Annotated in this window: 58 protein-coding genes and 1 pseudogene (2 of these 59 running past the window's edge); 31 read left to right on the plus strand and 28 right to left on the minus strand. The window is 40.5% G+C overall.

Translation table 11 applies throughout. The features are described from left to right. From J576_RS08720 to glmS, 8 genes are all read left to right on the plus strand, one after another. On the plus strand, positions 1–98 hold the end of the coding sequence (locus J576_RS08720) for a hypothetical protein (protein WP_079378083.1). It extends 1,210 nt beyond the left edge of the window; only the last 98 of its 1,308 coding nucleotides appear in the window; its start codon lies off the left edge, out of view; it ends in the stop codon at positions 96–98. Between the two features lie 239 nt (positions 99–337). Continuing rightward, on the plus strand, positions 338–1,459 hold the full coding sequence (gene ribBA, locus J576_RS08725) for a bifunctional 3,4-dihydroxy-2-butanone-4-phosphate synthase/GTP cyclohydrolase II (RefSeq protein ID WP_002053756.1): 1,122 nt from the start codon (positions 338–340) through the stop codon (positions 1,457–1,459). Positions 1,460–1,470: 11 nt separating this feature from the next. Then, entirely contained in the window at positions 1,471–1,941 is a 471-nt protein-coding gene (ribH, locus tag J576_RS08730; RefSeq protein ID WP_001007829.1) for a 6,7-dimethyl-8-ribityllumazine synthase, read from the plus strand. Positions 1,942–1,944: 3 nt separating this feature from the next. After that, the gene (gene nusB, locus J576_RS08735; RefSeq protein ID WP_002053850.1) at positions 1,945–2,394 is read left to right on the plus strand and encodes a transcription antitermination factor NusB; all 450 of its coding nucleotides are present in this window, start codon (positions 1,945–1,947) and stop codon (positions 2,392–2,394) included. A 15-nt stretch (positions 2,395–2,409) separates the two neighbouring features. Next, complete coding sequence (gene thiL / locus J576_RS08740; RefSeq protein WP_002053940.1) at positions 2,410–3,327, plus strand: thiamine-phosphate kinase; 918 nt, start codon at positions 2,410–2,412, stop codon at positions 3,325–3,327. After that, positions 3,305–3,838, plus strand: a complete 534-nt coding sequence (locus J576_RS08745; protein ID WP_004711405.1) for a phosphatidylglycerophosphatase A family protein — start codon at positions 3,305–3,307, stop codon at positions 3,836–3,838. Before thiL ends, J576_RS08745 begins: the two co-directional genes overlap by 23 nt. Positions 3,839–3,846: 8 nt before the next feature. Continuing rightward, positions 3,847–5,211, plus strand: coding sequence for a bifunctional UDP-N-acetylglucosamine diphosphorylase/glucosamine-1-phosphate N-acetyltransferase GlmU (glmU, locus tag J576_RS08750; protein WP_004884978.1), 1,365 nt, complete (start codon positions 3,847–3,849; stop codon positions 5,209–5,211). A 12-nt stretch (positions 5,212–5,223) separates the two neighbouring features. Further along, the gene (glmS, locus tag J576_RS08755) at positions 5,224–7,062 is read left to right on the plus strand and encodes a glutamine--fructose-6-phosphate transaminase (isomerizing) (RefSeq protein ID WP_002053990.1); all 1,839 of its coding nucleotides are present in this window, start codon (positions 5,224–5,226) and stop codon (positions 7,060–7,062) included. Positions 7,063–7,263: 201 nt separating this feature from the next. Here glmS and J576_RS08760 read toward each other — a convergent pair. The 11 genes and pseudogenes from J576_RS08760 to hutC form a co-directional block, all read right to left on the minus strand. After that, positions 7,264–7,494, minus strand: a pseudogene (locus tag J576_RS08760) (hypothetical protein). Positions 7,495–8,205: 711 nt separating this feature from the next. Further along, on the minus strand, positions 8,206–9,006 hold the full coding sequence (gene murI, locus J576_RS08765; protein ID WP_033855557.1) for a glutamate racemase: 801 nt from the start codon (positions 9,004–9,006) through the stop codon (positions 8,206–8,208). A 23-nt stretch (positions 9,007–9,029) separates the two neighbouring features. Next, the gene (locus tag J576_RS08770) at positions 9,030–9,668 is read right to left on the minus strand and encodes an HAD family hydrolase (protein ID WP_002053761.1); all 639 of its coding nucleotides are present in this window, start codon (positions 9,666–9,668) and stop codon (positions 9,030–9,032) included. A 99-nt stretch (positions 9,669–9,767) separates the two neighbouring features. Further along, entirely contained in the window at positions 9,768–11,594 is a 1,827-nt protein-coding gene (locus J576_RS08775) for a DUF885 domain-containing protein (protein WP_002053881.1), read from the minus strand. A gap of 253 nt (positions 11,595–11,847) precedes the next feature. Beyond that, on the minus strand, positions 11,848–12,768 hold the full coding sequence (gene hutG / locus J576_RS08780; protein WP_002054008.1) for a formimidoylglutamase: 921 nt from the start codon (positions 12,766–12,768) through the stop codon (positions 11,848–11,850). 10 nt (positions 12,769–12,778) lie between these two features. Then, complete coding sequence (hutI, locus tag J576_RS08785; protein WP_002053853.1) at positions 12,779–13,984, minus strand: imidazolonepropionase; 1,206 nt, start codon at positions 13,982–13,984, stop codon at positions 12,779–12,781. Positions 13,985–14,035: 51 nt separating this feature from the next. Then, positions 14,036–15,448 carry an amino acid permease gene (locus tag J576_RS08790; protein ID WP_033855558.1) on the minus strand — a complete coding sequence of 471 codons (1,413 nt, stop codon included), beginning with the start codon at positions 15,446–15,448 and terminating at the stop codon, positions 14,036–14,038. A 64-nt stretch (positions 15,449–15,512) separates the two neighbouring features. Continuing rightward, positions 15,513–17,051, minus strand: coding sequence for a histidine ammonia-lyase (gene hutH / locus J576_RS08795; RefSeq protein WP_002053879.1), 1,539 nt, complete (start codon positions 17,049–17,051; stop codon positions 15,513–15,515). 87 nt (positions 17,052–17,138) lie between these two features. Then, the gene (gene hutU, locus J576_RS08800) at positions 17,139–18,815 is read right to left on the minus strand and encodes a urocanate hydratase (protein WP_002054061.1); all 1,677 of its coding nucleotides are present in this window, start codon (positions 18,813–18,815) and stop codon (positions 17,139–17,141) included. Between the two features lie 251 nt (positions 18,816–19,066). Next, positions 19,067–19,642, minus strand: coding sequence for a HutD/Ves family protein (locus tag J576_RS08805; protein ID WP_002053735.1), 576 nt, complete (start codon positions 19,640–19,642; stop codon positions 19,067–19,069). Next, positions 19,639–20,391, minus strand: coding sequence for a histidine utilization transcriptional repressor HutC (gene hutC, locus J576_RS08810; protein WP_002053898.1), 753 nt, complete (start codon positions 20,389–20,391; stop codon positions 19,639–19,641). Before hutC ends, J576_RS08805 begins: the two co-directional genes overlap by 4 nt. A gap of 352 nt (positions 20,392–20,743) precedes the next feature. Here hutC and J576_RS08815 point away from each other — a divergent pair, with 352 nt between their 5' ends. Beyond that, positions 20,744–21,856: an acyltransferase family protein gene (locus J576_RS08815; RefSeq protein ID WP_025467999.1), complete on the plus strand. Its 1,113-nt coding sequence runs from the start codon at positions 20,744–20,746 to the stop codon at positions 21,854–21,856. A gap of 34 nt (positions 21,857–21,890) precedes the next feature. On the opposite strand, the gene zigA is transcribed toward J576_RS08815, so the two are convergent. From zigA to J576_RS08830, 3 genes are all read right to left on the minus strand, one after another. Next, complete coding sequence (gene zigA, locus J576_RS08820; protein ID WP_002053786.1) at positions 21,891–23,156, minus strand: zinc metallochaperone GTPase ZigA; 1,266 nt, start codon at positions 23,154–23,156, stop codon at positions 21,891–21,893. A 148-nt stretch (positions 23,157–23,304) separates the two neighbouring features. Beyond that, a complete protein-coding gene (gene zrlA, locus J576_RS08825) occupies positions 23,305–23,985 on the minus strand; it encodes a D-Ala-D-Ala carboxypeptidase ZrlA (protein ID WP_002053893.1) in 681 nt (226 codons plus the stop codon). 159 nt (positions 23,986–24,144) lie between these two features. Then, on the minus strand, positions 24,145–25,533 hold the full coding sequence (locus J576_RS08830) for an amino acid permease (protein WP_002053770.1): 1,389 nt from the start codon (positions 25,531–25,533) through the stop codon (positions 24,145–24,147). 358 nt (positions 25,534–25,891) lie between these two features. Between J576_RS08830 and fahA the strand changes: the two genes are divergently transcribed. The 4 genes from fahA to J576_RS08850 all read left to right on the plus strand — a co-directional run bounded on the left by fahA (position 25,892) and on the right by J576_RS08850 (position 29,464). Continuing rightward, positions 25,892–27,199 (plus strand): fumarylacetoacetase, encoded by a 1,308-nt coding sequence (gene fahA, locus J576_RS08835; protein ID WP_002053997.1) that lies wholly within the window; start codon positions 25,892–25,894, stop codon positions 27,197–27,199. Next, positions 27,186–27,818 (plus strand): maleylacetoacetate isomerase, encoded by a 633-nt coding sequence (maiA, locus tag J576_RS08840; protein ID WP_002053862.1) that lies wholly within the window; start codon positions 27,186–27,188, stop codon positions 27,816–27,818. The genes fahA and maiA overlap by 14 nt, the downstream gene beginning before the upstream one ends. Positions 27,819–27,834: 16 nt before the next feature. Next, the gene (locus tag J576_RS08845; RefSeq protein ID WP_002054005.1) at positions 27,835–28,383 is read left to right on the plus strand and encodes a VOC family protein; all 549 of its coding nucleotides are present in this window, start codon (positions 27,835–27,837) and stop codon (positions 28,381–28,383) included. A gap of 301 nt (positions 28,384–28,684) precedes the next feature. Continuing rightward, positions 28,685–29,464 (plus strand): IclR family transcriptional regulator, encoded by a 780-nt coding sequence (locus tag J576_RS08850; RefSeq protein WP_002053886.1) that lies wholly within the window; start codon positions 28,685–28,687, stop codon positions 29,462–29,464. Positions 29,465–29,530: 66 nt separating this feature from the next. Here J576_RS08850 and hppD read toward each other — a convergent pair whose 3' ends face one another. After that, positions 29,531–30,586, minus strand: coding sequence for a 4-hydroxyphenylpyruvate dioxygenase (hppD, locus tag J576_RS08855; RefSeq protein ID WP_002053927.1), 1,056 nt, complete (start codon positions 30,584–30,586; stop codon positions 29,531–29,533). A 521-nt stretch (positions 30,587–31,107) separates the two neighbouring features. On the opposite strand from hppD, the gene J576_RS08860 reads away from it, so the two are divergent. Beyond that, positions 31,108–31,578 (plus strand): 2-thiouracil desulfurase family protein, encoded by a 471-nt coding sequence (locus J576_RS08860; protein ID WP_002053740.1) that lies wholly within the window; start codon positions 31,108–31,110, stop codon positions 31,576–31,578. Between the two features lie 20 nt (positions 31,579–31,598). Here J576_RS08860 and J576_RS08865 read toward each other — a convergent pair whose 3' ends face one another. The 3 genes from J576_RS08865 to pncA all read right to left on the minus strand — a co-directional run bounded on the left by J576_RS08865 (position 31,599) and on the right by pncA (position 34,753). Next, complete coding sequence (locus tag J576_RS08865) at positions 31,599–32,942, minus strand: MATE family efflux transporter (protein ID WP_002053857.1); 1,344 nt, start codon at positions 32,940–32,942, stop codon at positions 31,599–31,601. Positions 32,943–33,115: 173 nt separating this feature from the next. Then, positions 33,116–34,054: a bile acid:sodium symporter family protein gene (locus J576_RS08870; protein ID WP_002053797.1), complete on the minus strand. Its 939-nt coding sequence runs from the start codon at positions 34,052–34,054 to the stop codon at positions 33,116–33,118. 54 nt (positions 34,055–34,108) lie between these two features. Continuing rightward, positions 34,109–34,753 carry a bifunctional nicotinamidase/pyrazinamidase gene (pncA, locus tag J576_RS08875; RefSeq protein ID WP_002053868.1) on the minus strand — a complete coding sequence of 215 codons (645 nt, stop codon included), beginning with the start codon at positions 34,751–34,753 and terminating at the stop codon, positions 34,109–34,111. A gap of 329 nt (positions 34,754–35,082) precedes the next feature. Here pncA and dapA point away from each other — a divergent pair, with 329 nt between their 5' ends. The 5 genes from dapA to J576_RS08900 all read left to right on the plus strand — a co-directional run bounded on the left by dapA (position 35,083) and on the right by J576_RS08900 (position 38,879). Continuing rightward, on the plus strand, positions 35,083–35,976 hold the full coding sequence (gene dapA, locus J576_RS08880; protein ID WP_002054045.1) for a 4-hydroxy-tetrahydrodipicolinate synthase: 894 nt from the start codon (positions 35,083–35,085) through the stop codon (positions 35,974–35,976). Positions 35,977–35,991: 15 nt separating this feature from the next. Next, positions 35,992–36,591: a hypothetical protein gene (locus J576_RS08885; protein ID WP_002053789.1), complete on the plus strand. Its 600-nt coding sequence runs from the start codon at positions 35,992–35,994 to the stop codon at positions 36,589–36,591. Positions 36,592–36,627: 36 nt separating this feature from the next. Beyond that, on the plus strand, positions 36,628–37,347 hold the full coding sequence (purC, locus tag J576_RS08890; RefSeq protein WP_000917863.1) for a phosphoribosylaminoimidazolesuccinocarboxamide synthase: 720 nt from the start codon (positions 36,628–36,630) through the stop codon (positions 37,345–37,347). Positions 37,348–37,540: 193 nt separating this feature from the next. Beyond that, positions 37,541–37,744 carry a hypothetical protein gene (locus J576_RS08895; RefSeq protein WP_002053827.1) on the plus strand — a complete coding sequence of 68 codons (204 nt, stop codon included), beginning with the start codon at positions 37,541–37,543 and terminating at the stop codon, positions 37,742–37,744. Between the two features lie 298 nt (positions 37,745–38,042). Continuing rightward, entirely contained in the window at positions 38,043–38,879 is an 837-nt protein-coding gene (locus J576_RS08900; RefSeq protein WP_002054022.1) for a formate/nitrite transporter family protein, read from the plus strand. A gap of 17 nt (positions 38,880–38,896) precedes the next feature. Here J576_RS08900 and J576_RS08905 read toward each other — a convergent pair whose 3' ends face one another. The 3 genes from J576_RS08905 to J576_RS08915 all read right to left on the minus strand — a co-directional run bounded on the left by J576_RS08905 (position 38,897) and on the right by J576_RS08915 (position 42,008). Continuing rightward, positions 38,897–40,162: a replication-associated recombination protein A gene (locus J576_RS08905; protein ID WP_001285409.1), complete on the minus strand. Its 1,266-nt coding sequence runs from the start codon at positions 40,160–40,162 to the stop codon at positions 38,897–38,899. Positions 40,163–40,267: 105 nt separating this feature from the next. Then, positions 40,268–41,440, minus strand: coding sequence for a PQQ-dependent sugar dehydrogenase (locus J576_RS08910; protein WP_002053835.1), 1,173 nt, complete (start codon positions 41,438–41,440; stop codon positions 40,268–40,270). A gap of 109 nt (positions 41,441–41,549) precedes the next feature. Beyond that, a complete protein-coding gene (locus J576_RS08915; RefSeq protein WP_002053896.1) occupies positions 41,550–42,008 on the minus strand; it encodes a YcgN family cysteine cluster protein in 459 nt (152 codons plus the stop codon). A gap of 193 nt (positions 42,009–42,201) precedes the next feature. Here J576_RS08915 and J576_RS08920 point away from each other — a divergent pair, with 193 nt between their 5' ends. From J576_RS08920 to ahr, 8 genes are all read left to right on the plus strand, one after another. Beyond that, entirely contained in the window at positions 42,202–42,360 is a 159-nt protein-coding gene (locus J576_RS08920) for a DUF1328 domain-containing protein (RefSeq protein WP_002053759.1), read from the plus strand. Positions 42,361–42,530: 170 nt separating this feature from the next. Continuing rightward, entirely contained in the window at positions 42,531–43,268 is a 738-nt protein-coding gene (locus J576_RS08925; RefSeq protein ID WP_002053958.1) for a dienelactone hydrolase family protein, read from the plus strand. Between the two features lie 187 nt (positions 43,269–43,455). Further along, on the plus strand, positions 43,456–43,818 hold the full coding sequence (locus J576_RS08930) for an HIT family protein (RefSeq protein WP_002053765.1): 363 nt from the start codon (positions 43,456–43,458) through the stop codon (positions 43,816–43,818). Between the two features lie 142 nt (positions 43,819–43,960). Beyond that, entirely contained in the window at positions 43,961–44,995 is a 1,035-nt protein-coding gene (gene mutY / locus J576_RS08935; protein ID WP_002054050.1) for an A/G-specific adenine glycosylase, read from the plus strand. A gap of 47 nt (positions 44,996–45,042) precedes the next feature. Continuing rightward, positions 45,043–45,579, plus strand: coding sequence for a M23 family metallopeptidase (locus J576_RS08940; protein ID WP_002053894.1), 537 nt, complete (start codon positions 45,043–45,045; stop codon positions 45,577–45,579). 9 nt (positions 45,580–45,588) lie between these two features. Continuing rightward, the gene (locus tag J576_RS08945) at positions 45,589–45,834 is read left to right on the plus strand and encodes a hypothetical protein (protein WP_001287365.1); all 246 of its coding nucleotides are present in this window, start codon (positions 45,589–45,591) and stop codon (positions 45,832–45,834) included. Between the two features lie 30 nt (positions 45,835–45,864). Next, positions 45,865–46,425, plus strand: coding sequence for a DNA-3-methyladenine glycosylase I (locus J576_RS08950; protein ID WP_002053872.1), 561 nt, complete (start codon positions 45,865–45,867; stop codon positions 46,423–46,425). Between the two features lie 38 nt (positions 46,426–46,463). Further along, positions 46,464–47,492, plus strand: a complete 1,029-nt coding sequence (gene ahr / locus J576_RS08955; RefSeq protein WP_002053758.1) for an NADPH-dependent aldehyde reductase Ahr — start codon at positions 46,464–46,466, stop codon at positions 47,490–47,492. A gap of 2 nt (positions 47,493–47,494) precedes the next feature. On the opposite strand, the gene J576_RS08960 is transcribed toward ahr, so the two are convergent. Further along, positions 47,495–48,919, minus strand: a complete 1,425-nt coding sequence (locus tag J576_RS08960) for an aminotransferase-like domain-containing protein (RefSeq protein ID WP_002054053.1) — start codon at positions 48,917–48,919, stop codon at positions 47,495–47,497. 90 nt (positions 48,920–49,009) lie between these two features. Here J576_RS08960 and J576_RS08965 point away from each other — a divergent pair, with 90 nt between their 5' ends. Further along, entirely contained in the window at positions 49,010–49,384 is a 375-nt protein-coding gene (locus tag J576_RS08965) for a hypothetical protein (protein WP_002054073.1), read from the plus strand. On the opposite strand, the gene J576_RS08970 is transcribed toward J576_RS08965, so the two are convergent. Continuing rightward, positions 49,368–50,270, minus strand: coding sequence for a LysR family transcriptional regulator (locus tag J576_RS08970; protein WP_002053880.1), 903 nt, complete (start codon positions 50,268–50,270; stop codon positions 49,368–49,370). The genes J576_RS08965 and J576_RS08970 overlap by 17 nt on opposite strands. 120 nt (positions 50,271–50,390) lie before the next feature. Between J576_RS08970 and dkgB the strand changes: the two genes are divergently transcribed. Both dkgB and J576_RS08980 read left to right on the plus strand, forming a co-directional pair. After that, positions 50,391–51,194 (plus strand): 2,5-didehydrogluconate reductase DkgB, encoded by an 804-nt coding sequence (dkgB, locus tag J576_RS08975; protein ID WP_002054051.1) that lies wholly within the window; start codon positions 50,391–50,393, stop codon positions 51,192–51,194. Positions 51,195–51,198: 4 nt separating this feature from the next. Continuing rightward, positions 51,199–52,389: an MFS transporter gene (locus J576_RS08980; RefSeq protein WP_002054027.1), complete on the plus strand. Its 1,191-nt coding sequence runs from the start codon at positions 51,199–51,201 to the stop codon at positions 52,387–52,389. A 40-nt stretch (positions 52,390–52,429) separates the two neighbouring features. Here J576_RS08980 and J576_RS08985 read toward each other — a convergent pair whose 3' ends face one another. Continuing rightward, positions 52,430–53,083, minus strand: coding sequence for an START domain-containing protein (locus tag J576_RS08985; RefSeq protein WP_002054056.1), 654 nt, complete (start codon positions 53,081–53,083; stop codon positions 52,430–52,432). 51 nt (positions 53,084–53,134) lie between these two features. After that, positions 53,135–53,956: a 4-hydroxy-tetrahydrodipicolinate reductase gene (gene dapB / locus J576_RS08990; protein WP_002053870.1), complete on the minus strand. Its 822-nt coding sequence runs from the start codon at positions 53,954–53,956 to the stop codon at positions 53,135–53,137. Between the two features lie 184 nt (positions 53,957–54,140). Between dapB and J576_RS08995 the strand changes: the two genes are divergently transcribed. Further along, complete coding sequence (locus J576_RS08995) at positions 54,141–54,506, plus strand: hypothetical protein (protein ID WP_002053985.1); 366 nt, start codon at positions 54,141–54,143, stop codon at positions 54,504–54,506. Between the two features lie 114 nt (positions 54,507–54,620). On the opposite strand, the gene dnaJ is transcribed toward J576_RS08995, so the two are convergent. From dnaJ to J576_RS09010, 3 genes are all read right to left on the minus strand, one after another. Then, the gene (gene dnaJ / locus J576_RS09000) at positions 54,621–55,733 is read right to left on the minus strand and encodes a molecular chaperone DnaJ (protein ID WP_001119029.1); all 1,113 of its coding nucleotides are present in this window, start codon (positions 55,731–55,733) and stop codon (positions 54,621–54,623) included. Between the two features lie 104 nt (positions 55,734–55,837). After that, positions 55,838–56,215 carry a hypothetical protein gene (locus J576_RS09005; protein ID WP_002053984.1) on the minus strand — a complete coding sequence of 126 codons (378 nt, stop codon included), beginning with the start codon at positions 56,213–56,215 and terminating at the stop codon, positions 55,838–55,840. A gap of 139 nt (positions 56,216–56,354) precedes the next feature. Beyond that, a protein-coding gene (locus J576_RS09010; RefSeq protein WP_004711308.1) for an efflux RND transporter permease subunit crosses the window boundary here: on the minus strand, positions 56,355–57,671 show its final stretch. 1,809 nt of this gene lie beyond the right edge of the window; the window shows 1,317 of its 3,126 coding nt (coding positions 1,810–3,126); the start codon falls outside the window, past its right edge — the gene reads right to left on this strand; the stop codon is at positions 56,355–56,357.

Consider the following 57,671-nt stretch of genomic DNA (forward strand, 5'->3'; position numbering starts at 1 on the left):
CTGAATGTGCAGAGCTTGCGCAAAATATTCGAACTGAAATTTTGATGGGCAAAAAATCAATTCCACAAAATGATAGCCCAAGTAGTGCAGCTTCTTAAAAGTCTTTGTGCGCATTTAAACCTAGCCTTTTGGCTAGGTTTTTTTTATTTAAATTCATGGTATTTAGTTTAAATAATTTTATTCTCTTATGATTTATTCAGATAAATAAATCCAGATCTATTATGTCTCGTTATAAATTTGGATAAATCAGAATCATAGGCAAAATTCTATAAACAGCGTAAACTATGCGAAATTTATTCAATAGAAATTGTCTTACGACAAAAAAAGGTGAAAGCGAATGCCGCTGAGTCGTGTTGAAGATCTTGTCGCCGATATTCGTGCAGGCAAAATGGTTATTTTGATGGATGACGAAGATCGCGAAAATGAAGGTGATCTTGTCATGGCAGCAACGCATGTTCGTCCTGAAGATATTAACTTCATGATTACACATGCACGTGGTCTAGTTTGCCTAACGTTAAGCCGTGAGCGCTGTAAACAGTTAAATCTTCCTTTGATGGTTGATCAAAATGGCGCTCAGCATAGTACAAACTTTACGTTATCGATCGAAGCAGCTGAAGGTATTACAACGGGTATTTCAGCAGCAGAGCGTGCACATACAATTCAAACGGCTGTTGCAGCGCATGCAAAACCAAGCGATATCGTACAACCGGGCCACATTTTCCCACTCATGGCTCAGCCAGGTGGTGTATTACACCGCGCAGGTCATACCGAAGCAGGCTGTGATTTAACACGTCTAGCGGGCTTTGAACCTGCATCTGTCATTTGTGAAATCATCAATGAAGATGGCACAATGGCACGCCGTGCAGATTTAGAAATTTTTGCCGAGAAGCATGGCCTAAAAATTGGTACAATTGCCGACTTAATTCACTACCGTATGACGAATGAGCAAACTGTAGAACGTCTGGATCAAAAAACGATTCAAACAGAATACGGATCATTTGAGCTCTATCGCTATCGCGAGATCGGTAACCCGGACATTCATTTGGCTTTAGTTAAAGGCGAGCCAAAAGAAGGTGTTACAACGGTACGTGTACACGGTTTCAGCCCAATTCGTGATTTGCTTAAGCTGAATAAGGCTGACGGCGAACCTGCTTGGAATCTTGACCGTGCACTACAGACAATCGCAGCAAGTGACCGCGGCGTTTTAGTCTGGATCGGACAAGATCATTTGCAAGACTTGGGACCAGCGTTGGATGATTTAAACAAGCCAAAACCGGTGAAATCCAATGCAGCACTTTCACATCAATATCAAACGATTGGTGTAGGTGCTCAAATTTTGCGTGATTTAGGTGTTGAAAAAATGAAGCTTCTGAGCTCACCATTACGTTTCAATGCCTTATCTGGCTTTAATTTAGAAGTAGTGGAATATGTCACTGCTGATCAAATCACAACGAAATAATCGAGGTTGCTATGGCAATTCGCCGTATTGAAGGTTTATTACATCTCGCAAGCGAAGGTCGTTATGCGATTTTAGTGGGTCGTTTCAACAGCTTTGTTGTTGAACACTTATTGGAAGGCGCGATCGACACATTAAAACGTCACGGCGTAAATGAAGATAACATTACTGTTATTCACGCTCCTGGCGCTTGGGAACTCCCGATCGTTGCTAAAAAATTAGCTACATCAAACCAGTTTGACGCCATCATTGCTCTTGGTGCAGTGATTCGCGGTAGCACGCCTCACTTTGACTTTGTTGCGGGTGAATGTGCAAAAGGTTTAGGTGTAGTTGCGTTAGAAAGCAGCTTGCCTGTTATCAATGGTGTATTAACTACTGACAGCATCGAGCAAGCAATCGAACGCTCAGGTACAAAAGCAGGAAACAAAGGTAGCGAAGCTGCTTTAACTGCAATTGAAATGGTTAATTTATTAAAGGCAATTTAAAGCATGTCTCAAACACTGCAAGCCGCTTATGCAGCAAAACGCAAAGCACGTCGTTTTGCTGTACAAGGTATTTATGAATGGCAAATGAGTCACAACCCTGTACACGAAATTGAAGCACGTACCCGTGCTGAAAATGCAATGCACAAGGTCGACTTAAGCTATTATCACGAACTACTTACTCAAGTCATCGCTCAACACGAAGACCTTGATGCGTTACTTATTCCGGTACTTGACCGTGAAATTGACGCACTTGATGGTGTAGAGCTTGCGACTTTACGTTTAGGTGCTTACGAGTTACGTGATCATTTAGAAATTCCATACCGTGTGGTACTTGATGAAGCAATCGAACTCGCTAAACATTTTGGCGGAGCAGACAGTCATAAATACATCAATGGTGTATTAGACCGCCTAAGTTCGACACTGCGTAGCGCAGAAAAACAACAAGCAAACTAATAGGCTTGGTGTTCTATGGCTGAGTTTTCAATTATTGACCAGTACTTTAATCGGCAGTCAAACTCCGATGTCGCGCTTGGTATTGGTGATGACTCAGCCTTAATTACTCCCCCTCCAAATCAACAACTGGTGATCTGTGCAGATACACTTGTTGCTGGACGTCATTTCCCTCTTGAAACCTCACCTCATGCGATTGGCTGGAAAAGTGTTGCTGTAAATCTTTCAGATATTGCCGCAATGGGTGCCAAACCGCACAGTATCTTACTAGCAATCAGCTTGCCTCAAGTTGACCATGAGTGGCTTAAAGGGTTTAGTCAGGGAATCTATGACTGTTGTAATCAATTTGGTGTTGCCTTAATTGGTGGAGATACCACTCAAGGCCCACATCTCACCATTACCGTTACCGCAATGGGCTGGATTGAAACCGGAAAAGCCGTGTTACGTTCAGGCGCAAAAGTTGGTGATTATGTATGTGTGAGCGGACAGGTAGGTGATGCAGCCTACGGTTTACAGCACTTGGGCCATCCTCTACAGCAAAGACTCGACTATCCGACACCACGCTGTCAGCTTGGACAAGAGCTAAAAGGCCTTGCCTCTAGCATGATTGATGTGTCAGATGGCTTAGCGCAAGATTTAGGACATATTTTAAAAGCATCCAAGGTTGGAGCCCGACTCGTCTTGGAAAAATTACCTGTTGACCCTGTATTGCAACAATTAAAAGAACAACAACGTTGGCAGTATGCACTTGCAGGTGGTGATGACTACGAATTATGTTTTACAATAACACCGCAAAATTATGGAAAACTTTTGCAAAAACAACTGGACGTTAAGATTACAATGATCGGACAGATCGTTGAGCAAACAAAACTAACTTTTGAGCATTTGGGTTCAGATTACCCATTGCAAATTCATGGATACCAACACTTTGCATAAACCGCCGATTCATTTTAAGAACATGTCTTGGTTCAACCGCTGCATCGTTTTCTGTGGGGTTGGTTTTGGATCTGGTCTCGCTCCTAAAGCACCCGGTACTTTTGGTTCTGCTTTTGCCTTACTTTTCATTCCTATCTGGTTATCTCTCGGATTTACCTTAAGTTTAATCGCTATTCTCATCATGTCCTTGGTGGGAATTTATATTTGTGGTCAAACGGCAAAAGTCCTTGATGTTCATGATGATGGGCGAATTGTTTGGGATGAATTTGCAGGACAATCAATTACTCTTCTGCCTTTAATATTTTTTAATATAATGTCGTTACAATGGGCACTAATTGGTTTTTGCTTATTCCGCCTGTTTGATGTTTGGAAACCTTGGCCAATCCGTGTTGCCGACCAGAAAGTTGCTGGCGGTTTCGGAATTATGCTGGATGACATCATTGCAGGGCTTTGGGCGGCACTCTGTATCATCATATTTATTACTTTCTGGGGCGTAACGCCATTTAAGTAGGTTTACTCATGTCAACTACCGTCATTATCCTAGCTGCAGGCAAAGGAACGCGAATGCGTTCACAACTACCTAAAGTATTGCAACCTTTAGCTGGTCGCCCACTCCTAGGACATGTTATTAAGACAGCAAAACAACTATTAGCAAAAAATATCATTACCATTTATGGACATGGCGGCGATCACGTAAAACAGACGTTTGCACAAGAAAACATTCAATGGGTTGAACAAGCAGAACAATTAGGTACAGGTCATGCTGTACAAATGACTTTACCGGTACTTCCTAAAGACGGTATTTCATTAATTTTATACGGTGATGTTCCTTTAGTTCGTCAAACAACGCTAGAGCAACTTGTTGAAGTATCAAGTAAAACCGGTATTGGCATGATTACTTTACATGTCGATAACCCAACAGGTTATGGCCGTATTGTTCGCCAAGACGGAAAAATTCAAGCGATTGTTGAACATAAAGATGCAACTGATGCTCAGCGCCAAATTCAAGAAATCAACACAGGTATTTACTGTGTCAGCAATGCAAAACTTCATGAATGGTTGCCTAAGCTTTCTAATGAAAACGCGCAAGGCGAATACTATTTAACTGACATCGTTGCGATGGCAGTTGCAGATGGCTTAGAAATTGCCTCCATTCAACCAGAACTTGCTTTTGAAGTTGAAGGGGTTAATGACCGCTTACAACTTGCGGCACTTGAGCGCGATTTTCAGCAACAGCAAGCAAAAGAACTTATGCAACAAGGCGTAACTTTTGCCGACCCTGCTCGTTTCGATTTACGTGGTTCTGTGAAAGTTGGACACGATGTCCGTATTGACGTAAATGTCATTATTGAAGGTGACTGTGAACTCGGTGACTTTGTAGAAATCGGTGCTGGTTGTATTTTGAAAAATACAAAAATTGCAGCGGGAACTAAAGTTCAGCCTTATAGTGTTTTTGATGGTGCAATTGTTGGTGAAAACACCCAAATTGGTCCATTTGCACGCTTACGCCCAGGCGCTAAATTGGCAAACGAAGTACACATTGGTAACTTCGTTGAAGTCAAAAACACAACCATTGGTCTTGGAAGTAAAGCCAATCATTTCACCTACTTAGGTGATGCCGAGATCGGTGCTGACTCAAATATTGGGGCAGGTACAATTACCTGCAATTATGATGGTGCAAATAAACACAAAACCACTATTGGCGATGCAGTCTTTATCGGTTCTAATAGCTCGCTGGTTGCGCCTGTGACTATTGGAAATGGAGCAACAGTCGGTGCGGGTTCTGTGATTACGAAAGATGTGGCTGAACAAAGTCTCTCCTTTGAACGTGCTCAACAAATTTCTAAGGCAAATTATCAACGTCCCCAAAAGCGTGAAAAATAAGAGGATTGAATTATGTGTGGTATCGTCGGAGGCGTTGCAGAGCGTTGTGTAACCGAAATTTTAATTGAAGGTTTAAAACGTCTTGAATATCGCGGTTATGATTCAGCAGGCGTTGCTGTACTGAATAATGAAGAAGTTTTACGTGAGCGTCGTGTAGGTAAGGTGATTAATCTTGCCGATGCAGTTGCTGATCAGCAGCTCACTGGGGTAGTTGGTATTGCTCATACACGTTGGGCAACACATGGTAAACCAACTGAAAATAATGCTCACCCGCACATGTCGGGTAAAGTGGCAGTCGTTCACAACGGTATTATCGAAAACTATCAAGAGCTTAAAGATGACCTTCAAGCTTTAGGATATGTATTTACCTCTCAAACAGATACAGAAGTTGTCGCTCACTTAGTTGCAGAAGCACTAAAAAGCACTGACAGCTTACTTGAAGCAGTACAATCTGTTGTTCCTCAGCTTAAAGGTGCATATGCACTGGGTATTATTCATAGCGATTACCCAGATGAGTTAATCACTGTACGCGAAGGTTCACCACTGGTGATTGGTGTAGGTATTGGTGAGAACTTTATTAGTTCAGACCAACTTGCACTTTTACCTGTGACTAACCGTTTTATGTATTTAGAAGAAGGTGATATTGCTCGCCTGACTCGTACTTCAATTGAAGTATTTGCAAACGGTGAACTTGTTGAACGTCCAGTGAAAGAGCTTGACGCAACGGTAAGCAATGCTTCAAAAGGTGAATACAAGCACTACATGCTCAAAGAGATTTATGAGCAACCAGAAGCAATTAAACAAACAATTTCTCAAGCGCTTGATGGCAACAGCTTACGCGAAGACTTCTTGCAAAATGCTGAAGCAGACTTTAGCAAAGTTCAAAGCGTACAGATTATTGCATGTGGTACAAGTTATCACTCAGGCATGATTGCAAAATATTGGTTTGAACAACTGATTGGCGTGCCTTGCCAAGTTGAAATCGCAAGTGAATTCCGTTATCGCACACCTGTGATTGTTGAAAATACGCTCTATATCTGTATTTCTCAATCAGGTGAAACAGCCGATACTTTAGCTGCATTACGTGAAACTCAAAAACGTGCCAAAGCAAACAATATCGATATTCAAACTTTGACTATCTGTAACGTTGCGACGTCTTCAATGGTACGTGAAACTGATCACCACTTATTGACCCTTGCGGGGCCTGAAATTGGTGTTGCATCAACTAAAGCGTTCACGACTCAGCTTGCTGCACTTATGCTACTCGTCTTAAAAATTGGACAAGTAAAACAGCGTATTAGCAATGTCATGATTGAAGAGATTGCTCGCGAATTGTGGCACAGCCCGAAAGTAATTCTTGATACGCTTAAGAATGATGCTGAAATTTTACGTTTATCAGAATTGTTTGTTGAAAAACAACACTGTTTATTCTTAGGCCGCGGCACACATTATCCAATCGCTTTGGAAGGTGCGTTAAAGCTCAAAGAAATTTCATATATTCATGCAGAAGGTTATGCGGCTGGTGAGTTAAAACATGGGCCATTGGCACTTGTTGATACTGAAATGCCAATCGTGATTCTTGCGCCAAACGATGAAATGCTTGATAAGCTTAAGTCAAATATGGAAGAAGTTCAGGCGCGTGGCGGTGAATTATTCGTATTCGCTGATGAAAATAGCGGCGTAGTTGAAAAAGATCGTCAACACGTTGTACAAATTCCGGCAGTAAACGAATGGCTTGCTCCAATCATTTATAGCGTACCAGTTCAGTTGTTGTCTTATCACGTTGCTGTATTACGTGGTACAGACGTTGACCAGCCACGTAACTTGGCGAAATCAGTAACTGTAGAGTAATTCAAAAAAGATCATTATTAAGGCATCACTTGCTTTAATAACTGATTGATTAAGCCCGATATGTAACGCATATCGGGCTTTTTTATTGCGTTCATACCAGAACATAACGGACACTCCCCTAGGCCCCTATGTCACAACGGACTTTTTACTTTTGCGCTGATTTAAAGCTTGAGACATCATTGCGACACAGAGATAAAGGAGCTAAGCGAACTTAGCCCATTTGAGTTTTATCGCAGCGTTGAATGCTGCTGAACAAGTTAGGGGCAAAGTCCTGTGGGAGAACAGGACTTTGCAAACTGGTATGTTTTAAACGTTGTACGGTTTGAGGTGAACAAACCTTTTAAATTCCTGCTGAGCATTGGCCTCATCATTTGTAATACTGTCAGCACCGACCACAAGGTTTAAAACTAATATAAATTTATGAAGTTTCATATTATTCTCATGATTATTTATAAATTTAAATAAAATAAAAATATGATTCGAATAAATATTAAAATAATTTTTCAAATAACAATTAATCCTCCCACAAATATAGGAAAATAAAATAATTAAAATTTTAAAATAGAAATAATTTATAAATTTAAAAAATCAGGTCGCAAAAACCCAAATTTTAAATAAATAAAATAATTAAATAAGTGAGAAAAAAAGTTTGAATAATGGCATGGCCAACTCCTTAAAAATGGAGTTCTACCACCAAATCACCGCGAATTAATTTAGGGTGGTAGAACGAAAGAGGGTTAGCAGACTGACCTAGCGACCAGCACGCGCGAACGCGTCCCCCTTCCGTCCTACCGCAAAGAAAGGGGACGCAAGGGTCTAACGTCTTATAGTAGAACTATAATCCGCCATAGATTTACGGTCTGTCAAAACCGACTGGCAATGTAGGCCAGCAACGAGATAATAATTGGTGATTTTAATTACGTCAATTTATTTTAATAAAAAAATTTTAAATATAATTATTTTATTCATATTTAAATAATATTATTCTCTTTATTATATTTAGAGCTTTTAATTAAATTTAAAATATAAACTTGGATTATATATATTTAGCTAGTAAAATAGATTAACAGTTAATTTTAATTTAATAGTCTATATAAAAATATAAGATGATAAGCAAACACCTCTTATCATCTTTTCTAGAGTTTAATTTTCTATAGCTTTTACGGGTAAACGCGTACCTAACAAAGAAAAAGTAACGTCCGCAACTTCCAACGGGTCTGAACTGGTCCAAATAATATGGTTCCCTTCATTTGGACTTTCAGAACTTAAATGATACTGATTGAGCTGCCGTATTAATTGGGCTGTTACAGCTTCGGAAGGCTCAATAATTTGAATATCACGCCCTACAATTTCCTGAATCGTGTCTGAAACAAACGGATAATGTGTACATCCTAAAATAATCGTATCGACTTTTTGCTCGACCAACGGTGCCAAAATATTTTTTAAATAATCCTTAACTTCCGCTGTATGTGCTTTGCCCGTTTCAATTTTTTCAGCCAAACCAATACACGGCACCAAAGACACTTTAATATCTTGCGCATACGTTTCAATTAAACTTTTTAAGTTTTTACCCTTCACCGTGGTTGCCGTTGCCAAGACAGCAATATGCTTGCTCACGGTCATGGCAACCGCGGGTTTTACCGCTGGTTCTATCGCAATAAGTGGTACATTAATTTGCGCTCTAATGGTTTCAACCGCTACAGCCGTCATGGTGTTACAAGCAATCACGATCGCTTTGCACTTACCTTGAGCAACTAGGTTTGAAATTAAATGCGTGGTTCGTGAAACAATCCAGTCGCTTTCTCTATCTCCATAAGGGACATATCTCGAGTCGGCGAAATAGATAATGTCTTCATTCGGAAGAGCCTGCCGAATATGCTTAAAGAGAGACAACCCGCCTAAACCAGAGTCAATCATCCCAATCGGATTGTTATTATTATTCATGGTTTATCCTGCATTTCATAAATTTAGAAAAATTCTTTCATGGTTGCCAAGTCATTAAGCAGGACTTTGGGCTGAATGGTTTTTAATTTTTCGGCCGATGTATAGCCCCAACCTACCGCAGCAAAATCAATACCTGCTTTATGCGCGGCTTCACCGTCAGTGGTTTGGTCGCCGACATAAATGGCATGGTTCTTACTTACGTCCAAAATGTTGAGAACACGCTTTATTCGCTTCGCTTTGCCAAATATAGACGAGCCGCCATCAATATGGCTAAAAAGCTCACAGAGTTCTTCACCCAGTACATTTTGACAGTTTTCTTTAGAGTTTGAAGTAATAATTGCGAGCGTATATCCACGCTTATGCAGTTCAATTAGGTGGTCACGCATACCGTCAAACAAATGAATTTCTTCATCTCTTTCTTTCATTAACCGAATAAAGTCTTTCGCAATCCAAGGCAGTTTCCACCGAGAAACATTCATCTCTTTCATAATTTCTCTAGGCGTAAGTTGTTTGTAGTACTCAACTTCGTGAAGGCTTACCGTTTTAAACTTATACTTTGCGGAAAGTTGATTTAAAACGTTTAGAAAAAAATGAAAGGAATCGACTAAAGTGCCATCTAAATCAAAAATAATCGCTTGATATTGTTTTAAGGTTTTTTCCATTTCTAATTTCAAAAGTATATTTTTCATTATTATATTATGTTTTTTATATATTTTTAAATCAGGCCCAACGAGGACCTGACCTAAATTTCAAATTTTATTTTAAGCTGCCGCTTTTTGTTCCTTTATCCAATTTTTAATACGGGCATCGAGTATATTTAAAGGCAGTGTTCCTGCATTTAAGATCATGTCATGGAACGCTTTGATATCAAAACGATCTCCAAGCTCCTGTTTCGCAAGCTCCCGTAGCTCTAAAATTTTGAGTTGGCCCATTTTGTATGCCAATGCTTGGGCAGGAATAGCAATATAGCGGTCTGCCTCTGCCTGAATATCTGGTTCATCTAAAGCTGAGTGTTCGCGCATAAAATCAATCATTTGCTGACGCGTCCATTTTTTATAATGCACACCAGTGTCCACCACTAGACGACAAGCCCGGAACAACTCACTCGAGAGTCTTCCATAGTCTGAAAGCGGGTCTTTATAGAAACCAACATCTTTACCCAATTGCTCTGCATAAAGTGCCCATCCTTCTATATAGGCAGTATGGTTAGGCTGCTTTCGGAACATCGGCAAATTTGGCAGGTTTTGGGCAATATCAATCTGCATATGATGGCCGGGAATTGCCTCATGGTAAGCAGTCGCTTCCATTGATATTTTGGAACGTTCAGAGAAGTCCCCCGTATTTACATACACTTGTCCGGGACGTGAACCATCAGGTGTTCCTTGGTGATACTCCGCTCCTGCCGCTTCTTTTTCTCGATATTGCTCTACAGGTAAAACTTCGACTTTATTTTTAGGTAATAAACCAAACAGCTTCGGCAACTCCGGTTGCATTTGGGCAATATACCCGCGATAAATCTCTAAAATTTCTTCACGAGATTTTGGGAAAACAGCAGGATTTGTTTTTAAAGATTGTTGGAAACTTTTTAAGTCATTGAAACCTTGCGCTTTGGCAATTTTCAGCATTTCTGCTTCTATACGAGCAACTTCTTTTAACCCGAGCTGATGAATATTTTCAGGGCTCTCTAGCGTAGTCGTATTGTTTTCTACATAAAAACGATAAAGCTCGTCACCATTTGGCAAGCTCCATATACCCTCATGTTGTCGTCCATGGGGTAAGTAATCTTTCTGAATAAATGTACCGAGTTTTTGATAAGCAGGCCGAACATTTTGATCTATGGCCTGTAGTATTTCACGGCTTAAACGCTCTTGTTCTGCTTTAGAAATGTTGTTTGGAAATTGCTTTAATGGAGAAGCAAATACACTGTCTTTCCCTGCTGGAGCTGCAATACTATCAATCTGCTTTGCCACCTTTTCAATTAAATACTTGGGTGGCATCAACCCGTCTTTTTGCCCTTGTTTCGCTAACTGAATACCTTGATCAAGAATAAGAGGAATTTTTTTTAAACGAGCAATATAGTCTTGATATTGTTTAGTATTATTAAATGGAATCGAACTAATAAATCCCGGAAATTGTAAATGTAGCCCCCACATTTGATTAAAAGGCATCTCATACAATTTCAAATCATAACTTTTAAGTGTCTCTTTTAACTGATAAATCATTAAATCTTTATTTAATTGATCAGTTGCTGAAAATCCTGTGCTATCAATCGCTTCAAAACGTTTTAAAAAATTTTGAGTAGTTTTTTTATCTTTCTCAATCTGATTTTTTGAAGACTCGGTCCATCGATCGTTGTAGCGTAAATCGCCTAAAGTCGTTGCAGTTTCAGGATTATTTTTCAAAGTATATTCCCATTGTTCTTGTAAAAGCTGATTTAAAGCTTTCACCCGAACAGAGACATTAGTGTTTTGCTTAGATTGTGATTTTTCGATGGTATTTGTATTTATTTCGGGGGTTGTAGCATTAGACGAATGAGACATCCAAAATAAAACACTGATACAAGCAAAATGTAAGGTTCTGTTTTTCATTTAATTATCCAAACATATTTAACGAAGTTTAAAATATAGACAAAACAAATTACGTGCCAAGCAGCCTATAAAATAGTGTAAAAATCGAGTATTTTTTTAACTCAATGATTTTATAAATTAATTTTCTTTTTAATTAAATTATTTATAGTTGCTATCTATATTCCCTATTTGACTTTAATTTACCAGAAAGTCAAAAAAAGCGCACATGAGCGATCTCAGTGCACTTTTTCATTTCTACATTAAAAACTTTTTCTTAAGAAAATAAATATTGATAAACAATATACGCAGCCAGTTTTGCTGTTCGATTGTCCAAATCAAATTTTGGATTGCACTCAGCAATATCTAGAAGTTTGATTTTTCCCGTCTCTTGAATATGCTTAAAAATTGCTTCAAAAGTAGCTAAATCAATTCCTTTTACGGCTGGCGCACTGACCCCCGGTGCAACCGCAGCCGCGAAGACATCTAAATCAATCGTAACGTACAAGCAGTCTACTTTTTCAATAAAAGCGTCAACCGCCGTGAGCACATTTGGTAGGTTAAAAATATTAACCTCATGATCGCGTAAATATGAACAATTTAGCGCATCAGCAGTATCAAATAAAACTTTAGTATTGGCATGGTTGGCAACCCCAATACATAAATAATTAAATTGTTTTTGATGCTGTTCTGAAAGACGAGCTGCCTGTAAAAAAGGTGTTCCAGAGGTGGCATGCTCTGCTTCACGCAAATCAAAATGGGCATCAAAATTAATAATGCCTATTTTTTTATCTGGCGCGTGGGCTTGTACATATTGGAACAGACCACTAAAGCTACCAAATGCAACTTCATGTCCACCGCCCAACACAATCGGCTTTAAACCATTTTGTAGGCTGTTTGCGACTTGTTCAGCTAACTCGCTTTGTGCTTGCTCTAAATTCTCATATTCGCAAGTCACTGTACCCAAATCGACCAGGCTCACTGGGCAATGAATCGGTAAGTTAGCCAGTTGTGTACGAATCGCATCTGGCGCATCGGCAGCACCAACTCGGCCTTTGTTACGTTTCACGCCTTCATCAGAGCTAAAGCCAATCAGGGCAAACTCGGCATGTTGGGTTTTATTCATAATATGATGGATACGTTGATGTGCTTCACCATCGCCATCATGACGGCCTTGCCATTTAAATGTGTGATTCATATGCCACCGTCTAAAAAATAACTTCTTGTCCATGCTGAACGACTCGCTTAGGCAAATCGCCGCCCAGCCAGTAAACAATTTCAGATGGATGTTCAATATCCCAAGCCACAAAGTCAGCGACTTTACCCTGCTCCAAACTACCGTGTGTTTGCTCTAAACCGAGCGCTTGTGCGGCATGAATGGTGACACCCGCTAAAGCTTGCTCAGGTGTTAAACGGAATAACGTACTGCCCATATTCAGCATTAAACGTACAGAAAGTGCTGGAGATGTACCCGGATTTAAATCACTCGACAACGCAATACGCACGCCATGCTTAATCAGACTTTCAATTGGTGGGTATTGTGTTTCACGCAATAAATAAAAGGCACCCGGCAATAACACAGCAACCGTACCCGACTCTGCCATGGCTTTGACATCATCTTCGGTCATGTACTCTAAATGGTCAGCCGACAAAGCATGATAACGTGCTGCCAAGCTTGAGCCGCCTAGTGATGAAAGCTGTTCAGCATGAAGCTTAACGGGTAGACCCAATGATTGTGCCGTTTTAAAAACACGTTCGACCTGAGCGAGTGAAAAGGCTAAATGCTCGCAAAACGCATCTACTGCATCGACTAAACCTTCAGCATGTAGTTTAGGCAACATTTCTGTACAGATATGCTCGATATAAGCATCGCTTTGATCTTTGTACTCTGGCGGTAACGCATGTGCAGCCAAACAGGTACTTTTGACCGTTATCGGTAATTTTTCACCAATTTGACGGATTACACGCAGCATTTTGCGCTCGTTTTCGTAATTGAGTCCGTAGCCAGACTTAATTTCAATGGTGGTGACACCGTCTTGCTGCATACAGCGAATACGTTTCAGTGCTGAGTTTAAGAGTTGTTCTTCACTGGCTTCTCGGGTTGCGCGTACTGTACTTGCAATACCGCCACCGCTTGCTGCAATTTCCGCATAACTTACGCCTTGTAAGCGCTTTTCAAACTCAACACTACGGTTGCCACCAAATACGCTATGCGTATGACAGTCGATGAACCCTGGAGTTACCCAAGCACCATTTAAGTCAACTGTTTCGGAATAAGTGTCGGCAGGAAGTTGTTGTTGTTTTCCAATCCAGTGGATGAGATGCCCTTCGGTAACAATTGCAGCATCTTCGATATAAGAATATTGCCCATTTTGCATGGTCGCAATATGGCAGTTTTGCCAAAGTTTTTTCATTAGCCTATCCTCGAAACTGCCCAACAGTAAAACTATTGGGCAGTTGATTTGTTAGCTTTCCATTTCTATGTTTTGCTGGACAGGCTCACTTTCCTTTCCCAAGCTTTGCTCCGGTTTTACCCAAATGCGATACGCAATGGTTAAGAGAGCAAGCCAAGTAATTCCTACATAAATTGCAGGACGCGAGTCTGGGAAGTAGCCCATCATGACTAAAATGAACACCATAAAACCGATTGCAAAAGCAGGTGCATATGGCCAGCCAAATACAGGGAAATCTAGTGCCTTAATTTCAGCAGTAGATAATTTACGGCGCATCGCCACTTGCGAAAGCAAGATCATGAGCCATACCCAAACAGTTGCAAACGTTGCAATTGAAGCAATGATGACAAATACATTTTCAGGAATCAGGTAGTTCAGCACCACACCAATTAACAGCACGCCAGCCATAACCACCACAGTCATCCAAGGCACACCATTACGTGAAAGTTTCTTAAACACTTGCGGTGCTTGACCACGATTTGCCATACCGTACAACATACGGCCTGCACCAAATACATCACTATTAATTGCTGAAATTGCTGCTGTCACCACCACAATATTTAAAATATTTGCAGCAGATTTAATGCCTAAGTTTTCAAAAATTTGTACAAACGGGCTGCCTTGGCTACCAATCTGGTTCCATGGGAAAATCGACATAAGTACAAAAATAGTCAGTACATAGAACAGTAAAATACGGACTGGAACAGCATTAATTGCTTTTGGTAGAGTAGTTTTCGGGTCTTGTGACTCACCTGCGGTTAAACCAATAATTTCGATCCCGCCAAAAGCGAATACCACTACAGATAAGCATGCCACTAAACCTGCAATACCATGAGGCATGAAGCCATCATAAATCCATAGGTTTTGAAGCCCTGGTACAACATTGCTGTGGTCAACGTGGAAGCCGTAGAACATTAAACCCAAGCCACCTAAAATCATGGCAACAATGGCACTGACTTTAACAATAGAAAGCCAAAATTCGAGTTCACCAAAGACTTTTACATGAATAAGGTTAATTGCACCTAAGAACATGATGAGAGACAAAATCCAGATCCACCGCGGTACATCGGGATACCAAAACCCCATATAAATACCAAACGCAGTGACATCGGCAATTGCAACAATCACCATCTCAAAAACATAGGTCCAACCTGTGGTAAAACCCGCCAATGGACCAATGTACTGAGATGCATAGTGGCTGAATGAGCCAGAGACAGGGTTATGGACAGCCATCTCACCCAGTGCGCGCATAACGATATAAATTGCAATCCCTGCAACGATATACGCGAGTAATACTGAAGGCCCTGCCATTTTGATGGCAGTCGCCGAACCATAGAAAAGCCCAGTTCCAATTGCTGAGCCCAATGCCAAGAAACGAATATGGCGGGGGTTTAAACCCCGCTGTAGTGTGGAGGTTTGTGACATTATAATCTCCAATCCTTGAGGAAATTTAGTTGGATTCGGCCACTCCATGTGACCGTTTTATCAATCACACTTCAGATAAACTAGGGAGTAGTTTTGGAATGAGTAACTTGTTTAGGCAACCACTCGCAAGCAATTCACTAGCCTGTTCGATATCCGGAGCAAAGAAACGATCTTCGCTGTAGTAAGGAACTTGATCGCGCAAGATTTTACGAGCTTGTTCAAGTTTAGGCGAGCTTTTTAAACCTTCACGGAAGTCTAAACCCTGACAAGCGCCTAACCATTCAACAGCTAAAATGCCACGAACGTTGTCAGCCATGTACCAAAGACGCTTACCAGCATTCGGAGCCATCGATACGTGGTCTTCCTGATTGGCAGACGTTGGTAAACTATCAACGCTTGCAGGATGTGCAAGTGCTTTATTATCGCTCGCAAGTGCAGCAGCTGTCACTTGTGCAATCATAAAGCCTGAGTTAACACCGCCATTTGCAACCAAGAATGGTGGAAGTTGTGACATGTGGCGGTCCATCATCATCGAAATACGACGTTCAGACAGTGAACCAATCTCAGCGATCGCCAATGCTAAATTATCTGCCGCCATTGCAACAGGTTCTGCATGGAAGTTACCACCAGAAATCACGTCACCTTGTTCAGCAAACACAAGCGGGTTATCCGATACAGCATTTGCTTCAATTTCTAATACTTCCGCAGCCTGACGGATTTGCGTTAAACATGCACCCATCACCTGTGGTTGGCAACGTAAAGAGTACGGGTCTTGAACTTTGCTACAGTCTTCATGTGAATGTGCAATTTCACTTGAGTCTGTTAATAGGTCACGATAAGCCGCAGCTACATCAATTTGACCACGTTGGCCACGTACTTCGTGAATACGCGCATCGAATGGTGCACGTGAACCCAACATTGCTTCAACGCTTAAGCCACCACAAACCGTTGCAGCAGCAAACAAGTCTTCAGCTTCAAACAAGCCACGTAATGCATAAGCAGTTGACACTTGTGTACCGTTTAAAAGTGCCAAACCTTCTTTAGCAGCTAAAGAAATAGGTTCTAAACCTGCAACTTTTAAAGCTTCAACGGCTGGTAACCATTCACCCTTATAACGTGCCTTACCTTCACCAAGTAACACTAAAGACATGTGTGCAAGTGGTGCCAAGTCACCTGAAGCACCTACTGAACCTTTCAGCGGAATGTGTGGGTAAACTTCGGCATTAATTAAAGCCAACAAAGCATCAATTACTTTACGACGAATACCAGAGAAACCACGCGCCAAGCTATTTGCTTTTAACAGAATAATTAAACGAACCATTGCATCATCAAGTGCTTCACCTACACCTGCTGCATGCGAAAGAACCAATGAACGTTGTAACTTTTCTAAATCTTCAGGAGCGATTTTGGTTGACGCGAGTAAGCCAAAGCCCGTGTTAATACCGTAAGCTGTACGCCCTTCATTTACAATTTTCTCAACGCAAGCCACGCTTGCCTCAATTGCAGATGAAGCACATTCATCCAATTTAACTTTGATCGGGTTAAGGTACGCTTGACGTAAATCGGCTAAGGTCAATTTTCCCGGTTGGATAAGTAATTCCATGTTGGCTTCCTAATTTTTTGCACTATATTCTGCTGAGACGGTGCTTTTCACAATTGCAAAAAGCACCGCTAGTTCTTCCATGTATTTTTATTGCGTGATCATTGGCAAGTGTAAGCCTTGCTCTTTGGCACAGTTAATCGCAATTTCATAACCTGCATCGGCATGACGCATAACACCTGTTGCAGGGTCATTAGTCAGTACGCGAGCAATACGTGCAGCAGCTTCATCTGTACCATCACACACAATCACAACGCCTGAGTGTTGAGAGAAGCCCATACCTACACCACCACCGTGATGTAAAGACACCCAAGTTGCGCCGCCTGCTGTATTGAGCAACGCGTTTAATAAAGGCCAGTCTGATACTGCGTCTGAACCGTCTTGCATTGCTTCAGTTTCACGGTTAGGACTTGCAACCGAACCTGAGTCCAAGTGGTCACGACCAATCACAACTGGTGCAGACAATTCACCGCTACGAACCATTTCGTTAAATGCCAAACCAAGTTTTGCACGTAAGCCCAAACCTACCCAGCAAATACGCGCTGGTAAGCCTTGGAAGCTAATGCGTTCACGAGCCATGTCTAACCAGTGATGTAAATGTTCATCATCAGGAATTAACTCTTTAACTTTGGCATCTGTTTTATAAATGTCTTCTGGGTCACCAGAAAGCGCAGCCCAACGGAATGGACCAATACCACGGCAGAACAATGGACGGATGTAAGCAGGTACGAAGCCTGGGAAATCAAAAGCGTTTGCTACGCCTTCATCTTTCGCCATTTGACGGATGTTGTTGCCATAGTCAAATGTTGGAACACCCATTTTTTGGAAATCAAGCATGGCTTGTACGTGCTTCGCCATCGACTGTTTTGCAGCTTTTACAACAGCTTCCGGTTCAGTTTTCGCACGTTCACGGTATTCATCCCAAGTCCAACCTACTGGTAAGTAGCCATTAAGTGGATCGTGTGCACTTGTCTGGTCAGTCACCATGTCTGGACGTACACCACGGCGAACAAGCTCAGGTAAAATTTCAGCAGCGTTACCATGAAGCGCAATTGAAATTGCTTTGCCTTCTTTTGTATAGCGGTCAATACGCGCTAAAGCGTCGTCTAAGTCAGTTGCTTGTTCGTCTACATAACGAGTACGTAAACGGAAATCGATACTTGCTTGTTGGCATTCAATGTTTAAAGAACATGCACCTGCAAGTGTTGCAGCTAGAGGCTGAGCACCACCCATACCACCTAAACCAGCAGTAAGAACCCAACGACCTTTTAAGTCACCGTTGTAGTGTTGGCGGCCTGCCTCAACGAAAGTTTCATATGTACCTTGTACAATGCCTTGGCTACCAATATAGATCCATGAACCTGCTGTCATTTGACCGTACATTGCAAGTGCTTTTGCGTCTAACTCGTTGAAGTGTTCCCAGTTTGCCCAGTGTGGTACAAGGTTTGAGTTTGCAATTAAAACGCGTGGTGCATCTTTATGAGTTTTAAACACACCTACTGGTTTGCCTGATTGAACTAATAAAGTTTCATCAGTTTCAAGATTTTTTAACGTATCTACAATTTTGTCGAAACATTCCCAGTTTCGTGCTGCACGACCAATACCACCGTATACAACTAACTCTTTCGGGTTTTCTGCAACGTCCGGATCAAGGTTATTCATCAACATACGTAATGGGGCTTCAGTTAACCAACTCTTAGCCGTTAATTCAGTGCCGCGTGGTGCACGAATTTCTACATCACGAAATTTTGTTGTCGTTGTTGTCACAGTCGGACTCCTTCCTTTGAGCTTACATCAGCAGAACATCACTTGTCTCTGCATTTGTATAGTAATGTATTAACTTGTATATACATCCATATACTACACAAATATTTTTCGGCGTGAAGAGGGTGACTCATATTTTTTTAATAAAATTGAATAAGCTTATGAATTAAATTAATTTATTTTTATATCTAGCATAAAAAAAGCACATATCCTCTAATAAGACATGTGCTTTTTAAGACGTAAATGATGTCTTTTTATCGTTGAATTAACTCAATGACATAGCAGCTTTTAAGTTGTTTTTTGGAAAAATTGATTGATGTGACACCAGATTTTTTCTCAATTTTTAGTGTCTCATGAGCAGCAATCTGAACGGAATGATCATCCACATTTACTTGTGTTTCACTACCCTGATTAAAAATGAAAATCAGATCTGCCGAACTTATAAATGCCTGCTCCGCTGCATCATTCAACCACTGAAAACGGGCATGAAACTTTGCAGGATCATAAATTAAATTTAAATCTCGAATTGCCCCATTTACAAGTTCACTTTGAACCTGACTCTCACCATGAAAAGCAAAAATATCGCCTTGGTTTAGCGTTTTGGCAGGAAGCTCATCGACATGCAGTACTATGCCCTGTCCATCGAGTACGCTAATAATGCGCTGCTTGTTGGGAAATAACGAAAATGGTCCGGAAGTGGTCACATCTGCCATCGAAATGCGCCAATCGAAATCGGCTTCACCTTGGCTTCTGGCAATTTCTAAAGTGAAACCCGCACCGTTTTTCCAAAGCATTTTTGTATATTGATCGGCCCTGATCAATTCAATCATGGATTAAATTTCCCTTCGAGATAATAGCGGCTGCCCGGATAAATCAAACGCGCACTTGAAATAAGTTGTTTGTTTGACCATGTGCGGCGACGGATCAGTAAACACGGCTCAGCTTTGGTGATCTTTAACCATTTACACTCTTGAGGAGATGCTAAAACTGCCTCAACAATATGCTCACCCTCTGACACAGGTGCTTTCGCCATGAGGTAAGCATTTGGGGTAATGGTTTTAAAATCTTGTTCTAAATAATCTGGAATCAGCGCTGCATCGACTAAACGATCTTCGACCTGAACAGGTACATCATTTTCATAATGCACAATAATCGAGTGAAATAATTTTTGCCCTTCGCGAGTCTGCATTAACACGCTTTGCTCTGCATTTGCATAAATTTGTTCTAAGACTAAAACTTCAGCGTGGTGCTTATGGTTTCGTGCAATAATCTCATCAGCGATATTATTAATTTGAAAAAGTGCAGTTCGGCCTTGCCCTTCAGCAACGAAAGAACCAACGCCCTGAATTCGAACGAGCAAACCCTCAGTCGTTAATTCACGTAGCGCACGGTTTACCGTCATACGGCTACAACCGAGTTGATTAACCAGTTCACTTTCCGAAGGAATTTTTTTATTTACAGCCCAAGTACCTTCATAAATCTTTTGTGAAATCAATTGTTTTACGCGTTGATATAAAGGAACTGGACTATCAGCTTCAATCGAAAGCTCAGTATGTTCTTGTTTTGATGTTCTGGGCATAACAAATACTCAAAAAGGCAGCAGGCAAAAAGGTATTTTAGTTGACATGCTATGTATATACAACCACATACAACATGTTAATTTATGAATTAAAGATATTTTAAGAAGTCTAAAAAATAAACATAGTTCGGTAAAAGCTAATTTAAAGTTTTATGTAGAAAAATTCAAATATATAAAAGCTTTATCAATATTTATTTAATAATTATTTCTGCTATGCCTTAGCTCAATTCAAAGAAGCAAAAATGTAGTCTTTTTTAGTTTACGAAATGCTGCTTAAAATTTTTATTTAAAATAACTGATCAATAGTATTCTGCTGCCACACTGTATATTAATAAAGCTGGAAGCACATCGAATGCGTAATTATAAAATAGATATTCTTCGAGGAATGTCTATCCTTTTGGTTCTTTTACATCATTTTAATATTCCTTATAAACTCAAAGATACATGGTTAGGTTTTGATTTTTTAGGTGAAGCATTTAGCACAGTCATCGCAAGAAATGGAAATTATGGTGTCACCATGTTTTTTGTGATTTCGGGTTTTTTAATTACCCATCATACTTTAAAACGAGACAAACAATTTTCCGCAATTAACCTCAAGCATTTTTATATCCGACGGGCAGCGCGTATCTTGCCGTGTTTGGTATTACTCATTTTAGGGGTAAGCATACTTGGTTCATTTGACTTAAAACCCTTTATGAACCAAGCTCCGAATGGCATTGAGGTTTCCTATTCCTTAACCATATTTGCAGCTTTAACCTTCTGGATGAATATCCTGATTATTAAATTCGGTTGGGTAAACTACGCCTTGGGCGTGTTGTGGTCACTCTCTGTGGAAGAAGTTTTCTATTTTGTTTTTCCATTATTGTGCTTGCTTACGCGTAGTAATAAGGTCTTTATTGCTGTACTGATTGGGGTAATTATTTACGGGCCTTATTTTAGGTCCCTGCATTTTGGGGAAGAAAGCGGCGCCTATTTATATCACTATTTTTCGAGTTTTGATGGTATAGCGATTGGCTGTTTAACGGCGATTTTTTCTCATAAATATCAGCCAAATTGGCACTATAAAAAACTTCTTTCATGGCTAATTATTTTAGGTATGACCGCTCTATATTTATATGCGCCAATTAAAGAAGTGAGTACATGGGGTATTAGCCTATTTGCTTTTGCCACAGGCTTACTGATTTTGTGTTTTCAACATCCTTCCGGAACACAGGCGCATAATCTATTGACCAAAGTGATGGTCTGGTTGGGGCAAAGAAGTTATGAGACTTATTTGTTTCATCTGGTTGTGCTGGGTCTTATGAAAGTTGCTTTTGTTCCGGCTCAAACGGACGCTAGCATCAAAATTATGCTTTTAATTGGCTATCTGATTCTGACCTTTATTATCAGCGCAGCGATTGAAAAATATTATTCGACACCGCTTAACAGCTATATTCGAAATATTTTCATTAAAGATAAATCATAAAATAAGCCCCTCTAAATCAGGGGCTTTTGTTTTATTAAGCGATCAACATGGTTTCATCATCTTGCTTAAAAGGGTTCGACCAGTTCTGCCAAGCTTGTGATCCTAAAGCCATTTCTTCATCACTTAATAAACAACGGTCTAAGCGTTCTATTAAGGCTTGCTCATCCATTTGCATACCAATTAAAACCAGTTCCTGACGTGCATCACCTGTACGAGCGTCCCAATTTTTCTTAATTTGCTCAATGCTGGCTAGGTCACTCGGCCAATCTTCTTCTGAAACAGCAGCCCACCAATAACCTGCTAGGCCGTGTCGAGCCATTGCACCCGCTTGCGACCATGAATAAGCTAAGGTAGGGTCAGCAGCCAACCAGAAAAAGCCTTTAGAACGCACGACTCCTGGCCATTCTGACTGAACCAAATCATAAAAACGTTCTGGATGGAAAGGTCGACGCGCGCGGTAAACAAAACTACTGATTCCGTACTCTTCAGTTTCAGGTGTATGTTCGCCGCGTAACTCTTTTAACCAGCCCGGTGCTTGCGCGGCTTCATCAAAATCAAATAGCTGTGTATTTAAGATTTTGTCTAAAGCAATTTTTCCAAATTGAGCAATTTCAATTCGAGCACGCGGGTTTAGAGTTTTTAAAATGGCGATAAGCTGGTCTTGCTGCGCCTGATCAATCAAATCAATTTTATTCAGCACAATCACATCACAAAACTCAATCTGATCAATGAGAAGATCGACCACAGTTCTCTCATCTTGCTCGCCTAATGACTCACCACGTTGTTGCAGTGAATCAACTGAACTGTAGTCTTTAAGAAAGTTAAAAGCATCGACTACCGTGACCATAGTGTCGAGTCGAGCGAACTCATTGAGAGAGTTTCCATTTTCATCTTCAAAGGTAAAAGTTTCTGCTACTGGTAATGGTTCTGAAATACCCGTTGACTCAATCACCAATTGGTCAAAGCGCCCTTCATCGGCTAAGCGTCTCACCTCAACCAGTAAATCTTCTCGTAGCGTGCAACAGATACAACCGTTACTCATTTCAACCAGTTTTTCATCTGTTCTTGAAAGCTCTGCCCCACCTTCACGTACTAATGCTGCATCAATATTTACCTCAGACATATCATTAACAATCACGGCAATACGGCGGCCTTCACGATTATTTAAAATATGATTGAGTAATGTGGTCTTTCCTGCACCCAAAAAGCCAGATAAAACGGTAACAGGAAGCTTGGCAAATGAGTTGGCGATTGCAGTGTGCATGGCTTGATCTCTTTGAATAATATTTAAACTGATCATGGCTGGCCATTAAAATATGGCCAGATCACAGGCGTAACCTATTTCTAAACCCTATTAATGTTATGTTATAACATAACTATTGATCAAGTTTTTATTCCAGTTTTATCTAAGCCAATTTACTTAATCTTTGAAAAAATTGCTTTTATAGTCACTGACAAATCGAGGTTCTATAGTGATGGTCAGGTCCCCATGAACGGAATCCTTGGCTATCAATATGAATTTGTCCCGAGGCATAAACACCAAGACCCATGTTAAGTGCTTGTCCTTTGGTTTCCCAGAACTGACAAAGTTTAGTTTTGGTTTGTTGAATATTGAACTGGTCTAAGTCGCTAGGCTGTTCTGGTCCAATTCGAAAATCAAGCGCTGCATTAAAGACATGTCGGGAAGCATCTGCCCCACCTGCACAGCGGTTTAAAGATAAAGCTCGATAGGCCGATGTCACTTCAAAATCGTTAATTACACCATCGTCAACCAATGCTTTTAAGATACTAAGCGTTGGTACAATATTGGACCAAATCTCGCGTGGGGGCACGGCATAAGGCTCCACTCCACATTTTTGCCAGTCACGAGCTGAACGCAATAACTCATAATCTGGAACTAAATTGGCAAGCCCTTTTTGCTTAAGAAATTGCTTGTAAGCTTGTACAGACTGTGCATGATCTGCGGTTGCAATCCAGGCAATATAATCTTCGGGTTGTTGTTTTATTCTTACTACCGTTTTAGATGGCTGAGGCAAAGAGTGAGGATGTTTAGAAACGGTTGGCTTAGGTGTCTGAGTGGTACACGCAGTCAGAAAAAGTAAGATTAAACCTAAATAGGAATATTTCATAAATATGTTGTTCCTTCCTCAACATCGGGAAGCCTTAGTTATTCAATCAAGAGATGTTATAATATAACAATTATAAAGTCCTTTAATTTCTGTTGTAAATTTTAAAAATAAAAAAGGACGTATGCGATACGTCCCTTTTCGTTCCTAATTAAGGTCTAATTACACATCTGCTTCTAAAGCATGTACAGGCTGCTCAGCTTTTAACTTACGGCGTTTAAACTGATAAGCCACCATCAAACACAAAATCCATCCCGGAATCATCATAACCGCAACACGCATATCTGGTGTTAGCGACATGACAACTAAAATTCCAAGCATAAACGCCATGCAAAGGTAGTTGCTAAATGGATACATAAAGCTTGGGAATTTAGTTGTTTGACCTTGGCGTGTCATGAATTTACGGAATTTTAAATGTGTCCATGAAATTACGACCCAGTTAATCACAATCGCCGCTACAACAAGCATCATGAGTAAACCAAACGCTTTTTCTGGGAAAATGTAATTTAACAATACACATAAAATAGTGACTGCCGCAGAAAGGATCACTGCATTGGTTGGAATACCGCGTTTATTAATACGAGCAAATACTTTTGGTGCATTTCCTTGCTGAGCAAGGCCGAGCAACATACGGCTACTGCAATAACTTGTGCCGTTATAGACCGAAACCGCAGCAGTCAAAATCACGAAGTTGAGTAAAGTTGCAACACCTTGGCTGTCTAAAGAAGCAAACACCATTACAAAAGGACTGCCACCTTGTGCCATTTGATTCCAAGGAAATAATGAGAATAAAACAAGAAGCGTCGCAATATAGAAAATCAAAATACGATAGATAATCTGGTTTACCGCTTTAGGTAAAGTTTTATCTGGGTCTCGTGCTTCTGCCGCAGTAATACCAAAAAGCTCGATACCACCAAAAGCAAAAATAATGACCGCCATTGCCATGACCAAACCTTTAATGCCAAATGGGAAGAAACCACCTAATGCCCAAAGGTTAGAAATACTGGCCTGAGGCCCTGCTGTGCCGGTTGCAAGTAAATATGAACCGAAACCGATCATGGCTAAAATTGCTAAGATTTTGACAATGGAAAACCAAAATTCCATTTCGCCAAAAAACTTAACATGCAGTAAATTGATACCATTAATGAGAATAAAGAACGTTAGAGCAGATGCCCACGTTGGGATTTGCGGCCACCAATATTGAATATAAAGTCCAATTGCACTTAACTCCGCCATACACACAAGTACATTGAGTACCCAGTAATTCCATCCTGACATGAAGCCTGCAAAAGGTCCCCAATATTTGTAAGCGAAGTGGCTAAAAGATCCACTTACAGGTTCTTCTACGACCATTTCACCGAGCTGGCGCATCATTAAAAAAGCAATAAATCCTGCAATCGCATAACCCAAGATTACCGATGGACCTGCCAATTTAATCGATTGTGATATACCAAGAAACAGCCCTGTACCAATCGCTCCACCCAATGCAATCAGCTGGATGTGACGATTACTCAAACCGTGTTTCAGGTTTCCTTGCTCTTGTGTTGACATATGATTATTCTCATCCTTGTCACGTAATTTTTTTCCAATAAATTACGTATATCATAAATTGATCGGATTTTCATAGAGATTGATGAAAAAATAATTGCGTTACTTTTCTCACAACCGCGCATGAAAACAGAAAATGCAAGAAATAACAATTATTATGCAATGTGTAATTAAATTATGTATTGCGTAATTTTATGAATTCAGTATTATAAGAACCATGAAGTAATTGGTTGTTCTCGGTCTCTATCAAACTCATAAGTAAAAAGATGATCTAAATAACGGTTAAAACTTATTGAGTAGCTCAGTCCCTAGACCGAACTTTTATTTGTATAAGACGCGAGATGAAGACAAGGAAGCGAAAATGGAACAAAAACTAAACTCTTTTATTGAAGTTTCACCTCAATCTGATTTCACTATTCATAATTTGCCTTATGGTATTTTTAGTAGAACAGCCGAAGGCGAGCGTCAGGTCGGTGTAGCTATCGGTGATTGGGTCATTGATCTCGCTGCTCTTGAAAAGCATGGTCTTTTAAAACTTTCAGATCAAGACACATACTTTAACCAGCCTACACTGAATAAATTTATTGAATCGGGCAAAGCCAATTGGTCTAAAGTTCGTAAAACGCTACAGTCTCTTCTTTCAGTTGATAATTTAACGCTTCAAGAAAATGAAGCATTGCTCCAAGAAGTTTTGGTTAAGCAAGACAGTGTTACTTTGCATTTACCACTTCAAGTATCTGGTTATACCGATTTCTATTCTTCTAAAGAACATGCCACCAATGTAGGCTGTATGTTCCGCGACCCTAAAAATGCCTTACTTCCAAACTGGACTGAATTGCCTGTTGGTTACAATGGCCGTGCTAGCTCTGTTGTAGTCAGTGGCACTCAAGTCGTGCGTCCATCTGGACAAATTAAACTTCCAAATGAAGAGCGTCCAGTTTTCTCAGCTACGCGTAAACTCGATTTCGAACTTGAAACAGCATTTGTTATTGGTAAACCAACGGAGCTTGGCCAGCCAATCTCAATTGAAAATGCTTGGGACCATATTTTTGGAATGGTATTACTCAATGACTGGTCAGCGCGCGATATCCAGCAATGGGAATATGTACCTCTAGGTCCTTTCAATTCAAAATCTTTTGCTAGTGCCATCTCACCTTGGGTAGTCACGCTTGAAGCACTTGAGCCATTTAAAGTGGAAGGCCCAAAACAAGAGCCTAAACCTTTAGCGTATCTACAAGAAAATATCGCGAATAGTTACGACATTAATTTGAGTGTTGAAATTCAAAGCCCAAATTCAGCACAAACTGATGTGATCTGTAAAACCAATTTCAAATATATGTATTGGTCTATGGCTCAGCAGCTGACTCACCACACCATTGGAGGCTGTAACGTTCAGGTCGGCGATTTAATGGGTTCAGGTACTATTTCAGGTTCTACACCTGACTCTTATGGTAGCTTGCTTGAGCTGACGTGGAACACCACCAAACCGTTAACACTTGCGAATGGTGAAACTCGTGGTTTCTTGCAAGACGGCGACACGCTCATTATGAAAGGACACTGTGAGAAAAATGGTATTCGCGTTGGCTTTGGTGAAGTTCGAAATACGGTACTTCCTGCATTAAATTTCGATTTTGCAGAAACTTCGGAGCCAGACTATGAAGCTGTATAGTTACTTTCGTAGCTCTGCAGCTTACAGAGTACGGATTGGCCTCAACCTTAAAAATCTCGCTTATGAAACTGCACCAGTTCATTTGGTTAAAAATGAGCAGCAAAGTGAAGACTATTTAAAGTTAAATCGCAGTGCCTTAGTGCCAACTTTAATAGACGGCGATTTAACTTTGTCACAGTCATTAAGTATTTTGGAATATCTAGATGAACAATATCCGGAAACCAAATTACTCCCAAATGATGTGAAAGAGAGAGCCAAAATCCGTGCTTTTGCACAGGCAATTGCCTGTGATATTCATCCGTTAAATAACTTACGTGTGCTGAAATATTTAAAAAATGACTTAAATGTTTCGGACGAACAAAAAAATTATTGGTATCAGCACTGGATTCTTGAAGGTTTTCAAACTCTCGAACAGCAACTTCAAGATTCAAATGGACAGTTTTGCTTTGGGCACGAAGCAACGATTGCCGATTGCTGCCTCATTCCACAGGTCTATAACGCGAAACGCTTCAAGATAGATTTATCTGCGTTTCCAAAAATTGAATCAATTTATCAACATTGTTTGTCTATCCCAGCCTTCTATAACGCGGCGCCAGAACAACAACCAGATTGGGAATAGTAAAAGGAGTTTCAACATGACATTTGCCATTAAAAAAATACATCACGTTGCATATCGCTGTAAGGATGCGAAAGAAACTGTTGAGTGGTATAAAAAAATGCTCAACATGGACTTTATCTTAGCTTTTGCTGAAGACCATGTACCTTCAACGAAAGCCTTCGACCCTTATATGCATTTATTCCTAGATGCTGGTCAGGGCAACGTTTTGGCATTTTTTGAATTACCAACCCAACCAGAAATGGGCCGAGATGAAAACACGCCTCAGTGGGTACAACATATTGCCTTTGAAGTTGAAGATTTAAATGCCCTTTTAGCTGCCAAACAACATTTGGAAGACAACGGCGTTAAAGTGCTAGGTATTACCAACCATGGTATCTTCCATTCAATTTATTTCTTTGACCCAAATGGCCATCGTTTAGAACTGACTTATAACGATGTACATGCTGAAGAGAAAATTGCAAAAATTACTGAAGAAATGAAAACTGAAATGTTAGATGAATGGAGCAAAACCAAACGTGCTCCACACCATACTCATTTCTTGCATGAAGAAGAATTAGGCGCATAATTCTTTCAAAGCAATCGTTTTAAAAGTCGGCATTGGTGGGAATAGTTTGAATGAACTGTTCTATATCAATGCCGATTTATATTGTTTAAATCTACTAAACTTCTTCTATCAATTTACGCTATAAATGAAAGATGAAGTTGTTTGTAAGAATTGTTGATTATTAAACATGTGAATTTCGCTAATAGAAAAAGGTGATTTCTATTTTTCTATAGGCTCAGGCATGATGTAAATCGCATCAATTCCAATTTATGTTTATACATAACTGTTTAACTGCTGAAGTAAATCGATTAAGGGTATTTAAATGATTGAAGAAAAAATATCTGGGGGGGTTCAATCACTTGAAGTTGGCTTATCCGTACTAAATGCCCTTTTAGAGCACAATCAACCGATTATTCTCAAAGACTTATCGAGTAAGCTTGAGATGCATCCTGCCAAAGTACACCGTTATTTGGTGAGCTTAATTCGCATGGATTACGCCAAACAGCTTGAAGACGGTCAATATGCTCTAGGCGATCAGGCATGGCGTTTAGGCTTAAACTGCATTCAGCACAGTGACACTTTACAGTTGGTACAACATCTAATTTACGACCTACAAAGCAAAATTGGCTGTGGCATTCAAATTAGTAAGTGGTCGCCCAAAGGCCCTGTGGTGGTTCAATCTATTGAATCTAATCACCCTATTTCGATTGTGACCAAAGTCGGTTCAATTATGCCTTTAGTCAATTCTGCTGCAGGACGTTTATTTGCTTCTTACCTTCCGGAGCATTTTATTCGTCCATTGCTAGAAGCTGAATGGCAAAAACATCAAGAACTTGGGCTAAACATTGCACCACATAATTGGGAAGAGTTTTTAGAACTTAAAGAGAAGATTCGCCAGCAACAAATGTCTGCGGCTAAAGGTGATTTACTTACGGGTATTAACGCTGTAGGTCTGCCGGTATTTAACTCAAACCAAGGGATTGAGTTTTGTATTGTGGCGCTTGATAGCGAAATGTTTTTACCCGTTGACCCACAAAGTAAAATTATTGAAACTCTTAAAAATGAGATTAATTCGATTAATCAATACATTAAAAGCCGCTAAATCAATAGCTATAAAAAAACCAAGAGCATTGCTCTTGGTTTTTTTAGATTAGAGACAAAGCAAAACTTATTTTGCTTCGAGAACACCACGGCGAATTTGGTCACGTTCAATCGATTCAAACAATGCCTTGAAGTTACCTTCACCAAAACCATCGTCATCTTTACGTTGAATAAATTCGAAGAAAACTGGCCCAATCATATTTTGAGAGAAGATTTGCAATAAAAGCTTCTTCTGACCATCTTTAGTATTACCATCAAGCAAAATACCGCGCTGTTTTAATTCATCAGTCGGTTCGCCATGCTCAGGTAAGCGATCTTCCAACATTTCATAATACGTGTTTGGCGGTGGAGTCATAAATTGCAGACCCAAGCCTTTTAACTTATCCCAAGTCGAAATTAAGTCATCACAAATAAATGCAATATGCTGAATACCTTCGCCATTAAAATCAGCTAAGAATTCTGCAATTTGGCCGTTACCTTTGTCTGAATCTTCATTTAAAGGAATACGGATCATGCCATCTGGAGCAGTTAATGCTTTAGATGTTAAACCTGTATATTCACCTTTAATGTCGAAGTAACGAATTTCTTGGAAGTTAAAAATCTTCTCGTAGAAGTTCGCCCAGTACTCCATACGGCCTTTGTAGACGTTATGAGTTAAGTGGTCAATTTCTTTTAAGCCCGCACCTTCAGGGTTACGCTGGGTATCATCAAAGAAAATAAAGTCATTTTCATAAATGTCGCGGTCAACCAAGAAGATTGGCATGCCACCAATACCTTTAATTGCCGGAATGTTAAGCTCCATTGGCCCAACATTCGAATACATTGGTTCTGCACCAAGTTCAACAGCCTTTTTAAAAGCTTTTGCCGCATCACGAGTTTTGAATCCCATTGCGCAAGCAGATGGACCATGCTCATTAAAAAAGAATGAAGCATAAGATTCTGGCTGATAATTCAGGATAATATTGATATTTCCTTGACGCCATAAGTACGCTTTTTTCGATTTATGCTTGGCTACTTTTGAAAAGCCGATTGTTTCAAAAATTGGATCTAATTCATTTTCTTTTGAAACAAACTCAATAAATGCAAAACCGCATAGTTCTAATGGGTTCTCTAAAATATCCATCTAGTTTCCCTCTGGTAATTACCTGATCCGTTTACTTCTCATGCTGATCTGGTCAGCTCCTTTCTCTATAGAATACGCATTTGCTGGGAGAGTGTTTGAACCGTCAAATGCCTTAGCCCAACGCATCCTATGAGAAAAAAACCAATAACTAAAACGAAGATTGAATGAGCGCAAAGCCGATGATTAATTTCCCTTCTATATGGTCTTTGTTTTCCATACACACTGTCCTTTCTTATCTAAAAGTACGATTGAGATTTTTCAATAATCCTTTAAAAATCGTCTTTTCCTAAAGTCATTCCTAGATTTATGGAGGCCAACATCCTTGTTGGACCTCCAATGGCCATTTACCTTAAAACAGATGCTACTAAAAACAATTAAATTATGCAATACATAATTTAATTATGAATTGTGTAATTTATTAATCAAATTACGCCATTTGTTTGTGCTTGTTTTAGATTTCATATTTTATAAATCATTGGGTACACTCACATGGCTTTTAAAGTTCTAATGACGGAAAACTCATGCTTTTAATCAGTGCCTGTTTAATTGGGGAGCCTGTACGCTACGATGGGCGCTCTTGCTTGCATACTACGCTTCAGCAGTTATTTTTAAATAAAAAAGCCCATGCACTTTGCCCAGAGTTATTAGGTGGATTTAGCACCCCTCGTCTACCCGCAGAAATTGTGGGAGGAACAGGTCAAGATGTACTTGATGGCAAGGCAAAAATCGCGGATTCATCTGGTTTAGATGTAACCGAGCTATATTTAAAAGGCGCCTACCGTACTTTAGAAATTGCACGGCAAATACAAGCAACTTGCGTGGTTTTAAAAGAAAATAGTCCGTCTTGCGGTAGCCAAAAAATTTATAACGGTACTTTTCAAGGTGAGAGAATTACAGGTGTGGGGATTACCACAGCACTGTTACAGCGCCATGGCTTTGAAGTAATTTCTGAAAATGAGATTGAAGAATGGTTAACAACACATCCTCTTTAAGGTTGTGTTGATTTACCTAATCAAAAACCTCTTAATTGCTTTCTAAAACGGAAACAGAAAGCACTCAATACACAAGCTACTAAATAGCTTATGACTGCCATACTCCAAAAACCATAAATTCCCATTGCAGAAATCGAGTGACTCCCCCAGTGCAGCCCTTTATAAGCCATCCACCAACCACCACCCAATCCGAAAAATAGCACCACGACTAAAAAAATCAGCATGGGTAAAATCGACACATCCCAACAACGCAGCAAAGAGGTTAGTAAAGACATTAAGCCATCTAGAAAATGAGACATGCAGACAATCAACAGCAGTGATGCTGCCAAAATCTGTACAGCCAAATCATCTGAATAGAACGTGACAATTAAGTCCCGTTCCAACCATAAACACAGGGACAGACTGCCACTCACTGCCATAATTACCCATATACTTTGTCTGGCAATTTTGTTTGCTTCGTCCATGTTCCCGCTGCCCATAGACCTCGACACCAAAATGCTATAAGTCGAGGCAATTGAGGAAGGAAAAATAAACATGAAGCCGCCCGTGCTTGCGACAATTTGATGGGCTGCAGACACCACACTCCCGAAAGGCAAAATTAAAATAGCAACCGAACAAAATGCAACAACATCCATCAACGCCATGATCGCGGTAGGTATCCCTATTTTTAAAATCATACGCAGACTTTGTCGGCTATCTTCAACTGACCGCTTTGGATGTTCAATAAAGATATATCCTTTCTCCAAGAAAAACAGGTAATAAACAGCCAACATAAACCACCGAACAATAATAGTGGCTAATAAAGCTCCTATCGCACCGAGTGGCGGAATTGAAAATGAAGCAACACCATAAATTAAAAGATAGGACAAAATAATTTTAAGAATGAAGAAAAGACTATCTGATAATAAAACCTTGTGTGCATTTTCAGTAACCTGAGACAAAGCTGTAAATAAACGCATCAGTAAATGCGCAGGTAAAATAAATACCAAAGCCCAAATACAGTTTTTAGTAATTGAAACGACATGTTCAGATGCACCAAATAATTTTGGTAAATCACGGAATACGTAAAGCAGGCCAATACTGATCAATGCCGAACATAACATTAGCCAAATGCCTTGAATAAAAATCTGACGTATACGCGGTAAATCATGGCAACCATAGGCTTCTGAAAGCTTGAGTATCACACCTTGCAGAATCCCCATCCCAATGACATAAATCACTGTATATAAAGATAAGGTTACCGATAATGCGGCGACATGATCATTGCTAAAATGCCCTACATACGCAATATCAACCAATCCACTTAAAACTACAATTAAATTGCTAGAAAGCATGGGTATAAATAATTTAAAAATCTGGTTCATCAAAAAAAGCCTTATCTTTTTCTTTGCGATTTATGTTGATATTCACGTTATTTTTAATGCATCAATTCAAAGCAAAAGACATACCAGTTCTAAATTCAGCTCTCCCTAAAATGTTCTTTAAATAAAAAGCCAAACTATTCGTTTGGCCTTTTTTTAATGTGTGTTGTATACAGTTATTCCTGTTTGTGTTTACTTGCCCAATAAGTTGCAAGCGCCGGGCCCGAAATATTATGCCAAAGACTGAAAATAGCACTCGGTACTGCTGTAATCGGAGAAGCCGCAAAATGTACTGCTGCAAGTGCCACACCTAAACCTGAGTTTTGCATACCGACTTCTATCGCAATTGCTTTACTGTCTGCATAAGGCAATTTAAAGAAACGAGCTGCGGTAAAACCTAATAAATAACCAAACCCATTATGCAATATCACTACCGCCAAAATGAGCAAACCCGATTGAAAAATAGCTGCTTTACTGCCGCCAATAATGGCTGCCACAATCGCAACAATTGCAATCACTGAAACTAAAGGCATGACTTGAATATACGATTCGACCTGACGTTTAAACCAAGTTCGCAAAATCAGACCAATCACAATGGGCAGTAGCACCACCTGCAAAATTGAAATAAACATCGAAGCTGCATCAATCTTTAACCATTGACTGGCAAGCAGGTAGAAAATTGCAGGAGTTAGCACAGGAGCCAAGAGTGTTGATACCGATGTACAAGCGACCGATAAAGCCACATTGCCTTTGGCCATATAGGTAATGACGTTTGAAGCTGTTCCCCCTGGGCAACAACCTACCAAAATAACGCCGACTGCAATTTCAGAAGGCAAATTAAATAATTTACACAGAACAAATGCCAAACCGGGCATCACCACAAACTGTGCTACTACCCCAATTAACACCGCTTTAGGGCTTTGTAATACCCCTTTAAAGTCATCAACGGTCATGGTCATTCCCATGCCGAGCATAATAATGCCCAAGATCCATGGAATATAAGCTTTAAGCCAGACAAAAAACTCAGGTTGCCAGAGTGCCAATGCCGCAAAAACGATGACCCATAAAGCAAACGTTTTCTGAACAAAGTGAGTAAAACGTAATAATGCAGACATGCTGTTCATCCATATCAAATTGCAATTAAAGCCCAAACAACATGGGCACTATTTCTAGCATTCACTCAACAAGTCAGTTGATTGAATACGGACAACACCTTGCTGCTGCATGGCTTGCCATGCCTGCTCTAAAGAGCCATTGAGATTAATGCCTTTACAGGCATCTTCAATCACTAAAGTTTTAAAGCCTTGCTTAACCGCATCTAAAGCAGTCCATGCGACACAAAAGTCTGTAGCTATACCGACCACATAAACCGTATCAATGCCGCGCTCTTTTAAGTAACCCGTTAAACCCGTCATGGTGGTGTGGTCTGCTTCCACAAAAGCCGAGTAACTATCAATATGCGCATGAAAACCTTTTCGGATAATCAGTTGAGCTGACGGGATATTTAAATCCGGATGAAACTCGGCATCATGCGTGCCTTGTACACAATGCTTAGGCCAAAGCACTTGCGGTCCATAGTCAAGTTCAATGGTTTCAAATGGCTGCTTACCCGAGTGGTTAGCTGCAAAAGAAATATGATTATCTGGATGCCAGTCTTGTGTAAGAATTACATTTTCAAAACAACCCGCCAATTGGTTAATAGTTGGAATAATTGTATCGGCGTCGGCAACTGCTAAGTTCCCACCTGGCGTAAAACCATTTTGTACATCAACTACGACTAAAGCCGCATTTTGTGGTTGTTTATTCATTTTCATGCCATCTTAAGTCCCATTCGGGAGAAATATGCATTTTATCTTGCCATAAAAAAGACAGTGTTAAGTAGAAACTGGAAGAGTTGCACCATATTGTCATCTTTACTGTCTTTTACTTGAAATGATCAAATTGGCATTCTATGTTTCACTCAAGTTTACATAGGGTTTATCAGTTAAGCATATTGTTCTTATGCGTCTGATCAGTCATAATTTGCATAATTGTCATTCAACAATCTGTTATTGTTAGAACTGGACAATCAAAATACTGCAACCATCCCACATTTTGTTTTTCTTACCTCAGATTCGGATGGATAAATAGGATATTTTTTAAAATGACTCAGCAAGCACAGACCATTCAAGGCTCAATCGTCGCAATTGTCACTCCCATGTTGAAAGATGGCGGTGTAGATTGGAAGGGTCTTGAGAAGCTGGTTGAGTGGCACATAGAACAAGGTACAAACAGTATTGTAGCCGTCGGTACAACCGGCGAAGCCTCAACATTGAGCATGGAAGAGCACACACAGGTTATTAAAGAAATTATTCGTGTAGCCAATAAACGTATTCCAATTATTGCCGGTACTGGTGCAAACTCAACCCGTGAAGCAATCGAATTAACTAAAGCTGCTAAAGACCTCGGTGCTGATGCAGCTTTACTTGTAACGCCATACTATAACAAACCAACCCAAGAAGGCCTTTACCAGCACTACAAGGCAGTTGCTGAAGCTGTTGAATTACCTCTTATTCTCTATAACGTACCTGGTCGTACAGGCGTAGACTTGTCAAACGATACAGCAGTACGTTTAGCAGAGATTCCTAACATTGTGGGTATTAAAGACGCTACAGGTGACGTACCTCGTGGTAAAGCCTTAATTGAAGCTTTAAACGGCAAAATGGCTGTTTACTCAGGTGACGATGAAACTGCATGGGAACTTATGCTTCTTGGCGCAGACGGTAATATCTCGGTTACTGCAAATATTGCACCTAAGGCAATGAGTGAAGTATGCGCGGTTGCAATTGCTAAAGATGAGCCACAAGCGAAGACGCTTAACAATAAGATTGCAAATTTACACAATATTCTATTTTGCGAATCAAACCCAATTCCTGTGAAATGGGCACTACATGAGATGGGACTGATTGATACTGGTATTCGTTTACCACTCACTCCTCTCGCTGAGCAATATCGCGAACCTCTCCGCAATGCCCTAAAAGATGCGGGAATTATTTAATAAGAGCAATTTATGATGCAATTACGTCTTGGTTTAGTCCTTGCAGTTTCAGCCTTAAGTTTAGCTGGCTGTGGTCGCTTCGCACTCAATAATCACTCTTTAGATTATAAAAAAGCAAAGCAACTCGCCCCGCTTGAGTACCCTGCCGATGCAACTGTACGACCAGCGACTCCTTTGTATCCTGCACCAACAGTAGACCAGCTCGCTATCGATCATGCGCCGAAGTTTGAAAACAAGCGTGGCAACCGTTTTGCATTGCCACGTCCTGAACAAACCCAAGCTGATACAGCAGATACATCTGCTCAATCAGGTAGCGCGCTTAGTCGCCCTCAACTTGTAACAGATGGTAATAAGAATCCACTGTTAAAAATTGATGGAAGTACTGCCGAGATTTGGCAATACACCAAAGCAACCTTAAGCACGTTAAATTACAATGTTATCGCTCAAGGCAGTAATCAAGCGACGATTAAAGTAAATGACAAAACTTATGTGCTTAAACTGACTGGTGTTGGCTCTAGTCATAGTCTTGCTCTCTTTAATCCAGACAACACTTTTGCAAGCCCTGATGTTGCTGCGGAAGTGTTAAACCAGATTTACCAAAATTGGCCAGCCTAGTCGTTTACTAGGCATTTTTTTTTAAAAGGTTCCCTCATGTTAAAACAAACCTTGCTCTATACTGGTAAAGCAAAATCTGTATATGAAACAGACAATGCCGACCATCTGATTTTAGTCTTTCGTGATGATGCCTCTGCGTTCAATGGCGAAAAAATCGAACAACTAGATCGTAAAGGCAAGGTGAACAACCGTTTTAACGCCTTCATCATGGAAAAGCTTGCTGAAGCGGGTATCGAAACGCATTTTGAAAAATTGCTTTCTCCAACTGAAGTTCTTGTTAAAAAACTTCAAATGATTCCTGTTGAATGTGTAATCCGTAACTACGCAGCTGGTTCTTTATGCCGTCGTTTAGGTGTAGAAGAAGGTAAAGAGCTTACTCCTCCTACATTTGAATTGTTCTACAAAGATGATGGCCTAGGCGATCCAATGGTTAACGAATCTCAAGCGATTGCTTTAGGTTGGGCGACTGCTGAACAGTTAGAACAAATGAAAGTGTTAACTTATAAAGTAAATGATGTATTAAAAGCATTATTTGCTGAAGGCAACATGATTTTGGTGGACTTCAAACTTGAATTTGGTGTTTTCCATGACCGTATCGTACTTGGTGATGAATTCTCTCCAGACGGTTGCCGTTTATGGGATAAAGATACTAAGAAGAAACTCGACAAAGACCGTTTCCGTCAAGGTTTAGGCGGTGTTGTTGAAGCTTATGAAGAAGTTGCTGCTCGTTTAGGCGTAGATTTATCTGACATCTAATTCGTCAGCTTCATTAAAAAAACCGGGCATTTCAGCTCGGTTTTTTTATTTGCAGTACCCTAGAATTTAAGGAAAGTAGACAGATTTGTATATTTAATTAAATTATGACTTGCACAATCTAAAAACAAAGCACTAAAATCTAAAAAAACATTAATTGCATCACAATAATTAAATTTAAAGTATGGTGAATCCAATGAAACTATTTAAGCCTGAAAAGAAATTAATGAATCACTCGATACATTTTGGTGAAAACCCATTAGTGATTTTATCTAATTTTAGCGACTCTGCTTTGAAACAAGGTTGGAGCCAAGCTGAAGTAGAAACCGTTATTTCTGAAGCTTCTCAAGGTGACTATATGAAACTCATACGTACATTGAGAACATATACATTACTTTAATTCTCTGCGTTGCTATAAGCGCTCAATCTCAAACCTAACTAGTTTATAGAGAACGCTCGCCTTTCACTCGGGCGGTAAATAGTCTTGCCATACGATACTCTTAATCTCTTTTTATACTTAATGGTCTTATCTGGTTAATTACGTTCATCCGTATATTATTTTGCTTACTGCCGTACCCTTCAATTTATAAAAAGACACATAAAGCTGGTAGGAATAAACTGGATTTATCCCGAATGCTGCCTTAACAATGAATAAAAATAATAAGTAAAAAATATTTATTCAGTGAGGAGCAAATCTGATGGATCATGAAATAGAGGAAAAAAAGGTCGAGCAAACCTTAAGCTGGCGTGAAAAAATGGCAGTAGAAGAACACGAGAAACTGTCACCCCGTTTAGTCTATGAAATTATCCGCCGTGATGGTGCGGAAGAACTGGATCGCCCGACAGCTGCACTGATCTTTTCAGGAATTGCTGCTGGTTTGGTCATTAGTTTCTCATTTGTATTTAAAGCGATTATTGCTTCTTATATCCCAACTGATGCCATCTGGACCGATTTAATCACCAATTTTGGTTATACCATTGGGTTCCTGATTGCTATTTTGGGCCACATGCAACTCTTTACCGAAAATACCATTACTACAGTTGTGCCCTTATTTAAACCTTTTAGTTTGGACAAATTACGAGCTGTGGGGCGTTTATGGGGGATTGTGATTCTATGCAATATCATTGGAACAGCTTTGGCGAGTTTATTTTTCCTGACCACAGACCTGTTTACTCCAGACATTGATAAAGCACTAGATGAGCTGGCGCATCATGTTGCATCTTTTTCTGCAATCCAGAACCTGCTTAAAGGGGTTATGTCGGGACTTTTAATTGCCGCATTGGTGTGGATGCTGCCTTCGGTCAGCAATAAATTCCTAGTCATCTTTTTCATGACTTATCTGATAGGACTAGGCGACTTTACCCACGTTGTGGTTGGTTCTACCGAAATGTCCTATCTGGTCTGGCAAGGAGAGGCTTCTATTGGCGAATATCTATTTAATTTTCTAATTCCAACTACTATTGGAAACATTATTGGTGGTACAGGTGTGTTTACCCTACTAATTTACGGTCAGGTCACTGAAGAATTGGATTAGCAAGAAGCAATAGAGAACTATTGCTCCTGCTGCCATCGGCGTTGCTGGAGGCGCTCACCTTCAACTTCACGCTTGTTTCTCGCCGACTCATAAAGTTTAGTTCCCTTCAACTCAGGTGGTAAGTAGTCTTGCAGCACAAAGTGCTCTGGGTAGTCATGAGGATAGAGATAATTAATTCCATAACCTTGCTGTTTCATCAGTTTGGTCGGTGCATTTCTCAAGTGTAAAGGCACTGGTAAATTTGCCGTTTTCTCAGCAAGTTCTAAGGCCTTATTAATCGCCAAATAAGTACTGTTACTTTTCGCGCTGGTTGCTAGGTAAACCGCGGTTTGACCCAAAATAATTCGCGCCTCAGGCATTCCAACTGCCTGTACAGAACGGAAACATTCACCAGCAAGCAATAGCGCATTTGGATTCGAATTTCCAATATCTTCTGAGGCAGCAATCAGCATACGTCTTGCAATAAAAACCGGATCTTCCCCGCCTTTGAGCATACGAGCCATCCAGTACAGAGCAGCATCTGGATCACTACCACGAATCGATTTAATAAAAGCAGAAACGAGGTCGTAATGCTGTTCACCCGATTTGTCATAACGCGCAATATTTTGCTGAGCGACTTTTACAACCACAGCATTGGTAATGGTATTTTCAACTTCTGGCTCAAAAGTACTTGCAATTAAGTCTAGTAAATTTAGTGCTTTACGGGCATCACCTGCTGCAAACTGTAAAAGAGCATCATACTCTTCAATATGAATGTAGCGTTCTTTTAAGAATTTATCGTTTTGAAGTGCATTGTTAAGTAAAGTCTGAATTGCCTCACTGTCTAAACTGTTTAAGGTATAGACCTGACAGCGCGATAAAAGTGCACTATTGACTTCAAAAGACGGGTTTTCAGTGGTCGCACCTATTAAGGTGATTTTTCCTTTTTCCACGGCACCTAATAATGCATCTTGCTGTGATTTATTAAAGCGATGGATTTCGTCAATAAAAACTACAGGTGTGAGTAAATCACCACTTTCTGCAATCACTTCACGTAATTCTTTTACGCCCGTATTCAGCGCAGATAAGCTCACAAACGGACGATCTATTGCCTGAGCTAAAAGCAAAGCAATTGTCGTTTTACCGACGCCTGGAGGCCCCCAAAAAATAATAGAAGGCAAATGTCCCTGATCAATCATTTGACGTAAGGGTGCATGTTCACCTAACAAATGATCTTGCCCAATAATTTCAGACAAGTCTCTCGGGCGCAGGCGTTCAGGAAGTGGAATATGGGTGTCTGACATCTCAAATAGCTTTATCGTCTTTTCACTATAGTCTATTGTGTCTCACAGAAATCTACAATTTGAATCTATGAGACCCATCCTTTATTTACAGGCTAACTCAAGGCCTTAAGAGAGTTTCTTACTCAGCTTGAGTAAGCGAGCATTGGGGCCATCCTCAATTACCCAAATTGAACCGTCTTGTGCTTTATGTAACCCACGAATACGTTGCTTCATCTCTAATCTTTGCACTTCTTTTACGGGCTTATGCTCTAAATCTACAACTACAATGGCTTGTGAAGACAACCCACCAATTAAGGCTTTATTTTGCCATGCCGGAAATTGTTGCCCGCGATAAATAATTAAGCTCGACGGTGAGATTACAGGAGTCCAGTCTATCTCGGGTGCTTTAAACTCTGGGCGAGTGTTATGATCTGGAATAGGCTGACCTGAATAATGATCGCCATTTGAAACAACCGGATACCCATAGTTTTCACCTTTGGTAATAATATTAAGCTCATCACCACCTTTAGGCCCCATCTCAACCACCCATAGCTGTCCTTGGCGATCAAAGGCCATGCCTAAGGGATTACGATGTCCCAGTGACCATATTTCAGCAGTAACACCGCCTTGCTTATAAAAAGGGTTACCTAAGGCTGCTGAACCGTCATCATTTAAACGTAGAATTTTACCCAAATTACTTTTCATGTCTTGGGCAGGGTCAAACTTTTGGCGCTCACCTGAACTGACCCAAAGCTTTCCATCTGCGCCAAAAAGCATACGATGCCCATAATGGCCCTGTCCTGAAACTTTAGGTACTTGCTGCCAAATCTGCTTTATATGGTTAAGTTTTGGCTGATTAGGGTTAGATAAATCTAATTTTGCACGTGAAATCACCGCACCAGATCCACCCTGCCCTTGGGCCGCAAAACTGAGATATATCCAGTGATTTTTGGCAAAGTCCGGGTGCAAGGCTACATCACCTAAACCGCCCTGCCCACCATAACTTACGGCTGGAATACTTTGGACATCCAACATCTGTTTATTTTGTGGATTAAAAATTTTTAATTTACCTTGCCGTTCAGTGACTAATAAACGTTGGTCCGGCAAAGTGGTAATTGCCCAAGGCTCATTAAAATGTGCGACTGCCTCGACCTGATAAACTTGTTTGGCACCACTAGTTTGCTCTGTTTTTGCAGTTGTATTTTGTTCAGGACTTTTTGAATTAGTATTATTAGACCCGCAGGCCATTAACAAGAAGAAACTACTACATAATAAGGGGGCTGCTAGTCGTTTCATCATTTTTATCTCCTTCTCTTTTATTTTTTATATAACGGAGATAGTTAAAAACTTTACGATTAAAATGTTACTTTATTATACGCTGTAATTAAAAATGCCCATCGGGAGCATATTAACGCACCCAACGCACCACATAATCTTCTATGTCATCTTCATGTACATCAGTTTCAGGAATACATCGTCCTGCAACCGACTTTTTCGCCTTAACCACGCTTTGTCTCGTACCCGTATTTAAATAGTGCCAAGAAGGTAAATTCTTGCCTTCATTCAACCGTTTATAGGCACAGCTCGATGGTAACCAGTGTATGGTTTTTAAGCTTTCCGGCGTCAACTGTAAACAGTCAGGAACTTGCTGCTGACGATTTGAATAGTCTGAACAACGTCCGGTAGAGCAATCAAGCAATTTACACGCTACCTTGGTGTAAGCTATTTCATGTGTATCTTCATCTTCTAGCTTGACCAGACAACATAAACCACACCCATCACATAAAGCTTCCCACTCAGGCTGTGTAAGCTGCTCAAGCGTATAATTTTTCCAAAACAATGGACGAAGTGAGGTCTCGGTAGACATAGGTTTTAACAGCTATATACATAAAGCAAACTCAGATTATAGCATTGAAGTAATCTCTGCTTAAGGAAAGAAACCGTATTTTTAGCATCACAAAATGATTGTTTAATATACATTTCAACCACATAAACGACACATTCCGTGTAAAAAACACGCTATATAGTAAAAACACAATGAAAAATAAGGAGGACAGCATATGTTCCGTTGGGCAATAATTTTTGCAGTGATTGCACTCATTGCCAGTCTATTAGGGTTTGGTGGTGTTGCAGGGTTATCTAAAGACTTTGCCGTAATTTTATTAGTTGTGGCTGTAATTCTCGCTGTTATTGGTTTTATTTCGCGAGGCCGAACCTAATTTAATTATGACCATATAAAAAAGAAGGAACCTGTTCCTTCTTTTTTATTGCCCAAATGTTTCTATGTTTTTCTTTTGATGTAGATTTTCACATAGTTATTTATATAGCTTTTATTTTTTATGCTTTAATCAAGTGTATTTAAACCAAGTTAAATTTCAGGATTAATGTCATGAGTACAGCAATTAAAACCCGTGAAATTCAATACACTGCACCAGATGGCAGCCATTTAATTGGTTACTTTGCAGCTCCAGAAAGTGAGACCCCTGTACCCGGTGTCATTATTGGTCCTGAGTGGTGGGGACGTAACGAATACACTGAACAACGTGCGCGTGAACTTGCTGAACACGGCTATGCTGCACTTGCAATTGATATGTATGGCGATAAAAAAGTGACGACGACTGCTGCTCAAGCTTACGAATGGATGATGCAGACATTTGAAGAGTTAGACACAGTGACTGATCGTGCTAGTGCTGGGCTTCAAACTTTGGCTGCTCAACCGGAAGTAAATAGTGAAAAACTTGCAGCAGTAGGTTTTTGCTATGGTGGCAAAGTGGTACTCGATTTAGCTCGCTCAGGTGCTCCCCTCAAAGCAACAGCGACATTCCATGGTACATTAACTCCTAAGGCACCTGCTCAAAAAGGCAACATTCAAGGTGAGGTTCTGGTTCTACATGGTGAACTAGACAGCATGGTCACCTTAGAAGATGTTGCTAATTTTGAAAAAGAGATGCAAGCTGCTGAGGTTAAACATGAAGTAGTGGTTTTAAAGGATGCTAAACATGGCTTTAGTAACCCGCTTGCAGATGAAAGAGCTAAAGCGAACGGCGTAGATCTTGGCTACAACAGCGAAGCGGAAAAACAAGGCCTTGCTAAAATGTACGCTTTATTAGAACGTACTTTAAAATAAAAGAAGCAAATTTGGAGCAAATGGTTCTTTTTTCGCATTTGCTCCCTTAAATCTTTATGACTTTGCAATATTTTTCCTGTATTTTTTAAACCATACTTCAATAACTATACTCCCGTTGAGCTAGAGCAAAGCCTAGTCTTATTTCCCGCACTCGGGGTTTAATGGAATAACATGAGAGGATACAACAATGACTGACAAGAAATGTCCGTATTGCAATTTTGATGAATATGACATCATTGATAAGAATGAATTTGCTGTAATTTTACCTGACCCAAATCCGTTGTCTAAAGGCCACTGTGTAGTGACTCCACTGCGCCATGTAAGTTCGTTTTTTGACATTACCTCTAAAGAGCATGAAAGTTTACTGACACTTCTTGAAATTGCCCGTCATGAAACACAGCTTCGTCATCAACCAGCTGGTTTCCATATTGGCTTTAATGATGGTGAAGTGTTTGGACAAACTTCTGACCATTTCCATATTCATGTCATTCCTTACTATAAAAACCAGCCGTTGAAACTTGATCAACGTTGGGGCGTAAAAGAGGATTAATCCTTTTTTATGCTTGAAGCAGAGACTACTCGTTTTAAAGTAGTCTCTGTTTTAACAGGCTCGTTCTGATTGCTTGCTTTAAACAAAACTTAACCCAAATTTCAGCTATAATTTAGCCCTTACTTTTCTTCTATAGCTGTTCATGCCTGAATTTTCTTTTTCTGATGCCCTCTTAAACTGGTTCGATCACCATGGTCGGCATGATTTGCCTTGGCAAGTCGCAGATGATCCATACAAAGTCTGGGTTTCTGAAATTATGTTACAGCAAACTCAGGTAAAAACAGTTCTTCAATATTTTGACCGCTTTATGGAGCGCTTCCCAACTGTAGAAGCTTTAGGCCATGCAACTTGGGATGAAGTAGCCCCTTATTGGGCAGGTCTTGGCTATTACGCTCGTGCACGCAATTTGCATAAAGCTGCTGGCCTTGTAGCACAGCAAGGCAAATTTCCTGAAACCTTAGAAGAATGGATTGCGCTACCTGGCATTGGTCGCTCGACTGCAGGCGCGCTTATGTCTTTAGGTTTACGTCAGTACGGCGTGATTATGGACGGCAACGTGAAACGCGTTTTAGCTCGTTTCTTTGCCATTGAGGATGACTTAAGCAAACCACAACACGAACGTGAAATGTGGAAACTCGCTGAAGAGCTATGCCCAACCCAACGCAACCATGACTACACTCAAGCGATTATGGACTTGGGTGCAACCATCTGTACACCTAAAAAGCCTCTTTGTTTATATTGCCCAATGCAATCTCATTGTCAGGCTTATCAGCAAGGTTTAGAACAAGAATTACCTTTTAAAAAACCGAAAAAAACACCGCCTGTTAAAACGGCAGATGTTCTTATTATTCAGTGCGAAGATGAATGGTTCTGGCAGCAACGCCAAGCTCATGGTCTATGGGGCGGTTTATTTTGTTTACCTATTTTAGAAAATGAACATGAACGCTTAAAGTTAAGTCAGCAATTTAAACTACAACCTCAACCACAAACTTTTCAGATCAGTCATAGCTTTACTCACTTCACATGGTTACTTAATGCTCATGTGTTCCACGTGGAACCTGATGAGAAAGAACATCTGGCGATTGAACTTGAAGGCCAATGGCTGAGTCCAGAACAAGCTATTGCTAAAGGTGTTCCAACTGCTATGAAAAAATTGATCTCGACAAGCCGTTCATGACATAGTGAGCAAAATAATTTTGATATGGCTGTGACAGGGAGTATTTTGTGCGACGTTTAGTTTCCCATCTCTCACTTGGTTTTCTCATTATTCTATTAGCAGCCTGTGCCAGTGCGCCTAAAAAACCTACCCCGCTTTCACCAGCCCAAGTTAGCAAACTCAAGAGTATGCAGCTTCCAAGTCGGCTTCCTGTTCCGGTAAAAGGTGTCGATCGAGATGAGTTAAAAGACACATGGGGCGCTGCTCGGAGTCAGGGTCGTAGCCACGAAGGAATTGATATTTTGGCTCCACGTGGAACCAAAGTGTACAGTACAACCGAAGGGCTGGTGGCCGATCTTCGTAATAATAACCTCGGTGGCAAAGTCATCTGGATTTTAGGCCCGGCAGGAACATGGCATTATTATGCTCATCTTGATGGACATAAACGTGGCTTAAACGTGGGTGACTATGTCAAAAAGGGCGATCTGATTGGCTATGTCGGCAATACGGGAAATGCACGTTATACTTCACCTCATCTTCATTATGGGCTTTACTTAGATGGTAAAGGTCGTGGTGCTGTTAATCCTTATTCATATTTACGCTAGGAACATTTTATGTCGGAAGCGCTGATCAATCGCTTAGTAGAGTTTGCCGAGTCTGGCAACCAGCAAAAGATCATTCTAAATGGCAATAGCTATCAAGGCTGGATCATGGAAATCAGCGATGATGCCCTACTGATCAGTACCGGTTTTTCAGATAAAGTAGGCAAAGATTTTTGGCTAAAGTTTGAAGACTTAACCCAAGCCGAACTATATTATTGGGATACTCGCCCAAATGAATGGGTACCATTCAAACTCTAAAATACCAAGATAAATATAAGGAGCATCATCATGAAAATTCAACGCTGCGGATGGTGTTCCGATGATCCACTTTATATTGCTTACCATGATGAAGAATGGGGCAAACCAGAACACGACGAAGCTCGACTATTTGAAATGCTTTGTCTTGAAGGCCAACAAGCTGGCTTATCGTGGATTACCGTACTCAAAAAAAGAGAAAGCTACCGCCAGCACTTTTTTAATCATTCTATTGCTGACATTGCCGCATTTACAGATGACTTTTTAGAAACAAAACTGTCCGATGCAGGCTTAATCCGTCACTTAGGTAAACTCAAAGCCATTCGCGATAATGCGATTGCATGGCAAGCCCTCAAAGCCCAAGTTGGTGATGTTTCTAAATGGCTTTGGCAGTTTGTAGATACCACTCCTCAGCACAATGATGTTATAGATTATCGTAAGGCCCCTGCTCAAACTGAGCTCAGTGTAAAGCTATCTAAAACGCTTAAAAAAAATGGTTTCAAATTTGTTGGTCCAACCACCTGCTATGCGTTTATGCAGGCAGTGGGTATGGTCAATGATCATGAAAACGATTGTCAATTTAAAGCTTCATAACCCACCAGAACGGTTCAAATCCGCTTAAGGAGTTTCCGATGAGCAATAATACGATTCAGGCTTATGCAGCAATGCAGGCAGGTGAAAAACTGGTTCCTTACCAATTTGATGCAGGTGAATTACAACCGCATCAGGTTGAAGTAAAAGTTGAATACTGTGGTTTGTGTCATTCTGATATTTCAGTTCTGAACAATGAGTGGCGCTCAACCGTCTACCCCGTAGTTGCAGGCCATGAAATTATTGGAAGAATTGTAGCTTTGGGTTCAAAAGCCAAAGGTCTACAAATTGGGCAACGTGTTGGTATTGGCTGGACCGCTGAAAGTTGCCAAGCGTGTGATGAATGTATTGGTGGTCAGCAAGTACTTTGTACGGGCGAAAATGTCGCAACAATCGTGGGACATGCGGGTGGCTTTGCCGATAAAGTTCGTGCAGGCTGGCAATGGGCCATTCCCCTTCCAGATGATTTAGACGCTGAAAGTGCTGGGCCCCTACTTTGCGGCGGAATTACCGTTTTTGACCCACTCCTCAAACACAAAATACAAGCAACGCATCATGTGGGTGTGATTGGTATTGGCGGTTTAGGTCATATCGCCATTAAGCTACTCAAAGCTTGGGGCTGTGAAATCACTGCTTTTAGTTCTAACCCAGATAAAACCGAAGAACTCAAAGCAATGGGAGCCGACCATGTAGTAAATAGCCGCGATACAGAAGCGGTAAAAGCTCAAAAAGGTAAATTTGATTTATTGCTGAGTACCGTAAATGTGACTTTAAATTGGCGAGCTTTTATTTCTACGTTAGCACCAAACGGTTCGTTGCACTTCTTAGGGCTGACTTTAGAACCTGTTCCTGTTTCTGTCGGCTCACTTATTGATGGTGCCAAATCAGTAACAGGCTCACCTACTGGTTCACCTGCTGCTCTACGCCAACTTTTAAAGTTTGCCGCACGCAAAAAAATCGCACCTCAAATTGAGCTATTTCCAATGTCACAGCTCAATGAAGCAATTGAACGTCTACACTCAGGTCAGGCACGCTATCGCATTGTGCTTAAGGCAGACTTTGCAGAATAAAACTAACTCACCGTTTTCATCTGTTGTCGCGACCAGTCTGCCAAGCTCATAATTGCTTGGCGGACATCGGCAGTTAACTCATGGCCTGCGTTTAAACGAATGAAATGTCGATAGCGTTCATCCTCACCAAAAACATGACCCGGTACCACCGTAATTCCCTGAGCTTGGGCAGTGTAATAGAGCGCTAAACTATCTACACTCTTAGGTAACTGTATCCATAATGCATATCCGCCTTCGGGCTGGCTCAATGCAATTGGTATACCTTCAAAAGCTTTTAAAATACAGCTACGGTATTCTTCGACTTGTCGCATTAAATTTGGTCTTAACTGCTCTAAATGCTCTCGATAACCACGACTATAAATAAAATCAGCTAGACCTAACTGCAAGGGTGTATTCACGCCAATATTACTTACCAGCAGTTCAAGTTTTAAATGTTCTAGCTTTGTTGTTAAACAAAACCATCCTACTCGATACGCACTCGACAAAGACTTAGAAACCGAACCACACCAAACCACATAACCTTCGCGGTCCCAATATCGAATGGGTAATGGTCGCTCACTACTGTAGCCACATTCACCAAAAATATCGTCTTCAATAATAAAACACTGATACTTTGCAGCTAATTCAGCAATCTTCTGTTTCTCTGCATTACTAAAACAATATCCCAATGGATTTTGATAATTGGCTGTCATTAAGCAAACTTTTGCTAAACCTTGCTGCATTAAGGATTCTAAGCGCTCAAGATCAATGCCACGATGATCTGCCGGAATCTCAACAATTTGACGTTTTAAACTTGCTAATAACTGTAAATGACCATTGTAGGTAGGTGTAGGAATAAGAATACTATCACCCACTTCAGTGAGTTTCTGAATCACTAAAGACAATGCAGGCATACAGCCATTGGTAATAAAAATATCTTCCGGAGCGATGTAAATACCATCTTCACGCCAATGATCGGTTAGCGCTTTTCTTAATTGTTCATGGCCTTGTTTATTACAATAAAGAAAATCTTGAGGCTGACAATTTTTTAAAGCACGTTGAATAGAACGACGTAAACCTTCTACAGGAATAAAGTGGGGCGTTAACTGAATCGATCCCAAAGGTACAAGATGACTTTGTAAGGCAGCTTCCTGAATTTGGTTATGCAACTCCAGATTTGAGACATGCCGAGGCAAAGATAAGAAATCCGGACTATCCGGAATAGGGCTAGATGGGGTGCGAGCAACCACAAAATAACCTGACTTCGGCTTTACATAAATGAGTCCCCTCGCCTCAAGTAATTCATAGCAACTTTTTGCTGTACTTAAACTAATACCTTGTTGACGGGCAAAATCTCGTAAGGAAATAAGCTTCTGATGAGGTTTCAGTTCATCTTGATAAATACGGTGTGCTAACTGATTGGCAAGAACCTGATATTGGAAAGTCATTCTGTGCTGCTTTTTTAAAAATTTCTGTATCTGTACTGGTTTATAGAACACCTTTAGGCTATGAAAATCAACTCAGAGAATAGCAAACCAATGAAATTAAAAGCTATATTGTTATTTACTATTGTTTTAGCAGGTTGCCAACCACAGCCCAAAAATGAGCAGCACAGACACACGGTTTGCCAAAGTTTGATTGAAGGTTATTTAAAAATGACCAACCAACAAGACTACAAAATGGAACAGCGAACTGATGACGAGACCAGTGAGATTTCTCATTATCAATATAAACGAAATAGCTCAAATGAAGTTGTCATGATGAATTCAGTTTATTCGAACTTATATTTTAGCTGCCGAGACCAGCAAAAAAGCTATTTTCTTTTCCAACATTCAGCAGAAGGACAAACAATTCCCATTTTAGAAGTTCATTTTCCAAGTGATATCTATGGAACTTTTAGAGACAGGTTTTAAAACCATCTTTTAACTGTTCTGCCAAAAACTCAATAAATAAGCGTATTCGTTTTGGTAGATGCTCTTGTTGATAATACACAGCATGGATGCTTTGATATTGATGTTCAATTTGATCTTCAAATAATGCAATCAATCTCCCTTCTTCCATATCTTTCCAAATTTCAAATTCAGATAGCCGTGCAATACCATGTCCTCTAATCGTCAGCTGGCGCACAGTCTCACCACTAGAAGCTTTAATGTTTGCTTGTGCGAAAAAATATTCGTCACCGATTTTAATTGGCCAGCTATTGATATATGTCGGTCTGGTAAAACCAATCAAATCATGCTGCTTAAGTTCTTCAGGTTGTGTTGGTGTTCCCTTAAAAGCTAGATAGTCAGGACTTGCCACAATATATAAACGGCTCTTACATACCAATTTGGCGTGCAGACTAGAGTCATTAAGCTCCCCAAATCGAAATGCGACATCGGTTTTATGCTGAAGTAAGTCAATCACCTGATCATTACTATTTAACTCGATTTCAATATCGGGATAACACTCACGGAACTTATGCATTAATGGTGCAATCACGTGCAAAACAAACGGTGTAGCGGAATCAACACGAATAAGGCCAGCAGTCCCCTGATCAGACTTTTGTAGTTCTTCTTCGGCCGCATTCAGTTCATTTAAAATTTTTCGAGCCTTCGTAAGGAACTGTTGCCCTTCTTGAGTGAGTTTTAGTTTACGCGTTGTTCGTTCTAACAACGTCACATCTAACTTCGCTTCCAAACGTGTTAAAGATCGACTCACCCCTGAAGGTGTTTGCTTTAAATGTTCTGCTGCCGCCACAAATGAACCTGTATCAACAATTGTGATAAAGGCAATAAGTTCTTCAATTGTTGATTTCATGGTTTATTCTATTATTGACTAAACTTCAAAGATATTTTGCTTATTCATCTATTTTTTCGCAACAATAAAAAAAGCAAAATGCACCTCAAGTTAAACAATTATTTAATTTCAGGTGAATACATGAATATCCCACGTTTTGGTCTAGGAACTTTCCGCCTTAAAGAACAAGCTGTGATTGATTCTGTTAAAAATGCGCTAGATGTCGGTTATCGTGCAATTGATACTGCTCAAATTTATGAAAATGAAGCTGCAATTGGTCAAGCGATTGCTGAAAGTGGCGTATCACGTCAGGACTTATTTTTAACTACAAAAATCTGGGTAGATAATTTTGCCCAAGAGAAGTTTATTCCAAGCTTAAAAGAGAGCTTACAAAAGCTTCGTACTGAACATGTCGATTTAACTTTGATTCACTGGCCAGCACCGGACTTAGGTGTTTCGATTCCTGAAATCATGCAGCTTTTACTTGAAGCAAAACAACAAGGCTTAACCAAACAAATTGGTATTTCGAACTTCAATATTGCACTTACCCAACAAGCAATTGACACAATTGGTGTAGAGCATATTGCAACGAACCAGATTGAGCTGAGTCCTTATCTTCAAAACCATAAACTTGTAAATTTCTTACAAGAGAAGAATATTGATGTCACTTCATACATGACGCTTGCATACGGCAAAGTGCTTCACGACCCTGTTTTAGCTGAAATTGCGGCAGCAAATAAAGCGTCAACAGCACAAATTGCACTGGCATGGGCATTGCAACGTGGTTTTGCAGTTATTCCATCTTCGACTAAACGTGAAAACCTGATTAGCAACTTAAAAGCACAGGATATCGAGTTAACTGCGGCTGAAATGCAAATGATTGCTGAGCTCGACCGTAATGGCCGTGAAGTTAGCCCAGAGCCATGGGCACCTGTTTGGGACTAAACTCATGAACACTCAATCAAATACAGCGTTCTCGTTATTGGCCTTGGCAATTGGTGCCTTTGCTATTGGTACCACGGAATTTTCTCCAATGGGATTGCTACCGAATATCGCTCATGATTTAGGTATTTCAATTCCAACAGCCGGAATGTTAATTACAGGCTATGCACTTGGCGTAATGCTCGGTGCCCCCTTCATGACCCTATGGTTTGGTGGTTTTGCACGACGTAATGCGCTTATTTTTTTGATGGCGATCTTTACGGTGGGTAACCTGATTGCAGCGTTTTCACCAAGCTATATGAGCTTATTAGGTGCACGTCTCATTACAAGCCTGAACCACGGCGCCTTTTTCGGGATTGGCTCTGTTGTAGCAGCGAGTATTGTACCTGCGCACAAACAAGCCAGTGCTGTAGCAACCATGTTTATGGGTTTAACCATTGCCAATATTGGTGGTGTGCCTTTGGCAACATGGGTTGGGCAAAATATTGGCTGGCGTATGTCTTTCCTTGCAATCTCCGTGCTCGGCATCATTACTATGCTCGCTTTATGGAAAGCACTACCGCAAGGTATGGTTGCCCAAAAACCTAATGTAAAGGCCGAGTTGAAGGTATTAACGCGTACTCCTGTGGTGCTTGCATTACTCACCACCGTACTTGGTGCAGGAGCAATGTTTACGCTCTATACCTATATAGCGCCAAGTTTGACTGAGTTTACCCATGCTTCACCAACCTTCATTACGTTCATGTTAGTGTTGATTGGTGTCGGTTTCTCGATTGGTAACCATTTAGGTGGCCGTTTTGCAGATTTGTCCATCAACAAAACTCTGATTGGTTTCCTGGTACTGTTGATTGTGATGATGGTGACTTTCCCAATTCTTGCTCAAAGCCAGATTGGAGCAGCCATTGCGTTGGTGATATGGGGTGCAGCAACCTTTGCTTTAGTACCACCCTTACAAATGCGTGTCATGTCAGTGGCTCACGAAGCTCCAGGGCTTGCCTCTTCAGTAAATATCGGTGCGTTTAACCTAGGTAATGCAGTCGGTGCCGCAGCAGGTGCGTTAGTACTCGATTTAGGTTGGGGTTATAGCGCAGTATCATTTGCTGGTGCATTATTGGCGGGGTTAGGTTTGTTATTGGTTCTATTCCAAATCAAACGTGAAAGCAGCCCGACACAAGCTTTGCAACAGTGTTCAGATTAATAAAAAAAGCGCCTGAGATCAGGCGCTTTTTTTCACTTACTTATTTTAAAATATCGGGTAATTTAGGTTGCTCATAAATCGGGTTCATTACTTCCCGCTTCATTTTAAGCAGCATCTGATATGGTTGCTGCTGAACAAACATATTTACGAAACTTAAAGGAATTGAACCAGCTGGGTCAGCGTAGCCACTCGTGGTTACTTTAACTTTGTTATTCGCTAATTTCTGGAACGTCCATTCACCTTCATAACGGGTTAAACGAACCACATCGGGTTGAGTCGGATAATTACTATTAATCGCTGTGTTCTTAATCGTAATAACACCATTAGCGGCTTTACTCATTTTTCCTTTAACAACTACATCGCGATCTTTTAGGGGAAAAGGAAAATCTAATACCATATATAAAGTAAATTCACCCTTCTTCTCATCTTGAGAGAGCATTTCAACTTTACCCATATAAGGAACCCATTGCGCTGCGCGATTTACATCTAAAATTACCGCAACAGCACGCTCAATGGGTACATCAAAGGTTGTTTCAGCTTTGTATTGAAAGACTGGATTATCGGCCTTTTGATAGGTCCAGACTTTAATATGATTACGGTCTAGACTGAGTTTAGCCTTGTCTGTAGAGGCAGCCCCTGCACAGAGGCTGCTTAAGCAAAGAAGAGTGGTTAAAGCAATTTGTTTTTTATTCATGTTCTGCTCTATCTTGTTTTTCTCGCCACATATAGGACGTGTACAGATGGTTTACACCTGTACGTCGTTCAACCCTAACACATCTTTCATATCGTATTTGTGCGCTTCACGACCTACAACCCATGCAGCAGCACGTACTGCACCAGCAGCAAAGTTCATACGGTTAGTGGCTTTATGAGTCACTTCAACGCGCTCACCCTCACCAATAAACATGACAGTATGTTCACCAACAATATCGCCACCACGGATGGTCTCAAAACCAATGGTTTGACGATCACGTGGACCGGTATGCCCTTCACGACCATAAACAGCAACTTCTTTTAAGTTACGGCCTAAAGTATCAGCAATCGCCTCACCCATCATGAGTGCTGTACCAGATGGTGCATCTACTTTATGACGGTGATGAGCCTCAATCACTTCAATATCTACTGTATCGCCAAATACTTTTGCTGCAAGCTCAAGTAACTTGATTGATACATTTACGCCAACAGAATAGTTTGCCGCATATACAACAGGTATGTGTTTTGCCGTTTCATCAAGCTCAGCTTTTTGTTCATCGGACATACCCGTTGTTCCAATCACTATAGCTACCCCAGCTTCACGACATAACTTTAGATGCTCAGATGTCGCAGCAGGAGTCGAAAAGTCAATTACAACGTCACAGTCTTTAAGAACCTCAGCCAAGCTTCCGGTAAGCTTCACTCCAATTGAACCAATTCCTGCAAGTTCACCAGCATCAGCACCGATTAAAGTACTTTCTGGGCGTACAACAGCAGCTCCCAATTGATAACCTGCTTGTTGAACTGCCTGAATAAGTATACGACCCATACGGCCGCCTGCACCCAAAATACCAATGCGTGGAGCTGCTGACATAATCCTTCCCAATCTTGTGTTTTACGTAATTGGCTTACTATATCAAAACTCTTTGCTCACAATAAAAAGTAAAAAATATTTTTTAAGATGAACCGAAATTTAAACAGTTTTCACAAAAGTTAAAGAATTGATCTGCACACTACTGAGCCACGAATGAAAAAAAGATGACTATAAGGAGTTCAGCATGCATTCGAAAATTATGGGCTTAATAGCCATTATGGGGATGATGAGTTCAATGGCATTTGCAGAGCCTGCAATCCAACCTGGGGACACACTAGAAAGCTTATCTAAAGCACGCGTTACCACAAATGTAAATTCTCAGGCAGCAACACCTACACCTCAAACAAGTGTGGCAAGCAATACTAATGCTGAAGTTAAAGTCGAGGATATCGACCTGATCATTGAAGAAAAAACCGCAGAAGTAGAAGCAGTAAAAGTAGCTGTACATCCAGTGACTCAAGCTACTGTCGAGGCTGTAGTAGCTCCAGTTGCATCAAACGAACTTATTGTAAGTGTTGACGATATTGATGTCGCTCATCCTACAGAGTAATCGCTAGTCATTTTCTTTTAAGCAGAATAACAATAATAAGATAAATCAGCGCAATAAAAAGGCGGATATTTTTTGAATATCCGCCTTCTTTTTAATTTCTGATCTAATCAATCATTAATCGAATAAGCGATCAAAGAATGATTTTTTCTTTGGTGAAGAGGCACTGTCTTCGCCATCGAAAGATGCTTGTAATTCTTTAAGCAATTCACGTTGACGAGAGGTTAAGTTGACTGGTGTTTCTACCACGATACGGCAAAGTAAATCACCCACCATACTGCTACGTACAGGGCGCACACCTTTACCACGTAAACGGAATAATTTACCTGTTTGAGTTCCCTCAGGAATCTTCAAGCTAACGCGACCTTCCAACGTTGGAATTTCAATTTCTTTACCAAGTGCAGCATCCGCAATGCTTACTGGTACGTCCATATATAAATCGGCGCCATCACGTTGGAAAATTTCGTGTTCACGAACCACCACTTCAACGTATAAGTCACCAGCTTGACCATCACGGATCGCCTCGCCTTTACCACTTAAACGAACGCGGTCACCGTTGTCGACACCCGCTGGAATAGTGACTTCTAATGTTTGCTGACGATCAGCTACACCTGAACCATGACATGCATGGCATGGGTTCTTAATAATTTTGCCTTGGCCACGACATGTGCCGCAAGTTTGTTGTACAGAGAAGAAACCTTGCTGCATACGCACTTGTCCTGAACCATGACAAGTTTTACAAGTTTCTACATCTTTTGGATTTTTAGAGCCTTTACCATCACACACGTCACATGGTGCCGGAGCAGTAAAGGTAATTGTTTTCTTAACCCCTTTTACAGCTTCCTCAAGGGTAAGTTCCATTACATAGCGTAAATCTGAACCGCGACGTTGGCGTTGCTGACGTCCACCGCCACCAAACGCTCCACCAAAGATATCACCGAACTGGCTAAAAATATCTTCTGCACTGAAACCGCCAAAGCCACCACCAGCGCCACCAAAGCCACCTTCAAACGCATTATGTCCCATACGGTCATACATGCTGCGTTTTTCGCTGTCCGATAAAATCTCATAAGCTTCTGAAGCTTCTTTAAATTTTTCTTCAGCCTCGGCATTGTCAGGGTTTCTGTCAGGATGATATTTCATCGCCAATTTACGATAGGCTTTTTTGATCTCATCATCACTTGCGGTTTTTGAAACGCCTAAAACCTCATAATAATCACGTTTAGCCATGTTTGGCGGTGCTCCTCACGGAAATTTTATCAATACTCTATTGCCGACTAAATGGGGGGCTTTAGCCGAATTTACAAGGGGAAAACTTTCAAAAAACAGATATATTAAAAAACTGCCTTATTTTTTAAATATTTAGACAAGCCTTTTAACCATGCATTTAATAAAAATAACCAAGCAATAGCGCTAAAAACAACACCAGCAACTGTTGATGCCGTTACCCAAAGGTTACTGTTCCATGCAAAAAAGAAAAGAGGAATAAACCAAACAACAGCAAAAACTGACATGAAGAGGAATAGAATACCATTGCGCATAATCCAGAGCGCATGAGCATGAATCCAAACTTCCGCATCATCCACAACAGCTACTTTACGAGCGACCAGATAAGCAAAGGCCGCAAAAATAACCGTAAACAATGCAAGAAACATGAACGCATAAGAAATCACAATATAACGGCGATGCTGTTCGATATGGTCTTGCCCCATCTGTATTTCACCTCAATTCACTGCACTGTGCCTATTTTTTATGCAGTGAAATAATCCTGTATTTTTTGTGTAAAGACAGGTGCTACTATATTGGAGTTTTCAATATTTCGCACCTTTATTCACAAAAAATTTATGTATTTTATGCTGTTTTTTTCACCTTAAACCACGCAGCATACAATGCAGGCAGGAAAAATAATGTCAGCAAGGTGGCTACAATCAGCCCACCCATAATTGCAACGGCCATTGGACCGAAGAAAATACTTCGTGAAAGTGGGATCATTGCTAATACCGCTGCCAAGGCTGTCAGAATAATTGGACGGAAACGGCGTACGGTTGCGTCAATAATCGCTTCCCATGTTGGATGCCCTGCTTGCCGGTCTTGTTCAATCTGATCAATCAAAATGAGCGAGTTACGCATAATCATTCCGGATAAAGCAATGGTTCCCAGCATAGCCACAAAACCAAATGGCTTATTAAATAAAAGTAAGAACAGAACTACTCCTATTAAGCCTAATGGTGCAGTCAAAAATACAATAGTTGCTCTCGATAGACTCTTAAGCTGAATCATGAGTAATGTCATGACCACTGCCAAAAATAGTGGCATACCAGCATTGACCGAACTTTGTCCTCGTGCTGACTCTTCGACAGTTCCCCCCACTTCAATGAGGTAACCACTTGGTAACTCAGCACGTAACTTATCCATTGATTCGGCTAACTCGCCAACAACAGTCGCTGGCTGCAATTTGGTACGAATATCTGCACGTACGGTAATTGTTGGTAAGCGGTTACGATGCCAGATCAGGCCATCCTCAAACTTATATTCAATTTTCGCAATCTGGGCTAACGGTACTGTCGTTCCATTGGCTGTTGGGACCGCTAAACTTGCCAGTGAAGCGACTTCAACACGCTCAGCTTGATCACCACGTAAACGGATTTCAATGAGTTCACGCTTTTCACGATACTGTTCAATCGCACTACCTGTAATTGAAGCATTCAGGAAGTTTGCCAAATCCACACTTGAGACACCCATTTGTCGAGCACGATCTTGATCAATCTGAATCGCAATGATTTTGCTCGGCTCACCCCAGTCCAAATGTACATTGGTAGTATTTGGGTTTTCACCAATCACCTTCGCAACCTGCTGTGCTTCTTTACGTACCAGATTGAGATCTTCACCTGACACACGATACTGCAATGGATAACCTACAGGCGGACCATTTTCCAGTAATGACACACGGGTACGAACTTGTGGGAGCAACTGTTTAATTTGAGTTTCTAGCGAGCGACGAATTTCATCACGGTCATCAAGTGAGGTCGCTAAAACAACAAACTGTGCAAAGCTCGCTTGTGGTAATTGCTGGTCTAACGGTAAATAAAAACGTGGTGAGCCTGTACCCACATAGGCCACATAGTTATCAATACCTTTTTGTTTAGACAGGAACTGTTCAACCTTTTT

The sequence above is a fragment of the Acinetobacter sp. 766875 genome, assembly GCF_000582055.1.
GTDB classification, from domain to species: domain Bacteria; phylum Pseudomonadota; class Gammaproteobacteria; order Pseudomonadales; family Moraxellaceae; genus Acinetobacter; species Acinetobacter nosocomialis.

What these genes read in the sequence shown, in the direction of transcription:
- ribBA (WP_002053756.1), top strand. Translation starts at nt 338, where the DNA reads ATGCCGCTGAGTCGTGTTGAAGATCTTGTCGCCGATATTCGTGCAGGC.
- ribH (WP_001007829.1), top strand. Translation starts at nt 1,471, where the DNA reads ATGGCAATTCGCCGTATTGAAGGTTTATTACATCTCGCAAGCGAAGGT.
- nusB (WP_002053850.1), top strand. Translation starts at nt 1,945, where the DNA reads ATGTCTCAAACACTGCAAGCCGCTTATGCAGCAAAACGCAAAGCACGT.
- thiL (WP_002053940.1), top strand. Translation starts at nt 2,410, where the DNA reads ATGGCTGAGTTTTCAATTATTGACCAGTACTTTAATCGGCAGTCAAAC.
- J576_RS08745 (WP_004711405.1), top strand. Translation starts at nt 3,305, where the DNA reads ATGGATACCAACACTTTGCATAAACCGCCGATTCATTTTAAGAACATG.
- glmU (WP_004884978.1), top strand. Translation starts at nt 3,847, where the DNA reads ATGTCAACTACCGTCATTATCCTAGCTGCAGGCAAAGGAACGCGAATG.
- glmS (WP_002053990.1), top strand. Translation starts at nt 5,224, where the DNA reads ATGTGTGGTATCGTCGGAGGCGTTGCAGAGCGTTGTGTAACCGAAATT.
- murI (WP_033855557.1), bottom strand. Translation starts at nt 9,006, where the DNA reads ATGAATAATAATAACAATCCGATTGGGATGATTGACTCTGGTTTAGGC.
- J576_RS08770 (WP_002053761.1), bottom strand. Translation starts at nt 9,668, where the DNA reads ATGGAAAAAACCTTAAAACAATATCAAGCGATTATTTTTGATTTAGAT.
- J576_RS08775 (WP_002053881.1), bottom strand. Translation starts at nt 11,594, where the DNA reads ATGAAAAACAGAACCTTACATTTTGCTTGTATCAGTGTTTTATTTTGG.
- hutG (WP_002054008.1), bottom strand. Translation starts at nt 12,768, where the DNA reads ATGAATCACACATTTAAATGGCAAGGCCGTCATGATGGCGATGGTGAA.
- hutI (WP_002053853.1), bottom strand. Translation starts at nt 13,984, where the DNA reads ATGAAAAAACTTTGGCAAAACTGCCATATTGCGACCATGCAAAATGGG.
- J576_RS08790 (WP_033855558.1), bottom strand. Translation starts at nt 15,448, where the DNA reads ATGTCACAAACCTCCACACTACAGCGGGGTTTAAACCCCCGCCATATT.
- hutH (WP_002053879.1), bottom strand. Translation starts at nt 17,051, where the DNA reads ATGGAATTACTTATCCAACCGGGAAAATTGACCTTAGCCGATTTACGT.
- J576_RS08805 (WP_002053735.1), bottom strand. Translation starts at nt 19,642, where the DNA reads ATGATTGAATTGATCAGGGCCGATCAATATACAAAAATGCTTTGGAAA.
- hutC (WP_002053898.1), bottom strand. Translation starts at nt 20,391, where the DNA reads ATGCCCAGAACATCAAAACAAGAACATACTGAGCTTTCGATTGAAGCT.
- J576_RS08815 (WP_025467999.1), top strand. Translation starts at nt 20,744, where the DNA reads ATGCGTAATTATAAAATAGATATTCTTCGAGGAATGTCTATCCTTTTG.
- zigA (WP_002053786.1), bottom strand. Translation starts at nt 23,156, where the DNA reads ATGATCAGTTTAAATATTATTCAAAGAGATCAAGCCATGCACACTGCA.
- zrlA (WP_002053893.1), bottom strand. Translation starts at nt 23,985, where the DNA reads ATGAAATATTCCTATTTAGGTTTAATCTTACTTTTTCTGACTGCGTGT.
- J576_RS08830 (WP_002053770.1), bottom strand. Translation starts at nt 25,533, where the DNA reads ATGTCAACACAAGAGCAAGGAAACCTGAAACACGGTTTGAGTAATCGT.
- fahA (WP_002053997.1), top strand. Translation starts at nt 25,892, where the DNA reads ATGGAACAAAAACTAAACTCTTTTATTGAAGTTTCACCTCAATCTGAT.
- maiA (WP_002053862.1), top strand. Translation starts at nt 27,186, where the DNA reads ATGAAGCTGTATAGTTACTTTCGTAGCTCTGCAGCTTACAGAGTACGG.
- J576_RS08845 (WP_002054005.1), top strand. Translation starts at nt 27,835, where the DNA reads ATGACATTTGCCATTAAAAAAATACATCACGTTGCATATCGCTGTAAG.
- J576_RS08850 (WP_002053886.1), top strand. Translation starts at nt 28,685, where the DNA reads ATGATTGAAGAAAAAATATCTGGGGGGGTTCAATCACTTGAAGTTGGC.
- hppD (WP_002053927.1), bottom strand. Translation starts at nt 30,586, where the DNA reads ATGGATATTTTAGAGAACCCATTAGAACTATGCGGTTTTGCATTTATT.
- J576_RS08860 (WP_002053740.1), top strand. Translation starts at nt 31,108, where the DNA reads ATGCTTTTAATCAGTGCCTGTTTAATTGGGGAGCCTGTACGCTACGAT.
- J576_RS08865 (WP_002053857.1), bottom strand. Translation starts at nt 32,942, where the DNA reads ATGAACCAGATTTTTAAATTATTTATACCCATGCTTTCTAGCAATTTA.
- J576_RS08870 (WP_002053797.1), bottom strand. Translation starts at nt 34,054, where the DNA reads ATGTCTGCATTATTACGTTTTACTCACTTTGTTCAGAAAACGTTTGCT.
- pncA (WP_002053868.1), bottom strand. Translation starts at nt 34,753, where the DNA reads ATGAAAATGAATAAACAACCACAAAATGCGGCTTTAGTCGTAGTTGAT.
- dapA (WP_002054045.1), top strand. Translation starts at nt 35,083, where the DNA reads ATGACTCAGCAAGCACAGACCATTCAAGGCTCAATCGTCGCAATTGTC.
- J576_RS08885 (WP_002053789.1), top strand. Translation starts at nt 35,992, where the DNA reads ATGCAATTACGTCTTGGTTTAGTCCTTGCAGTTTCAGCCTTAAGTTTA.
- purC (WP_000917863.1), top strand. Translation starts at nt 36,628, where the DNA reads ATGTTAAAACAAACCTTGCTCTATACTGGTAAAGCAAAATCTGTATAT.
- J576_RS08895 (WP_002053827.1), top strand. Translation starts at nt 37,541, where the DNA reads ATGAAACTATTTAAGCCTGAAAAGAAATTAATGAATCACTCGATACAT.
- J576_RS08900 (WP_002054022.1), top strand. Translation starts at nt 38,043, where the DNA reads ATGGATCATGAAATAGAGGAAAAAAAGGTCGAGCAAACCTTAAGCTGG.
- J576_RS08905 (WP_001285409.1), bottom strand. Translation starts at nt 40,162, where the DNA reads ATGTCAGACACCCATATTCCACTTCCTGAACGCCTGCGCCCGAGAGAC.
- J576_RS08910 (WP_002053835.1), bottom strand. Translation starts at nt 41,440, where the DNA reads ATGATGAAACGACTAGCAGCCCCCTTATTATGTAGTAGTTTCTTCTTG.
- J576_RS08915 (WP_002053896.1), bottom strand. Translation starts at nt 42,008, where the DNA reads ATGTCTACCGAGACCTCACTTCGTCCATTGTTTTGGAAAAATTATACG.
- J576_RS08920 (WP_002053759.1), top strand. Translation starts at nt 42,202, where the DNA reads ATGTTCCGTTGGGCAATAATTTTTGCAGTGATTGCACTCATTGCCAGT.
- J576_RS08925 (WP_002053958.1), top strand. Translation starts at nt 42,531, where the DNA reads ATGAGTACAGCAATTAAAACCCGTGAAATTCAATACACTGCACCAGAT.
- J576_RS08930 (WP_002053765.1), top strand. Translation starts at nt 43,456, where the DNA reads ATGACTGACAAGAAATGTCCGTATTGCAATTTTGATGAATATGACATC.
- mutY (WP_002054050.1), top strand. Translation starts at nt 43,961, where the DNA reads ATGCCTGAATTTTCTTTTTCTGATGCCCTCTTAAACTGGTTCGATCAC.
- J576_RS08945 (WP_001287365.1), top strand. Translation starts at nt 45,589, where the DNA reads ATGTCGGAAGCGCTGATCAATCGCTTAGTAGAGTTTGCCGAGTCTGGC.
- J576_RS08950 (WP_002053872.1), top strand. Translation starts at nt 45,865, where the DNA reads ATGAAAATTCAACGCTGCGGATGGTGTTCCGATGATCCACTTTATATT.
- ahr (WP_002053758.1), top strand. Translation starts at nt 46,464, where the DNA reads ATGAGCAATAATACGATTCAGGCTTATGCAGCAATGCAGGCAGGTGAA.
- J576_RS08960 (WP_002054053.1), bottom strand. Translation starts at nt 48,919, where the DNA reads ATGACTTTCCAATATCAGGTTCTTGCCAATCAGTTAGCACACCGTATT.
- J576_RS08965 (WP_002054073.1), top strand. Translation starts at nt 49,010, where the DNA reads ATGAAATTAAAAGCTATATTGTTATTTACTATTGTTTTAGCAGGTTGC.
- J576_RS08970 (WP_002053880.1), bottom strand. Translation starts at nt 50,270, where the DNA reads ATGAAATCAACAATTGAAGAACTTATTGCCTTTATCACAATTGTTGAT.
- dkgB (WP_002054051.1), top strand. Translation starts at nt 50,391, where the DNA reads ATGAATATCCCACGTTTTGGTCTAGGAACTTTCCGCCTTAAAGAACAA.
- J576_RS08980 (WP_002054027.1), top strand. Translation starts at nt 51,199, where the DNA reads ATGAACACTCAATCAAATACAGCGTTCTCGTTATTGGCCTTGGCAATT.
- J576_RS08985 (WP_002054056.1), bottom strand. Translation starts at nt 53,083, where the DNA reads ATGAATAAAAAACAAATTGCTTTAACCACTCTTCTTTGCTTAAGCAGC.
- dapB (WP_002053870.1), bottom strand. Translation starts at nt 53,956, where the DNA reads ATGTCAGCAGCTCCACGCATTGGTATTTTGGGTGCAGGCGGCCGTATG.
- J576_RS08995 (WP_002053985.1), top strand. Translation starts at nt 54,141, where the DNA reads ATGCATTCGAAAATTATGGGCTTAATAGCCATTATGGGGATGATGAGT.
- dnaJ (WP_001119029.1), bottom strand. Translation starts at nt 55,733, where the DNA reads ATGGCTAAACGTGATTATTATGAGGTTTTAGGCGTTTCAAAAACCGCA.
- J576_RS09005 (WP_002053984.1), bottom strand. Translation starts at nt 56,215, where the DNA reads ATGGGGCAAGACCATATCGAACAGCATCGCCGTTATATTGTGATTTCT.